The sequence below is a fragment of the Pseudomonas sp. genome, assembly GCF_028293835.1.
GTDB lineage: Bacteria > Pseudomonadota > Gammaproteobacteria > Pseudomonadales > Pseudomonadaceae > Aquipseudomonas.
This window is the reverse complement of sequence record NZ_JAQGNX010000074.1, coordinates 1-43,172: the sequence shown is the minus strand read 5'-3', so window position 1 is coordinate 43,172 and position 43,172 is coordinate 1. Positions and strand designations below refer to the sequence as shown.

The following is a 43,172-nucleotide window of genomic DNA, read 5'->3' as shown; positions in this document are numbered from 1 at the left end:
TGCCTCCGTTAGCATCTCGCAACCGAGCACGCCACTCAGGCGTATCAGCAAAGGATGGAAATCTTTTCTCTAACTTATTGATCCATCCGCCGCGACGCCATTGGTCCTGAAGATCCAGCACGACCTTCAACGCATCATCGAGCAACAAGGGTTCCATCTGCGGAGACACTTGGATGGTTTGGATAACGTTGCCCTTGAATACAACAAAAACGTCACCGCTCTTTGGCGTGATAAAGCCATATTGCGGGTCGGTGAACCGTAATTGCACGTTGGACTTTGGCTCGCCTGGCCATAGGCCCCCACCGGGATAAGGTGAAGAAAAGCGGGCTGACGAATGCTTGATCATCTCCTCGTAGGTTCCACCTACCACCAAGGCGATCTCCCGCTCGTACCACGACCGCGCGGCGAATGCTGCCCATACCGTCAGAAGCGCCAGGCAGAACCAGTATCGCCGTTTCATCGGACACCCGCCCCTTCGGCAATATCTTTTATTGACTGCTCCAGCAAGCGTCGATTTCCGTCGCCCAGCATCTCGTCGAAACGCGCCGCTGCTCGCAAGACGAAAGCCATGCGCTGCTTGTAATCCGACAAGTCTGCAAACGGGTTGCTGCTGAATTCGAGGGTCCGTCCGTCCTCAACCGGCTGGCATTGGCTCGCCAGGGTCAGTTCAATGGCCTGGGCCATCCCCGAAGGAAAGCCAGTGACATAGGACGCATGATTGCCGCGAAATAGCAGTTTGAGTTGTGGGTCTTTGTAGATGGTCGGTTGCAGGATACCGGGGGCGACAATTTCTTCGGCTTCGCGCTGGAAAACCCGCCAGATTCCCGAGCAGGTCAGCACCGGTACGTCGGTGCATTCGAACGTGCTGTCGTACGCGCTCACCGTATGCGTTTCACATTCGGAGAATGGTTTGGTGTTGTGGTTCAACAACTGCTTGTCGCATTCGTGTTCTTTGAAGCACTGGGTCATGGGGCTCGCTCCCTGCTGGAATCGACGCACCCTACCAGCCAAGCACTTCCAAAAAACCGGCGAAAAGTACAATCAGAAAAGCCCTACAAAGTTGTTGGAAGGATCCTTCAAATCGCAGAAGCACGGAACCGACGATTCCTTAACCCTGTTGGCGAATCCGAGCACACCGGAATTGGCTAATGATTCTGGAAGGGTAGAGTAAAGTGCCTGACGGGCTTCTTCCCGAATTCGATTCCACGGGGTGTTCGCTTGCCGGGTTTCGTTCTCAACGACCGCATGACATATAGACGTAAGATTGGGTTGAGCATCTAATGCCTAAGCTTTTTAAAGGCGGCCGCATGCTCAATCACGTTGAAAGGAATCACGTCATGTCTGGTGTCAAACGCATCGCCCTGTTTCTCGACGGTACCTGGAATAATGTCGATGACAATACCAATGTCTTTCGCTTGAAATCCCTGTGTGCAAAATCCCCCGAACAACTTTGCTATTACAGCGCAGGAGTCGGCACTCAAATGGGCCAACGGCTTACGGGTGGCTTGTTCGGTATTGGCCTTAACGACGAGGTGGAGCGTGCCTATCAGTGGTTGGTTGAACACTTTGAGCCCGGCGCGCAGATATTTATTTTTGGATTTAGTCGCGGGGCGTTCACCGCGCGCAGTCTTGCTGGTTTTATTTCGAAATGCGGGCTTCTAAAACAAGGCTCGCCTATATCAATGACGCAACTTTACGCACGTTATCGCCGAGGCGACGCACCCTCCATTCTCACGTTAGCCCATGTAATCGATAGCGAGTTATTGCCGGAGGATCGTTGGATCAAGAAATACTCACGCTCGATTCCGTTGTGGTTCCAAGGCGTATGGGACACAGTCGGGGCGCTGGGCGTGCCTTTGCCTTGGTTGCCTAATGCGAGCACCAAGGATTTCGCCTTTCTCGAAACCGATTTACGAATCAACGACACGCATGCCTACCACGCACTAGCAATTGATGAGCATCGCAAAGCCTTCGCTCCAACGCTGTGGACTAAGGTCAGCTCTAAAGACGGCATAGGCCCCGAGCCGCGTTCAGTGGAGAGGGTCGAGCAACGTTGGTTTGTCGGCGCGCATGCCAATGTCGGGGGAGGGTACGAAAACGATCTGCTGGCGCAAATTCCCTTGAGTTGGCTGATGGACAAGGCCAGGCTTCACGGGCTTGTTTTTACCGATGACGTTGTCATAGATGGTGACGCAAATACTTGCTCCATTCGCGATTCTTACGCTGAAATGGCAAGGGGCGCTTACAAGGTATTAACCTTGAATAAACCCTTTTTTCGAACGATCGGTGCTGAACCCATTGATACGCCTACTTCAGTCACCACTACTATTAACGAGACCATCGACGCTTCCGTATTCCAGCGCTGGCAGAAAGATGCAAACTATCGCCCGAAGAATCTAATGGAGTGGGCACAGCGACGCAATGTTGATCCGAGTGCTCTTGACTCGTCGGTTGGCGTCCTGTCAGCGCTGACGGTTGATCCTGCTCCGTTACTTGTCAGCATGTTGCCATTGGTCAGTGGGCAGGCCTGACTGTTCATGGCCCCATAAAAAAACCCACCAGGCGGTGGGTTTTTTTATGCAACGCCGAAACTAGAACAGTCTGGTTTCAGGAACGTCGCCCGTGACAGGTTTGTTTTGTTCAGCGGTTTGTTCGTACCAACCGCCACCCAGGGCCTTGTACAGATTCACTTCGCTGGTCAGCTGCGAAAGACGGTCACTGATCAACGATTGCTGCGCGGCGAACAACTGGCGCTGTGCATCAAGGAACGTCAGGTTGCTGTCGATACCGATGCGATAACGACGTTCAGCCAGGCGGTAGTAGTCCTGGTTGGCACTCACCAAATCACGTTGCGCCTGGAGTTGTTCGTTGTAGGTCTGGCGCGAAGCCAAGCCATCGGACACTTCCTGAAACGCGGTCTGAATGGTTCTCTCGTAGTTGGCGACGCCGATGTCTTTCTGGATTTTCGAGTAATCCAGGCTCGCGCGCAGGCTGCCGGCGTTGAAGATTGGCAAGTTGATTTGCGGCTCGAACAACCACGTCCCCGAGCCACCTTTGAACAGGCCGGACAAGTCTGAACTGCCGGTACCAGCACTGGCAGTCAGACTGATGCTAGGGAAGAATGCGGCACGGGCCGCACCGATGTTGGCGTTGGCAGCCTTGAGCTGATATTCCGCTTCAAGGATGTCAGGGCGCCGTTGCAGCAAGTCCGAAGGTGCACCCTCCGGCACGTCGGCCAGGATGTCGTTGCTCAGTGGCTGGCTTGCAGGCAGATTAGCGGGAAGACCCGTACCCAATAGCAGCGTCAGGCTGTTTAAGTCTTGAGCAACCAAGCGTTGATACTGCGCCAGCTTGACACGAGCATTTTCGACCGAGGTGCGCGACTGCGCCAGATCGAGAGCCGAAGACACACCGACTTCACTGGTGCGCTGAGTAAGCTTGTAGCTCTCCTCAAACGCTTTAAGTGTGTCTTGGGTCAGCTTGAGTTGCTCTTGGTCGGACACCCAGGTCAGGTAAGCATTGGCCACGTTGGCCACCAGACTGATCTGCGTGCTGCGGCGTGCTTCTTCGCTGGAGAAATAAGTCTCCAGCGCTTGTTGGCTTAGGCTGCGAACGCGACCGAACAGATCCAGCTCATAGGCGCTGAGGCCCAGTGTTGCCGAATATTGACCGCCGACGGTCGCTGTCCCAGTCTGTGACAAATCGGCTGGGGTTCGCCCGCGGGAACCGGTGCCGTTGGCTGAAATGGCCGGGTACAGATCTGCACGCTGGATGCGGTATTGCGCACGGTAGGCGTCGATGTTCAGGGCTGCGACACGCAGGTCGCGGTTGTTGACCAGCGAGGTCTGGATCAGCTGCTGCAAAGCCTGATCCTTAAAGAACTGACGCCAGCCCTGTTCGGCCGCTGCGACATTGGCCGATTCAGTCGGCGAATAGGCAGGACCCTGGGGATATTGCGCCGGAACCGGCGCGGCGGGCTGCATGTAATCGGGGATCAACGAGCAGCCGCTAAGAATAAACGCGGTGACTGCCAGTGAGATCAGGGACTTGCTCATTGGCCAGCCTCATCGTGTGGAATTTTTTTCTGTTTGGTCTTGAACAGCGAGGACACCGAAACGAAGAACAACGGCACCCAGAAGATTGCCAGAACCGTCGCGGTGATCATACCGCCGATTACGCCTGTACCGATCGAGTGCTGACTGCCGGAGCCCGCGCCTGTAGAGATTGCCAATGGAACCACGCCGAGGATAAACGCCGCCGATGTCATCACAATCGGTCGCAGACGCATACGACACGCTTCGATTGCGGCCTCGGTATAGCTCTTGCCCTGTTCGTGCAGCTCTTTGGCAAACTCGACGATCAAAATGGCGTTTTTCGCCGACAGACCGACCGTTACCAACAAGCCCACCTGGAAGAATACGTCGTTGGACAACCCTCGTAAGCTGGTGGCCATCAACGCACCGATTACCCCTAGTGGCACCACGAGCATGACCGCGATCGGAATCGACCAGCTTTCATACAGGGCCGCGAGACAGAGGAACACGATCAGTAGGGAAATGGCGTACAGCGTTGGCGCTTGCGAACCAGACAGACGCTCTTCGTACGACAAGCCCGTCCAGGAATAGCCGATACCCGCCGGAAGTTGCTTGGCGATCCTTTCGACTTCATCCATGGCTTGGCCGGTGCTGTAACCCGGTGCCGGCGTACCCAGGACTTCTTCCGCCGCTACGCCGTTGTAACGGGAGAGTTTTGGTGAGCCATAAACCCATGTGCCAGAGGCAAAAGAGGCGAAGGGAACCATCGTGCCGGTCGCGCTGCGCACGTACCACTTCTTCAAGTCTTCAGGCGTCATCCGTGCGCCGGCTATACCTTGAATGAACACCTTCTTGACTCGACCGCGGTCGATGAAGTCGTTGACGTAGCTACCGCCCAATGCAACTGACAACGTGGTGTTGATGTTGGTCATCGTCACACCCAAGGCGTTGGCGCGCTCGTCATCAATCACCAGCTGGTACTGCGGTTCATCGTTCAGGCCGTTAGGCCGCACGCCCGCCAGAATCTTGCTTTGAGCCGCCAGACCGAGGAACTGTCCGCGCGCTTCCATCAACTTGGTGTGGCCGACACCGCCCTGATCTTGCAGGTAAAAGTCGAAGCCGGTGGCGTTACCCAGTTCAAGTACAGAGGGTGGAACCACGGCGAAGGTTAGCGAGTCACGGAAGCTGAAGAAGTGCGCTTGAGCACGCTTGGCCAGTTCGAACACGCTGTTTGAAGAGCCTGAACGGTCACCCCACGGTTTCAACAGGATAAATGCCAAACCAGAGCTTTGACCGCGGCCGGCAAAGTTGAAGCCGTTTACGGTGAACACCGACTGCACCGACGAGGATTCTGAGTCGAGCAGGTAGGCGCGCATTTTATCCAGAACGACCTGAGTCCGTTCTGCTGTCGAGCCTGCCGGGGTCTGGACCTGGGCGAAAATAACCCCTTGGTCTTCTTCCGGAAGGAATGCACTAGGGATACGAGTGAACATCCAGATCATGCCAGCGAAGATCAGCGCATAAAGCAGAAACGCCGGGATCTTGTGTTTGATCATGTTGCCAACACCGCGCTCGTAACTGATCACGCTACGGTCGAAGGTGCGGTTGAACCAACCGAAGAAACCGCGCTTGGGCTGACCATGTTTTTCCTGGTCGATCGGCTTCAACATGGTTGCGCAAAGTGCCGGGGTGAAGATCAATGCGACCAGTACCGAGAGCGCCATGGCCGACACAATAGTGATCGAGAACTGCCGATAGATCACACCGGTGGATCCACCGAAGAACGCCATTGGCAGTAGAACCGCCGACAGAACCATCGCAATACCGACCAACGCACCCTGGATCTGACCCATGGATTTTACCGTGGCGTCTCTGGGCGAGAGATGTTCCTCGGCCATTACCCGTTCAACGTTCTCCACCACCACAATCGCATCGTCCACCAGCAAGCCGATGGCCAACACCACGCCGAACATGGTCAGGGTGTTGATGGTGAATCCCGCAGCCGCAAGAATACCGAAGGTACCCAGCAGCACGACCGGAATGGTCATGGTGGTAATCAGAGTGGCGCGCAAGTTCTGCAGGAACAGGAACATCACCAGGAACACCAGCACGATCGCTTCGATCAGCGTGTGAACAACCCCGCTGATCGATTCGGTGATCACCGGCGTCGTGTCATACGGGTAAACCGCTTTCATGCCTGGCGGAAAGAACGGTTCGAGCTGTGCGACAGTGGCGCGAATCGCTTTAGACGTGTCCAGTGCGTTGGCGCCGGTAGCCAGTTTGATGGCCAGACCAGAAGCAGGTTTACCGTTGAACTGTGCGCTGACGCTGTAGTTCTCACCGCCCAGCGCGACATCGGCGACATCGCCCAAGCGGACCTGCGAACCATCCAGGTTCACTTTAAGCAGAATGTTTTTGAACTGCTCAGCGGTTTGCAGACGGGTTTTGCCGATAATCGTAGCATTCAGTTGTTGGCCAGGCAGTGATGGAAGGCCGCCAATCTGACCGGAAGAAACCTGCACGTTCTGCGCAGCAACGGCTGCTGACACGTCTACCGGCGTCAACTGGAAGTTGTTCAGTTTGGCCGGGTCGAGCCAGATACGCATGGCGTACTGGGCACCGAACACCTGAAAGTCACCTACCCCAGAGGTCCGCGAGATCGGGTCTTGCATGTTCGAAACGATGTAGTTGGCCAAGTCATCCTTGGACATGCTGCCGTCTTCGGACACCAAGCCAATAACCAGCAGGAAGTTTTTCACTGCCTTTGTTACGCGAATACCCTGTTGCTGTACTTCTTGCGGCAACAGAGGCGTCGCCAGGTTCAGTTTGTTCTGCACCTGAACCTGCGCGATGTCCGGGCTGGTGCCCTGGTTGAACGTCGCGGTGATGGTCATGCTGCCGTCGGAGTCACTTTCCGAGCTGACGTAACGCAGGTTATCGATACCGTTGAGTTGCTGTTCAATGACCTGAACCACGGTGTCCTGCACGGTCTGTGCAGAGGCGCCTGGGTAGGTAACGGAAATAGCAATCGCCGGTGGCGCAATGGCAGGGTATTGGTTGATCGGCAGTTGCTTGATTGCCAATGCCCCGACCAACATGATCATCAGGGCGATTACCCACGCGAAGATCGGGCGGTCGATAAAAAATTTCGACATGAATTACTCCCCTTTACTGCTCGCGGCCGTATCAGTAGCAGCCGGTGCAGGCGCCGGGTTAGCCGGGTTGACGTTAGTCGCCTCGGTCGCTTTCACTTCCGCGCCCGGTTTGACGTACTGCAGACCTTCCGTAATCACCCGATCACCTGGTTTCAGGCCGCTGTCCACCAGCCATTGGCTGCCAGCAGTGGTCGAGGCAGTGAGCTGACGTAGCTCAACCTTGTTGTCCGCGTTCACGATCAGCGCAGTGGGAGCGCCTTTCAGATCGCGGGTGATGCCTTGTTGCGGCACCAGGATGGCGGCCGAGTTTATCCCCGCTTGCAACTGCGCGTGGACGAACATGCCCGGTAGCAACGTGTGGTTGGGGTTAGGGAACTTGGCGCGAAGGGTCACGGAACCGGTGGTTTGGTCTACCGAGACTTCCGCGAATTCCAGCTTGCCTTCAAGCGGGTACGCGCTGTTGTCTTCCAGGGTCAATTTGACCTTGGCGGCGTTGTCACCGGCTTTTTGCAATTGGCCGCTTTCCAGCTGATGACGCAACCTCAAAAGCTCTGCGGAGGACTGGGTGACGTCGACGTAAATCGGGTCAAGTTGCTGGATCACTGCCATGGCATCGGTCTGGGCATTGTTGACCAACGCACCTTCAGTCACCGCCGAGCGACCAATACGACCAGAAATCGGGGCCAGTACCTTGGTGTAGCGCAGATTAATCTGAGCGGTTTGTAGCGCGGCCTGTGCTTCCAGGCTGCTGGCCATAGCGGTGTCGTATTCCTGACGGCTGACGGCTTGTTCGTTGACCAGCTGCTTATAGCGATCAGCCAGTGACTTGGCCGACTGCAGGGTCGCCTTGGCGCTGTTGGCCGTAGCTTCATAGATAGCTGGATCTATCTGATAAAGCTGATCGCCTGCCTTGACGTCGGCGCCTTCGGTGAATAATCGCTTGAGAATAATACCGTTGACCTGAGGACGAACCTCGGCAATGCGGAACGACGTAGTGCGCCCTGGCAAGTCGGTTGTCTGGGCATAGGCTTGGGTTTTGACGGTGACTACACCGACCTGAGGAGGGGGTGGGGCAGGCGCCGCCTCTTGCTTTTGATTACATCCGCTCAGCAATGAAGCCAAGGCAACGGCGGTAACCAGAACGGAAACAGCTGGCTTGAAATGCATGAAAATCCTCGGGTCAGGAGCGTGAGATGCTCGAGAAAGTGAAAAGGCCAAAAAGGTTTCAGCTAGATAAGTAGGATGCTAATGAATATACTTACGTTCACGGTTGTTTGTAAATACCCCAGCCTGCGACAGTCCAGCACGGCGGGGTAGAAAGTGTAGGTCCGGGACAAGGCAATACAAAGGCTGCCCGGTACGGTCTCTGGCTGAATGTAGCGAAAGCTGAAGACATTTTTATTGAGGTGTTAGTGCCATGGTTCGTCGCACCAAAGAAGAAGCTCAGGAAACCCGAAGCCAGATTCTCGAGGCTGCCGAGAAAGCTTTTTATGAACGTGGCGTGGCGCGCACCACTCTTGCCGAGGTTGCGGCTCTCGCTGGAGTCACCCGAGGTGCCATTTATTGGCATTTCAGCAATAAGGCGGACCTGGTTCAGGCCATGCTCGACAGCTTGCATGAGCCCCTTGAGGAGCTGGCGAAGGCGAGCGAAAGCGAAGACGAACTCGACCCGCTGGGCTGCATGCGAGAGTTGCTTATCAATTTGTTTCATCAAGTGGTACTTGACCCGAAAATCCGTCGCATAAATGAAATTCTGTTTCATAAGTGCGAATTTACCGATGAAATGTGCGATTTACGACTTCAGCGGCAAGCGGCCGCACGTGAGTGTAACGATCGGATTGGCATTTCGTTGGCTAACGCCGTGCGAAAGGGCCAACTGCCAGCTACTTTGAACACGGTTCGCGCGTCTATCTGTCTGCATGCTTATATTGATGGCATTCTAGGTCAGTGGTTACTGATCCCCGATAGCTACCCCCTCAGCGCAGATGCCGAGCAACTGGTCGACATTGGTTTGGATATGTTACGCCTGAGTCTAGCGCTACGCGGGTGAGCCGTCCTGACTTATACTCCAGCCGAATATAAACGGATGGCGCTTCGCCTGCATTTATATCTTCATCCGGACCGCTTGAATAGGTAGTTTACTAAGCATTTACTCTGGAGTTTGAAGGTATACATGAGTGTTCACAACTCGCTTGTCAAGGGAACTGATCAACCGGTCAAGGCTATAGCACTCATCTGTTTGGCGGTACTGTTGTTTTCCACCCACGACACACTGTCCAAATACCTCTCTGCTTTTTATCCCATCGTCATGGTGGTGTGGGTGCGCTACGTCGTTCACACCTTGCTGATGCTGGTGATCTTTATTCCACGAAGCGGTATCGCCGTCATCCGCACCAAGCGGCCGGGGCTGCAATTGCTGCGCGCGATTTGCCTGATCGGCACCAGCCTCTTTTTCACTACTGGCCTGCGCTACATTCCTTTGGCCGAAGCGACTGCGGTGAACTTCCTCGCACCGCTACTGGTGACTGCGCTTTCGGTTCCGCTGCTCAAGGAACATGTGAGCCGTAGCCAATGGGCGGCAGTGCTGGCTGGATTTGTCGGCGTGATGATTGTGGTCCGGCCGGGCGGCGCTCTGTTCACGCCTGCGATCCTGTTGCCTTTGGGATCGGCATTGTGCTTCGGCTTCTATCAATTGCTGACCCGCAAACTCAGCGGTATCGACAGCCCCACCACCAGTAATTTTCTCACTGGGATCTTTAACAGCCTGATCATGAGCGCACTGGTGCCGTTCTTCTGGAGCACGCCCACATTCGGCCATGGGTTGCTCATGTTGGGCCTGGGCACCTGCGGCATGCTCGGGCATTTGTTGTTGACGCAAGCGTTCCGTCATGCGCCCCCGGCGATGCTGGCGCCATTCAGTTATGGCCAAATTCTGTTCGCAGGGATGTATGGCTATTTGGTCTTTGATCACATGCCGGACACTTACGGCGTAGACGGTATTTCAGTGGTTTGTTTAAGTGGCCTTGCGGTGGCCTGGGGCCAACGCAAGCGCTGAACTACGTATAATTTGTAGGACGCTTGTAGGGCACTTCTCGATCTATGTGGCTGATTTCCCAAACTAACTACCGCGTATTGCCCCTCCTTGGAAGACCGTTCAGTCTCCGCAGTCAGAAACTACAGATTGAGGGAGACGGGGCATGTCAGAAAACGCCTCTGATGATGTGGATCCTACGAATAGGCTTACGGATCAAGCCACGAACCTGACAATAGACTCCGTTAAAGGCGAACCCATCGTGCGCCTTGGGTTGACGGTCACATTGTTTTTTAAACACGGGGAGACTGCGCAGATCAAGCAGCGGGTGGCTGAATGCTTTACCGAGTTTCATAAGGCGTTCAAAACTCAGCTTAAATGGCAGTTTTACAACACGCTGCGAAAAATGACAGCCAGCAGTTTTGCCAGCTGCCGTCGCAGGATGCTCGCCAGTGCAGCGGATGAACAGTTCATCTGGTCGATTGGCAGCGGCACGTTGCAACAGGTGTCTGAATACCGACTGTTTGTCATGAACACCCCCCAGAGTCAGGCGGCGTTTGATCGCTCCTGCTTGAAGATGGTGTTGCCGTGGACGATTTTGCTTGAGCCGGGCGGCGCGGAACGCTATGAGCAGTGGCTTAAATTTCTGTGTGACCAGGTAAGTGCTGAACATGGTTATGGTGGGCTGGCGTGTACGCTTCCTTATGACGGCCAGCAGCACTTTCCTTTGGAGTATCAACTGGCACGCCAGTACATCGGCTTGATGGTCGATCCCTTGCCTCATATAGAAAGCTTGAGGATGACAGATCACATCAAAGGCGTGAGTTGGTTCACGGTATTGGGATCTCGTTTCGTCAACCAGTTGGGCGGCAATGACGCACTGCGCCGAAAACTTAGCGTGCGCAGCGATATTGTTTTCCAGCGGTACGACCACGGGTTGATCATTCGCGCGGGGCGTTTACCGTACCTGGGCGGACCTGCCGAAGACCCGCCGGCTGCTTATATACAAGTCAATAACGCCATTAAGCCGGTGCGAGTGAAGGCCACGGGTAGCCTTCATGCTTATTCAATGCCGGGCAAAACGTTTGGAGACACCGCTTCTGCGGCGTGGTACGCCCGCTTCGACGAAAAACTCCCAGGTCCGTTGAATGCCGGCGACTGCTGTACACACACGGGCTATTGGTCAAGCAACGGCATGGCTCGTTCGCGATGCCTGGTTCGCAAGGGCCAGATCATGCCTGCTTTTTCGCATTTGAAGGGACGGACTCAATGGTTTTGGCTGGAAGGGGTTGAATGAGTGTTCGCTGGGCGATTGGGGCGTTGGTGTTCGGCTTGCGAAAGTATTTAGTCATCCATGGGTCCAAGATTGTTTCACCGGTATTGGGGTATCTGTTGTCTTCGGCATCTTTTAAGAAGCTGAGTAACTGCTCTCTATCACCTTCGGGGATCATGGAGCGCTCGACCGGTGATGTGGCGTCATAAAACGCGATTAACGCTCGATATGAAGTGCCGGAGTTGCCGGTATTTCTGGTCATGAATTCAAAGTCTTTACCTTGCCGCGTGAAGCCGGCCAAGTAGCGCTCGGCGGGAGTGTGATTGCCTGTCTCGTCATAGTAAATGTCGCTCAATTCATCCCTCGATAACGCATCGTAAGGGTTGCCAGTTTTATTTAGCGTGGTGTGTTGAATGAATACAAATGAGGCTATTTTTTCCGCTTGGGCCAACCTCTCAGGAGAGGTGTCCAAAGGCTGTTGCATAAGTAGTGGTGACGCCTTTCCCTGACCGTTCATTTGCATGGAGAGCTTGACTGAGAAGCTCGTTGGGCTGTTAACACGTTGAAAAATAGCGAGCAGTTCGATTTTTGATAATGGGTTTTTTCTGCCGTTTGTTCTTGGCGACACAATCCTTGTGCTTCTGTGGAAATCGTTACTGACGACGTACTTTCGCTTTTGGTGTCTGGCGCCGGTACCGTTAGTTTAAGAGATGCGTTCCCCGCTTGGTCCAAAGGGTTAAACGCTGGCGGAGAACAGTAGGTCGCAACATTCATATTCATGCTGGCGGAAATGGCCATGAGTAAGCTCCCTGCTCGCTAGCAGGGCACCTGCATGCAAGTGCCCTGGGTGCGGGTTATTGAATAGTGAAGTTCATGGTGTAGTTAAAAGGGATTCCCGGTGTCGGGCTGGTAATTGAGGCTGTGCAGGTGGCGCGGGATGTTCCGATGGAATTCCCTGCTTTTTTCCACGTGGGTAGATGCACACGCATTGTTGGCATTGCAAAGTGCGACGCCGTAAACCGACATTTTCTAGCACCTGCGGTGTAAGTGAAGCGCATGCCCGACGCTTGATAGCCGAAGCTGGACAAAGTAAAGCTTGTGCTGCTGTTTCCAAATACTTGGGTAGGAGCTGGGCGTACGCTTCCAGAAAAATACTCACTTGCGAAAACCGCCGGTACGGCCGTCCGATTATTTACAACAATCGTCGTCACCGTATTAGCACTTGCCACCACACTGCCAGCGCTCGCCACCCACCCCGAGAATCCAGCAAGTGCCATTTTTTTTACGCATCTCATAACGGTCCAATCCCTATCTCTGGTTCATCCATTGCGACCAAAATCGGTTGTTCCATCACTGTGTAAATCCCTACCTCTCATCAATCGGCAGCGATGAAAAACCCTTAATACGGAGGTTTCCGCATTGGGTGTGGGACGTTTCTTGTGGTGCCGGCGAGCGTAAATACGGTCGACCGTCTAAGCTCTGGCGACTTCAAAATAAGAAATGGGGATGCGGTATGAGGGGACTACGAAAGCATGCGTTGTTCGGTTGGTTGTTATGTTTGTGCTTGAGCAGTCAGGTATGGGCAGCAGCTGAAGCAGTCGACGACGGACAGGCGGCCAAGGATTTATTACTTAAGGCGCTGGCGGAGTATCAAAAGAAAGGCGACAGCGCGTTCGCCGAGTTCAGCCGGCAAGGTGAGTTTGTCAGTGGTGAATTGTATGTTTTCGTTGTGGATATAAATGGCGTGATGCTGGCCAGCGGTGGACCTTCGGCCGTACTGATTGGGCGGGACGTGTTGCCCACACTGAGCCCGGACCTGCAGAAAGCGTTCAAGGACGTTCTCACCACTCCAGTCAATGGTATTCAAGAAGCAGAATACCGCTGGCAGAACCAAAACGACGGCAAAGTGGAGCGCAAGCGCGTCTACTACAAGCGAGTAGGTGATCGAGTCTTGGCGGTGGGTTATTACCTGCCTCGGGCGTCCGCTGAACAAGCTAAAGCCCTGCTGGACAAAGCTTCCGCAGCCCTCATCAACGATGAGAACGGCACCATCAACGCGATCAACAGCTTGAAAGGTGGTTTCCTTCAGGATGACCTGTATGTGTTTGTGGTCGATCTGAACGACGAACATTACGTCGCTCATGGCACCAATTTGCGGATGGTCAACACAGACTTCAGCAAGGTCAAGGACCCGGAAGGCAAGCCTGTCGGCGAGCCAATACTAGCGTTGATTAATAAGCAGAACGACGCTGAATACGATTATCGCTGGCGTAACCCGGTGACCAGCAAAATAGAAAACAAACACGCCTATGTGCGCAAGGTCGGACACTTCCTGGTTGCGGTGGGTTATTACAGCCGCTGATTCAACTGACGATAATCATCAGATCGCCATCGCCAGGCGCTCTGATGAAGTAGGCTCAAGCGGCGCTCTTGTCGCCGTGAGCGCGCCCCCGCAGCAGGTTGTTCGGCATCGCGATGGCAGCGGCCAAACCCAACAGCGAGATGCCGGCACTGATGATTAACAGATGACGGAACGTCAGCGATAACTGGCCTCGTAAAATTTCCAGCGCTGGGCCACTGGCTGCATTCAGGCTGTCCATCAGGAGGTTACCCGAACTCGCTTCCGCCCCTGGTCCGCCACTCAATTGACCAATCCCTGAGCTTTGCAGCATCGCCAGCAGCAGCGCCGACATTAACGCAATGCCCACCGCGCCGCCCAGTGAACGGAAAAGGTTGGTGGTGCTGGTAGCCACTCCCATATCAGCCTGGGCCACCGAGTTTTGCGTACCGACCAGTGATGTAGGAAATTGCATCCCACAGGCGAACCCCGTCAGCACCATTAATAGGCTGGTGATCAACACCGACTGCGGCGGGGTGAACGCCATACCCAGGACGACAAATGGCATCATCAACGCGCCGGTAAGAATCAATGGTTTGTAACGGCCTGTCAGCGAGGTTCTGCGTCCGCCAAAAAAAGCGCCCATGGGCATACCGATCGCCAGTGGCAGCAGATGCAACGCCGCCGCATCGGCGCCGCCACCTGTCACGGTCTGAAACCGCAGCGGCATCAATACAATCAACGAGATTGACTGAAAGCTGGTGAAGAAAATCGTGCACCAGCACAGCACCGCGTTGCGGTTGGCAAACAAGTGCATTGGCAGCAATGGCTCACGTGCGCTGCGCTCGTACCAAACGAACGCTGCCAAGGCTAGCAGCGCGACGCCGAGCAGCACCAGTACATCGGGATCGTGCCATCCGTGGCCTTGACCAATTTCGGTGACGCCGAGCAAAAGGGCGCTTAACCCAATGATCATTAGGAGGGTGCCTAGATAGTCGATGATCGGCTTGCGTTGCGGGACAGGCAGACCCGCCAGCGTACGGTGTGCTATCCACCATGCGCTCAGGCCCAACGGCAAGTTGATCAAGAACACCCAGCGCCATGACATGTATTCCGTCATTACACCGCCCAATACTGGTCCGGCAACACTGGCCACGGCATACATGCCACTGAAATAGCCCTGGTAACGCCCGCGCTCGCGCGGCGGCACGATGTCGCCGATGATCGCCTGGCTGACTGACACCATCCCCCCGGCGCCGATGCCTTGAATGATTCGCGCCAAGACCAGCTGTTCCATGCTCTGTGCCATGCCGCAAAACAGCGAGGCCAAGGTAAACAGGCCCAGTCCGAACAGCATCAACTTACGCCGACCGTACAGGTCGCCCAGTTTGCCGTAGATCGGCACGGCAACCGTCATCGCCACCATGTAGGCGGAAATCACCCAGGCGAGGAGATCGAAATCGTGGAATTGGGCGGAGATTGCCGGCATCGAGACCGCAACAATGGTCTGATCGAGAGCACTGAGAAAGACTGCCATCATCAGCGCAAATAACACGCTGCGGATCGCGGGTTTGGGTTGGTTCAGACTGGTCAAGATAGAGCCCAACTAGCAATGAAAGCCTGCCGCAAAGGTCGGCAGGAAGAAGCTGCTTAGTCTAATCCGATAGCACGCTATTCGATAGGCTCGTATTCATAAGGGTCTTGGCGAGTGAATGGATTTTTTTGTTGGCGCGGGCTTGCTCGCGATGGAGCGCGAAGCGATCCAAAATGCCATACCAGGTTTTAACCGGAAGAACTCTACTAAATGAATCACGACTGCTGCGCAGCCGATCGCGAACACGTTTTTTGTGTTTGCCGGGCGACAGCGCGGCGTCGGAGACGTGGCGGAACCTCCTACAAAATCAGCTTCGCCCTGAGACAGCGCCGCTTATTTCAGACTCAACCCGGCGAAGGTCGCGTCTTGAGGTGCGCAATGGGTCGCGGTGCAAATCAGTGCGGAGCGCGGCGTTTGCCTTACCATCTCGATTCGGTACGCACCTGCTGCATAAATGCCTACGACAACGGCGACGGCGAGTGCTGCCATGCATCTTCTTGTTGTAATAATCATGTTGCCCACCTCTATCCGACTTTAAAAACGTGTTTTAAAAGGATTGAACTGAGTGTAGGACAGTTATTAGATGTGCGAGCGCTATAAGAATATGTGTTGGCGTCGGTAGTCCAGATCGCAGCCCCAGAGGAAATTGACCCCGAATGAATTCAGCGCTACAGGACATCGACTTTAAATTTTAATCAGCCCGCTCCGCCGCTTGTGTGATCAGCCAGTCAATGAGCTCGCGCAGCTGCGGCGAAGGGTCTGACCGCTCCGGATAGACCAGGTAATACGCAGCGCCGGTTCGTACCCTGAGGTCGAAAGGTGCCACCAGCCGACCGGCGCTAAGGTCTTCGCCGATCAAGGCCCAATCGCCGATCGCGACGCCGGTGCCTTGGGACGCGACCGACATGGCCAGGTCTAGCGTGTCGAAGTGTTGTCCTTTGCCGATGTTACTCACGCTAGTGCCAGCGACTTTGAGCCACGCCTCCCAGTCGCGTTGGTCACGGGTCGGGTGCAGCAACATGTGTTGTTCCAGATCCGCCAAGGTCTTGAGCGGAATCGGTCCACTCAGTAATTGCTGGGAGCAGACTGGCGTCAGTTGTTCGTCGAACAAATGGTGCGCGGCTACTGAATTGGCGGGTGGCGCGCCGTACACCACGGCGGCGTCGAACTCTTCTCGTCGAAAATCCACTGCGTGCTGGATGGTGGTAGTCAACTCCACCGGCACGTCCGGGCGCTCTTTTTGCCATTCCAACAACCTCGGCAACAGCCAGCGCATCATGCACGTCGGAGCCTTGAGTTTCAGGGTTTCGCGTTTTGCGCCGACGTGTTCCACAGCTTCGTCGATCAGCGAAAACACTTTCTGAATTCTCGGAAACAGCTCACTGCCTTGGGTCGTCAAGCTCAAGCCGCGCGCCTGACGTTGAAATAGCGGGTAACCGAGATGACTTTCCAGCCCGGAAATCTGCCGACTCACCGCGCCTTGGGTGATGTGCAGCAGTTCAGCGGCCCGTGTGAAATTGCAGCATTGAGCTGTAATCAGGAAGGTATGCAGGGCTGGCAAGGGCGGAAGACGTTTCATCGGTGCTCAGGCATGAAGTGAGGACATGCCTAGCATGACATTTTTTGCCTTGTCACAGATATGGCCGCACGGTCCAATTGTCCTTCATCTGTAGCGTGTCCCGCAGCCGTGAGTGTCGGGATGTTTATGCAGTTTCAACAGAAGGAAGCGGACAAACATGGCAACGTGCGGCGAAGTATTGGTCAAATTGCTCGAAGGCTACGGCGTAGATCAGGTCTTTGGCATTCCCGGCGTGCATACCGTCGAGCTGTATCGCGGGCTCGCGGGCTCGTCGATCAACCATGTCACGCCGCGTCATGAACAGGGCGCTGGTTTTATGGCCGACGGATATGCACGCACCAGCGGCAAGCCGGGCGTGTGTTTTATCATTACCGGTCCAGGCATGACCAACATCACCACGGCCATGGGCCAGGCGTATGCGGACTCGATTCCGATGCTGGTCATCTCCAGCGTGCAATCGCGCAGCCAGCTGGGTGGCGGGCGTGGAAAGCTGCATGAGCTGCCCTCCCAAAGCAATCTGGTGGCTGGCGTCGCGGCGTTTTCCCACACCTTGATGTCTGCGGCGGAGCTGCCAGCGGTTTTGGCTCGGGCATTTGCGTTGTTTCAGGCGGGTCGTCCACGTCCGGTTCATATCGAGATTCCACTCGATGTGCTGGTGGAAAATGCCGACGCCTTGCTCGCCAGCCAACCGGTTACCGTTGATCGTGCCGGCGCGTCACCCCGAGCGATTGCCCGGATGGTCAGCCTGTTGGCTGCGGCTAAACGCCCGCTGATCCTCGCCGGCGGCGGTGCCATTGATGCCGCGCCAGCACTGACGCAGCTTGCCGAATTGCTGGATGCCCCCGTCGCACTGACTATCAATGCCAAGGGCATGCTGCCGTCACGCCATCCATTGTTGATCGGCTCGACTCAGTCCCTGGTGGCGACGCGAGCGCTGGTGGCGGAAGCCGATGTGGTGCTGGCCATCGGTACTGAGCTGGCGGAAACCGATTACGACATCACCTTTGCCGGTGGTTTTGAAATTCCGGGTACGTTACTGCGGGTCGACATCGACCCCGACCAGACCGTGCGCAACTACTTGCCGCACGTGGCGTTGGTGTCCGACGCCAATAGTGCCGCCCAGGCATTGCTAAACGGGTTGTCGGTTGAAAAGCTGATCCCCCGCAGCACAAGTTGGGGACACAATCGCGCCGCTGCCCTGCGCGAAACCCTCGAGACGACGTGGGACGAGTCCATGCGCGGGCAGACTGTATTCCTGCAAGCGGTGCTCGATGTGCTGCCGGACGCGGTACTGGTGGGCGATTCGACCCAGCCGGTTTACACCGGCAACCTGACCCTGAACCTGGAGCAGCCGCGTCGTTGGTTCAATTCGTCCACCGGCTACGGCACCCTGGGCTATGGGCTACCTGCGGCCATCGGTGCGTGGCTGGGGCGTGCAGCCGAAGCGAGTAGCCGTGGCGCCGTGGTGTGTCTGATCGGCGATGGCGGTTTGCAGTTCACCCTTGCAGAGCTGGCCAGCGCCGTCGAAGCCCGCACGCCGATCATCGTGCTGCTGTGGAATAACCAAGGCTACGAAGAAATCAAAAAATACATGGTCAACCGCGCCATCGAACCGGTGGGTGTAGACATTTATACGCCCGACTTCATTGCGGTTGCCAAAGCCTTGGGGTGCGCGGCGCAAGCGGCTTCGGACGTCGATGGACTGAAAAAAGCCTTGCGCGAGGCCGTCGACTATCAAGGCCCGACCTTGATCGAAATCGATCAAGCGCTGTGGATGAATGGCTTGAAATCATGCTGAATCCTCAACCAGGTTTATATATAGACGGTCACTGGTTGTCTGGCAGTGAGCTGCTGTCAGTCATCAATCCGGCCACTGAGGCGCCTTTGGCTACCGTGGCAGGCGGCGATGAAAGCTCGGTTGAACACGCCGTACAGTCAGCAAAATCAGCGTTCCCGGCCTGGTCCCAAACGTCTGGCGCGGAACGTGGCGCGTTGCTGCGCAAGATTGTCAGCGCAGTGCAAGGGCATCGCGAACGCTTGATCGAATTGCAATCACGCAACAACGGCAAACCGCTGTTCGAAGCGGCCATTGATGTGGATGACGTAATTGCCACCTTCGATTATTACGCCGGACTGGCCGAGGCGCTCGACGCTAAACAAGACAGCGCTGTGCCGTTGCCCAGCGATGACTTCGTCGCGCGTTTGCGCCGTGAACCGTGCGGTGTCGTCGCCCTCATCGTGCCGTGGAATTTCCCCATGGTCACCACCGCCTGGAAGCTCGCGCCCGCGTTGGCAGCCGGGTGTTGCGTGGTGTTGAAGCCGTCGGAAGTGACACCGCTTCCTGAGCTGGAACTGGCCGAGGTCATCGCCCAATGCGGCTTACCCGATGGCGTGTTTAATTTGGTTTGCGGCACCGGGTTGGCGGTGGGCGCACCGTTGGCCGCGCACCCAGACGTAGCAAAAATATCCTTCACCGGCAGCAATGCCGTCGGCGTACAGGTCATGCAGCGTGCGGCCGAAACGGTGAAGGGCGTCAGCCTGGAATTGGGCGGTAAATCGTCGTTGCTGGTGCTTGCCGACGCTGATCTGGACCTGGCTGTTGAACTTGCCATGGGCGGCGGCTTCTTCAACGCCGGGCAGATGTGTTCCGCCACGAGTCGAGTACTGGTCGCCGACGAACTGGCCGACGCATTTCTGCAAAAGCTCAAGGCGCGAGCCGAAGCCATTCGTGTTGCCGATCCTTTCGATCCCGATGTGGAAATGGGCGCGCTGGTTAATCAGGCGCAATACCAACGGGTAGTCGGTCATATCGCTCGCGGCATACAGGTGGGTGCGAGGTTGGTCTGTGGCGGTGAGCGGCCGGCAGACTTACCGCGCGGATATTTTTTGCGGCCTACGGTGTTCACCGCCGTGCCCCTGGACAGTGCGCTATGGCGCGAAGAGATTTTTGGCCCCGTGCTGTGCGTGCGCAGCTTCGCCACTGAAGCCGAGGCAATTGCGCTGGCCAATGACAGCGAATTCGGTCTGGTAGCCAGCGTTGTCAGCGCCGATGCCGACACCGCCGACCGGGTCGCAAACGCCCTGCATGCGGGCCTGGTGTGGGTCAACGCGCCGCAAGTGATCTTCCCGCAGACGGCGTGGGGTGGCTACAAACAAAGCAGTATCGGTCGTGAGTTAGGGCCGTGGGGATTGCAGGCTTTCCAGGAAATAAAGCACGTTATCCGCAGCGTCTGAAAGCCGTTCCAAGGCCCGAGAATGGCTCATGCATGCCTCCTTTCGAGGCATGCGTTTGACACATGGCTTCAATGACAAACTTTCGATTGTTGCACCATTCCGGTCGCCTCAGGATTGACCCCGTCAACTTAATCTAGCCCTCGGTTTACGGGGGCTGTAGCGGATTGACGCGCGCAGTCAGCCTGTGGCCAAAACGCGACCACCTCAACTATAAAAGCAAACGGAGTCCGTCATGGGCGAGCATGATCTGAACAGAAGGCAATTCATCAAGACGGTTGGTGTTGCATCGGTTGCCGCTGCAGCGATGTCCATGCCGTTTATCCGGGCGAGTGCCAGCGAAAACCAGTTTCAGGGCAAAACCCTACGCTTGTTGACCTGGTCAGATGACACTGGGCTGGCCGCACTGCGCAACATCGCCGCGACGTTCGAAGCGAAAACCGGGGCCAAGGTCATTGCCGACCGTACCGGCAGCACCTCGGAAATGGTGGCCAAGCTCAAGGCCGGTGGCGATCGTCCTCAATACGACATCATCACCCTCGCCGGTGTCGGTGCCGAGGGCTTGGCCGCAGCCGGTCTGCTGGAAAAACCAGACCTTAACCGTATTCCCAACATCGTGGACGTGCCGGAAAAATACCGCACGGGCGCCAACGGTCATGGCGTCGGTTATCTGTTGTGGTGTAACAGCCTGGTCTACAGCACCCGCACCGTTAAAGAAGCACCCACCAGCTACGCCGCACTGTGGGACAAGGACCTGGCGCCGAGCATTTTTCTGCCGCCGCCTAACTGGACCGAGGCCATGGACCTGATCATTATCGCCGCCAAACTGGCCGGTGGCGACGAACACAACATCGAGCCCGGCTTTAAAAAGCTGGCTGAACTCAAAGACCGCGTAGTGACCCTGGGCGAGAACCCGAACCAGATCGCCGAGCTGTTCCGCACCGGCTCGCTGGACATGGGTGGCTTGTACGCCCCGGCGTTCTTTCCGAAACAGCTGCGCGACCCGGCCTACGGCCTGGGCGCTACATTCGGGATGAAAGAGGGTTTCTACACGGACTTGATGCAGACAGTTATGCCGAAAAATCGCCCGGGCGATACAGATTTGGCCTACGCCTTCATCAACCATTCTCTGGACCCATTGGTGCAGGGCAAGATGGCAGAAGACATTTACAACGGCCCGGTCAACGCCAAGGCAATCATTTCCGCCGAAGCGCGCAAAAGCCCGTACATCCTTACGCCTGAGCAGATTGCCGACAAGGCGATCATGCATGACAACGTCTTCCTGGCAACGGTGCATGACCAGTGGATTCGTCGTTATACGGAAATTTTCTCTTCCTGATTGCGTGAACCGGAAGGTCCTTCGGACCTTATCGCAGCCTTCGGCAGCACCTACTAGAAGGGTGCCGATGGCTGTGATCGGGTTTACAACACCCGCCATTCAGAATCAATCTCCCACGAGATCATTGCCATGGAACACCAACCCCTGATCCGCTCGGTCGCCGCCGCTTCGGCACGCCGGGCCAAACCGATTTCTCCCACCGCACGTGCGTGGCTTTTTCTTACGCCGTCGATGCTGTTTCTTGCTGTATTGATTGCTGCCAGCCTACTGGTATTGCGCATGAGTTTCGGCACCAAAGGCGCCGAATGGACTGGCTTCAGCCTTGCCAGCTATGTACAGCTTGCTGAACCCTATTATTTGAAATCACTGCTGCTGACCCTGCGACTGGCCTTGTTCAGTGCAGTGATTGCAGTGGCGTTGGCGATCCCGGTGGCATACACCATGTCTCGCCTGCAATCGCCCTTCTTGCGTCGGGTGTTTTTGGCTGCGGTGCTGCTGCCATTACTGGTCAACTTGTTATTGCAAAGTTACGGTTGGCTGGTGATTCTCGGGCCGGGTGGGATGCTCAATAAAGCGTTGATCGGGCTCGGCGTCATCACCCGTCCGGTCATGCTGCTGTACAACCAGAACGGCGTGCTGATGGGCTTGGTGCAAACCGCTTTCCCATTGGCCGTGTTGCCGATTGCCAGCGCCATGCGTGGTGTGTCCCGCAGTTACGAAGAAGCGGCCGCGACCTTGGGCGCCAGCCGCTTTCAAGTGTTTCGCCAGGTGGTTCTGCCAATGAGCCTGCCCGGGATTATTACCGGCGCCACGCTGGTGTTTGCCTACAACGCCAGCAGCTTTGTCGTACCGCTGCTACTGGGTGGTCGACGGGTGCCGATGCTCGCGGTGATGGTCCATGACCAAATCGCACCCCTGATGAACTGGCCCGCGGCCTCGGCTGCCGGTGTGGTGTTGATCGTCACCACCTTGGCGATCATGACCCTGTCTGAATACTTTGCCGGTCGCCGCCGTCGTCTGCTGGAGGCTTCGCAATGAACCGTTCTTCGACATCCCGTTTTCGTTTCCAGCCGCTGCTGCCCGGCGATACCGGCCGCTTTGCCGGCTTCCTCTCCGGGTTCATTTTATTGCTGGCGGTGCTGCCGATTCTGACCATGATCGTCATGTCGTTCAGCGGCGCAGCGAACCTCGACTTTCCGCCCAGCAGCTACAGCTTGCAGTGGTACAGAGCGGCGTGGCAGACGTTCGTTTCGCCAGATGCCAGTGATGTCCTGAGTCTTGGTAAGGCCATGGCCACCAGTTTATGGGTGGCATGCTTGACCATGATCCTGGCGACCCTGGTGGCGGTGCCGGCTTCCTACGCATTGACCCGTTGCGAATTTCGCGGCAAAGGCGTGGCGCTGCAATTGATGTCGCTGCCGCTGGTGTTCCCGATGGTGGTTCTCGGCCTGGCATTGTTGCTGATCTTCGACAGCTTGCCGTTCCAGATGAGCACCTCGCGGCTGGTCATCGCCCACGTGATTCTGGCCCTGCCATTTGTGGTTAAGAATTGCACGGCAGCCATGATGTCCATTGGCAGCGAAGTCGAGGAGGCGGCACAGATGCTTGGCGCGTCACCGCTGCGGGCAATCATTGACGTGGTTGTTCCGTTAATGAAGTCCGGAATCCTCGCCGGCATGTTGCTGGCGTTTATCGTCTCGTTCAACGAATTCACCGTCACCTACTTTTTGTACAACATCGACGTCATGACCGTGCCGATCTGGATGTACAGCCGTACGGTGTCATCGCTGGACCCCACCGTGTTCTCGTTTGCCGTGCTGATCGTGCTGATCGACTTCGTCCTGATTTGGGCGTTGGAGAAGCTGGTCGGTGAAGGTGGCGTTTCGTTTTGATATTTTTGAGGTTTGAGTAAATGACCGGATTAATTCTGGAAAACGTCGAGAAATATTACGGCTCGGCCTGCGCGGTGACCGACGTCAATCTGCACTTGCCTGAAGGTAAATTGGTGTGTTTTCTCGGCCCGTCGGGCTGTGGCAAAACGACGTTGTTACGCATGATCGCCGGGTTGGAAACCCTCACCAGCGGCGAGATTCGCCTCGACGGTGAAGACGTTAGCCATACCCCGGCGCACCAACGTAATTTCGGCATGGTCTTTCAGTCCTTAGCGCTGTTTCCGCACATGACCGTAGGTGAAAACATCGCTTACCCGCTGAAGCTGCGAGGCGTAAGCAAGGCGGACCAGCAAGCGCGGGTCAAGGAACTGCTGGAGCTGATTCAATTGCAGGCGATGATCGATCGGCCTGTAGCCAAGCTTTCCGGTGGTCAACGCCAGCGGGTTGCCATCGCTCGGGCCATCGCATCGCGTCCTAAATTACTGTTGCTGGACGAACCACTTTCAGCACTTGATGCCAAGCTGCGCGAATCGATGCAGGTGGAAATTCGTCAGTTGCAACAACGGCTGAACATCACCACGATCCTGGTGACTCACGATCAGCGTGAAGCCATGACCATGGCCGATATCGTGGTGGTGCTGGGGCACAATCGAGTGCAGCAAGTGGGTACGCCGATTGAAATCTATCGCAATCCGGCTAATGAATTTGTCGCTGACTTTATCGGCTCCGGAAATATCTTTCCGGCCACCGCGCTGGGAAATGGCCAGGTTGGCTTGCCCGGCGGCGAAGCACTGGATGTGCCGATCAGCAGCGGTATCGAGGTGGGTGCCACGGTCAAGATGTTGGTGCGACCCGAGGACTTGCAGTTGTCATCACCGTTGCCGACGTCAGGAAATCGCTTGCTCGGCACGGTGACCTTTGTCCGTGATATCGGCGCCACCATCGAAACCACAGTGGACTGTGCGGGGGTATCGTTGACCGCGCTGAGTACCCCAAGCCAAAGCTTCGGTCTGGCCATAGGCCACCCGGTTTCCGTCACCATTCCGGCTGAAGCGTGCCGGGTATTGGCGGCCTGACGGCGGGTTGAATCAAACGCTCTGGCGCAGACGCGCCAGATCGCGAGAGGGCGGCGCGCCAAATTGGCGGCTGTATTCCCGACTGAACTGTGAAGGGCTTTCGTAGCCAACTCGATAGCCTGCCGCCGACGCATCCAGACCGTCGGCCAGCATCAACCGTCGGGCTTCCTGCAAGCGCAATTGTTTCTGGTATTGCAGTGGACTCATGGCTGTCACCGATTTGAACCGATGGTGCAGGGTCGAGACACTGAGATTCACTTCCCGCGCCAGGTCTTCGATCCGCATGGGCTGTTCGTAATGACTGTTGAGCCACTTGATCGCTTGCGTCACGCGATGGGTCTGACTGTCGGCAATAGCAATTTCGTACAGCCGATGCCCTTGCTGACTGCGCAATAACCGATAAATGATTTCACGCTGGATCAGCGGTGCAAGCATGGCGATATCTTTGGGCGTGGACAGTAAGCGTGTCAGGCGCAACACCGCGTCCAGCAGCTGCGTGTCTATTTTTTCAATGTACAGACCTCGACCGGAGGGGCGGGTGGGCACACTCATCGGGCCGGCTTCGGCGATCAGCGCATTGATCTGCGCCGGATCGATGTCGATGCGCAGGGCAAGGTTCGGTTTTTCCGGTGTCGCGTGTTGAATGCAGCCACTGACCGGCATCGCCACCGAGATTACCAAATAATTCAGCGGGTCATAGGTGTAGCTTTCTTCGCCCAACTGCACGTCCTTGCTTCCTTGAGCCAGGATGCACAAAGCCGGTTGCGCCAGGGTCGGTATGGACTGAATAGGGCGGTCGTGGCAGACCATGTGCAACTGCGGGATGGTTGTCGCAAACACACCGTCTCCGGGTGCGAAGCGTCTGATGATAGAGACCAGCTCAGTGCGTTGCTTCTCCATATCATCCTGAGCGTAAACGCTCTCACTTTGCGACATGCCGCGACTCCTCTGTGATCTAGCGATGAAGCACAGTTTATTTTTGTGCAACGAAGTGCGTTATCTGAATCCTGCCTGATGCTTGCCTGATTCTGTTGGCAACTGATTGAATGGCGAAGAAATGAGCATTAAAGCGCAGCGAACTTGCTTGATGCTATGCCACTAGGTGTGTGTCCGATAATGCACCATAGCGCGGCAGCAAACACCCAGGCGCAGTAATAGGCAATAAGCTGGCAGTAATTGGCTAACGGCAGATAACCCTGCACTTTAATCTCTGCTCTTGTAGAACGCCGCCCCACATTCCGTATAAAAGCGTTCGCACCTCAGGAGTGCAGACTCATGCAGAAGCCAAATCCCGTCAGCCACCTTGCCTTTGCCCGTGCTTCCAGCGGTTGCAGCGCGCAGTTGGGCGTGCGCTTGAGCAGCTTGATCGACCCCGCACTGAAGGCACCAGGCTGCCTGCAGTTTTCTTTACAGCAGTCACTGCACGAACCGGATATGTGGGTTATATCTGGCGTGTGGGCCAGTGAAGACACGATGAGTGCGTGGTTCGCGACTCCCGAGTTGAATGTGTTTGCCGAGCTGGTTCAGCAGCTGATAATCAGCAGCCTGGATTTTCAGACCTTCAAACAAGTGACCTCTCATCAAGCGAAGGCCAACTATCAGCCACCCCTGCAACAGTTGGCCGGTTGATCACCGATAGAAGCATCACCCTCAAAACTGGTTAGAATTGCCGCACTTGATCAATAGGCAGGATGAGTTGCATGGCACGTAAAGAATTCAAAGACGTCGAGGCCGTTTCCGCAGTTATGCCGGGCGAGGGCGGTTACAGCGCAGCGATCGCTGTGAAAGCCAACGCTGGAGGCCCGCCGCGTTTTCACCGTATGCTCGACGCCCAGAAATTCAAGACCGCGCATGAAGCTGACCAGGCCGCAGTTGAAGAACTGGCGCGACTGGTCGATGTCGATGCTGATGGCGAATTGGTGTTTTAAATTGGTCAGCTTTTTGGGCGGTACATCTTGAACAGAGAATTTGGGTCGATCTTGAAGTAATCAGCCGGGCCGCCCCCGCGCAAAATATGCTCGGCCGACGCGGTGTCGTAGATACCGTCTTTGAGCATTGACTTGGCAATGTGAACCGCCACGACTTCCCCTAGCACCAACCACGTCGGTATCAACTCTTTATCGACGCGCTGCAATTGCACAATCTGCGTGACCTTGCATTCAAACGAAACCGGTGTCTCCAACACACGCGGTGCCTTGACGATGCGCGACGCGGCCGGAGTCAGGTTCGCCAATTGGAACTCATCGACTTCCGGGCTAACAGGGGCGCAGCTTTGATTCATCGCTTCGGCCAACGAACGCGTCGCCAGGTTCCAGACAAACTCGCCAGTCTCTTCAATGTTTCTCAAGCTGTCCTTACGGCCGATACTGCTGAAACCAATGATCGGTGGCACGTAGTTAAAACCGTTGAAAAAACTGTACGGGGCAAGATTCAAACGGCCCTGGGCATCTTGCGAAGAAATCCAACCGATAGGCCGTGGGCCAATGATGGCGTTGAACGGATCATGGGGCAGGCCATGGCCCTTGGTCGGTTCGTAGAAATGAATATCGTCTGACATGAGGGCTTCCTGATGACCACGGCTGCTAAAGATTAAGGTTGTCATAGTGCAAGTCAACGGCCGTATTTTCCACATTTTCATGCGCCCGTACTTTTTCATCGCGCAAAATTAAGCCCGGCAAAAGCCGGGCTGGGAGGAATAGTTGGAATGATCAGCTAGTGCGGTTCGCACCGACGTGATCAGCGCCGTCTGAAGCCTGACGGTTAGCACCTACGTGGTCGGCACCGTCCGAAGCCAGGCGGTTTGCACCGACATGATCAGCGCCATCTGCAGCCTGACGGTTAGCACCTACGTGGTCAGCACCATCTGAAGCCAATCGGTTTGCACCGACATGGTCAGCGCCGTCAGACGTTACACGTGCCGCTGCAGCATTGGTGTGTGCCGAACCGCCTTCTGCGAAAGCTGGAAGGGCGAAGGTGGTGCTAGCCATTACCGAGAAAGCGATGCCGAAAATCAGTTTTGAGGTTTTCATTTTGGTTACTCCGATGTCGGGGGTATTCTGTGTTGCGATGGAGTGAATGTTACGCCGCTGGATTTTCATAAGAAGTTAATAAGCGTGCTAACGATTATCGTTGCAATTGATAGTTCGATAATTGCTTTACACATCAACAGTTTAAGGCTGTTCTTTATAAGGGAGAGAACCGATTCAGCAACCAGAGGCGTTTTGGCGCTGAACTTTTCAACTGGCGGTATTATTCCGACAAAACGCTGGGCTCGATGGCTATGTGCTGTCGCTCGCGTAGCCTGCGGCTAGACGGGCATAGAATCTAGGCCTTGAAGGCCCAGGTAATCAGCACGGTCAACAACAGCCCGGTTAGCAGAAATGTGGTCAAGACCATCAGCAACAATGTGGTTTGCACCGATGTGATTAAAGCTATTAGCAGCAACATGATATGCACCTATCTAGTCAGAGCCATCAGCAGCAATTCGGTCAGCACCTTCTGGTGGGGGTTCCGGGTTGTTGTGAACGGGTGTGAGTGGGTATGGGATGGATGCTACGCCGCTCGATTTTTTTGAGAACTCATTCAGCGTGTTACCGCATATTGCTGAAATTAATAGTTCTAAACCCCTTGGCCGCTTGAACCTCCGTGGCCGCAACGTAAAAAAGGCGACACACTGAGCAGTGGTCGCCTCTTTTCTTTACGCAAGATTTTGATTAAAAAATGATCGAAACCCTCAGTCGCTTTCGATCCGCGAATGCTTGCGGGTGTCTTTCATAAACACATAAACCAGCAGCGATACGGCGATGCAGGCAGTGACGTACCAGTAGTAGCCCGTTTCCATGCCGATGCTTTTGAACCACAAAGCGATGTACTCAGCGGTGCCGCCGAAGATCGATACGGTCAACGCATAAGGCAGGCCTACACCCAAGGCACGAATTTCGGTCGGGAACAGCTCGGCTTTCACCACGGCATTGATCGAGGTGTAGCCGCTGACAATAATCAGTGCTGCCATGATCAGGAAAAACGCGCCCCACCAGCTTTGTACCGTATGCAAAGTCGTCAGAATCGGCACGGTGAACAGAGTACCGAGTACACCAAATGCGATCAGGATTGGACGTCGCCCAATCTTGTCCGACAGTCCACCCACCAACGGCTGCAAGCACATAAACAGAAATAGTGTCGCCGCTGAAATGGTAGTGGAGTCGGTGATGCTCATGCCGACCGTATTTACCAGGTACTTCTGCATATAAGTGGTGTAGGTATAGAAAGCCAGGGTGCCGCCCATGGTCAGGCCGACCACGGTCATCAACTCTTTTGGATGGCGCATCAAGGTGCGCATCGCACTTTCTTTCTGCACTTTCTTCTTCGTGAACGACTCGGTTTCTTCCATGCCACGACGCAGATACAGTGCGACCACGGCACACAAGGCGCCGATGACGAACGGAATTCGCCAGCCCCAGGCATACAGCTGCTCAGTGGTCAGGGTTTGCTGCAATATGATCAATACTGCCAACGCTATGAGCTGGCCAGATATCAAGGTGACATATTGGAAGCTGGAGAAGAAACCGCGACGTTCCTTGGTCGCCATTTCGCTCAAGTACGTGGCGGATGTACCGTATTCGCCGCCCACGGAGAGCCCTTGCAGCAAGCGGGCAAACACCAGGAGCACCGGTGCGCCGACGCCGATGATTTCATAGCTTGGGGTCAAGGCGATGATCAACGAACCGAAACACATCAACAGCACCGATGCCATTAGCGCGGCTTTTCGGCCCTTGCGGTCGGCGTACAGGCCCATCAGCCAGCCACCGATTGGACGCATCAGAAAGCCGACGGCGAAGATCGCAGCGGTGTTGAGTAGTTGAGCGGTGGTGTCGCCTTTTGGGAAAAATGATTTAGCGAAGTACAACGAGAACGCCGCATAAACGTACCAGTCATACCACTCGACCATGTTGCCGACGGAGCCGCTGAATATCGATTTCAGACGGCTGCTGGTGGTCTTTTCTTTGGCGGGCGCAACGGTCGCCCCGGCAGGCACAGCGTTTGGGGTATCCATCAAGGATCCTTAAGTCATTGTTTTTAGTAGAGCGCACAGAAGTGCAGCTTGGCCTGAGCTATAGCAGGAGCTGTGCCAGACCGTAGAAGGCCGACTTAGAGAGGTTTGCCGGATTTGTTCGGCGAATATCCGCTTACTGCCATGACTTCAGTAAGCGGAAAATTGCCTGTCGGATCGCTTATTCCGAAGGCTGGAGAAACGTTTCCCGTTGCAGGCCGTGGCGCTGCATCTTTTCGTTGAGGGTTCTGCGCGGTAATTGCAGCTCGTTCAGTACCGCTTTGATATCGCCCTTGTGCCGGATCAATGCCGCGCGCAGACAATGCGCTTCGAAAGCTTCTTGTTGCGCCGCCAATGATTGTCCCGACTCAACGGCCAGCGGTTGCGCCTGGCTCAATCCCAACACGTGACGCTCGGCTGCATTGGCCAGTTCACGCACGTTGCCCAGCCAGTCGTGGCTCAACAGATGGTTCAGCTCGGCGCCGCTCACTGTCGGGGCTTTGCGCCCCAGACGTTCAGCCGCAGCGCGGGCGAAATGGTTAAACAGCAGCAGGATGTCTTCACGGCGTTCACGCAGCGCAGGTAAACGCAATTCGGCGACGTTCAGGCGATACGCCAAATCCTCACGAAAGCGCCCGGCCCGCGCTTCGTCCAGCAGGTCTGGCTTGGTCGCGGCAATGATCCGAATATCAATCGCTATGCTGTGGTTCGAGCCTAACCGTTCGAGGCGCTGTTCCTGCAAAACCCTTAACAGCTTGACCTGCTGCCCCAGTGGCATGCTTTCAATTTCATCGAGAAACAATGTGCCGCCGTCGGCGTACTCGAGTTTGCCAATACGTTTACCCTGAGCGCCGGTGAAGGCTCCGCTTTCGTGGCCGAACAGCTCGGCTTCGAACAAGTGCTCGGGGATCGCGGCGCAGTTGAGTGCAACGAACGGCTTGCCTGCGCGAGGACCGAAATCATGCAGGCAGCGCGCAACTAACTCTTTGCCGCTGCCTGTCTCGCCGCGAATCACCACATTGACCGGCAGTTGCGATAACTCCAGCACTTGCTTGCGTAACATTTGCACACTCATGGCACCGCCGAGCAAGGTGGCGTCCAGCCTGGCTTTCGCATCCGCCTGCTCATGCAATCGGCGGTTTTCCAACACCAAGTGGCGCTTCTCTAACGCCCTTTGCAAGATTCTCAGCAGTATTTCCGGGCTGAAGGGTTTTTCCAGAAAATCGTAAGCTCCATCACGCATGGCATCCACCGCCATCGGTACGTCGCCATGGCCAGTCAGCAAAATAACCGGCAAGTCTGGATCGAGACGTTGCAAACGGTCGAGGAATGCCAAACCGCCCATGCCTGCCATACGTACGTCACTGAGGATTACTCCCGGAAAATGCTCGGGCAACACGGCCATGCAATCTTCGGCACAGCAATACACCTGCACACAAAATCCGGACAGCGTCAGCCATTGCTGAACGGCTTCACGGATGCTGGCCTCATCATCGACCACAATGACTGCATTTAACATGTGGGATCAGGCCTCTGGCTCTGTGGGCAAAATAAGCGTGAAGTGTGCGCCTTCGCCTTGGTTTTCGGCACTGAGCGTACCGCCCGCTTCATGGACGATGGCGTAAGAAACCGCCAAACCCAACCCCAAACCATCGCCTACCGGTTTGGTGGTGAAAAAAGGATCAAAGAGACTGGCCAAGTGTTCTTCCGCGATACCGCCGCCGGTGTCGCCAACCGTAAGACGCCATCGGTCCGGGTTAGCGTCGGGTTCAATCCATACTTCCAGGCGCTTGATGGGCCTGTCGCGCATGGCGTCCAGGGCATTACGCAACAGGTTGATCAGCACTTGCTCCAGTCGGATTGCATCACCGCGTACGTGGGCGGGGCGGGTCAGGTGCAGCACGCAATTGACGGCCTCGTCGCGTAAACGGGGCTCCATTAACAGAAGTGCCTGATCGACTACTGCGGCCAAATCCAGCCGCTCCCTCAAGCCACTGGGGCTTTTACGGGCGAAGGTTTTTAAATGCCCGGTCAGCGCGGCCATACGCGTTAATTGCTGATCCAACGGAACCAGCGCTTTGTACGCATCGTCAATTCGCCCGTGATCAAGCAGCAGACGCAAGCTGGCCAGCTGCATGCGCTGGGTGGTCAGTGGTTGATTGATCTCATGGGCCAGGGCTGCGGACATCTGCCCCAGCGCTGCCAGTTTTGCCGACTGAACCAAACCGTCCTGGGCGGTGCGCAGGTCGCGGGTGCGTTCTTCGACCAGTTGTTCCAGCTCTTCACGACCGCGTTGGCGCACTCGCGCCAAACGCCAACGTTGATGCAGGAATAAGCTCAGGAATACCAGCGTCAACCAGATTCCGGCGGCCGCCAGTGCCGCGTTGCGTGAGTCTTCGGCCAGCGCTTGCGGTTTGCGCAGCAGGTGCAGCGTCCAGCCTTCATCGGCCAGCGGCAATGATTCCCACAAGTAGTCTTCCAAACCGCCAGGACCCTGGACGCGGGTTAAATGACTGGTGCCGCTGAACTCACGGATCACCTGGCTGTGCAGCGGGGAAAGAGGCTGTTTGTCGTACTGCCGAGTCGCGGCCAATTCAGCGCGGTCACTGGCGGATATCGGCAGTAACTCGCGGTAACGCCAACCGCTTTGATTGGCAATAAAAACGATGCCTTTAGCGTCGCTGAGCAACAGCAGATCGTCTCCCTGGCCCCATTCACGTTGCAGATCGGGAAATTCCAGTTTCACCACGACGGCGCCGAGAAATTCCCCGGTGTCGCTGATCACTGCGTTGGATAGAAAATAGCCGGGAATTCCACTGGTCACGCCGACCGCGTAGAAACGTCCGACGCCTTGCGCCTTGGTCTGTAGGAAGTACGGCCGAAAACCGTAGTTATGTCCCACATAGCTGCTCGGTAAGCGCCAATTGCTGGCGCCTACTGCAAGGCCGTTGCGGTCCAATAACTCCAGGGTCGATGATTGCGCTGCGCTGTTGATCTTTTCCAGCCGGTGATTCAACGCGTCTTGAGCGTCCGGGCTCAGGGGGCCAAGCAACGCCGAGCGTAATTCAGGGTCCAGCGCCAGCACTGCGGGCAATGCTCGATAACGGTCAATGAGCGTATGCAGTGTGTTGCCGTACAGCACCAACTGCCCACCTGCCCGGGAGGCGTCATCGGCCAAGGCATGTCGCTCAGCTTGACGAGCCGCCAGCCCAGCGGCAACTAATGCGCCCGCAATAATCAGCAGCACATAGATAAACAGGCGAATACGGCGAGGAATAAGGGGCATAGGGACGAAATGAAGGGAACCGATCGGCACCTTAGCATGGGCTTGCCGCAGCGCAGTTCCAGATAGGAACCGCGCGTTCGGCAGCAATTGTTACAGTAAGTTAAAACTCTGCTGTTTTACGTCCGAAGAATCGAGACCGATCATTACGTCAAACGCGCCCGGTTCAGCGGCGAATTTCAGCGCAGGATTGAAGAACTTAAGGTCCTCCTCGCTGAGGGTGAAAATAATGACTTTCTCTTCACCCGCTTTCAACGTGACTTTCTGGAAATTTTTCAGCTCTTTGACCGGACGGCTGATGGAGGCGGCGACGTCATGCAGGTAAAGCTGCACCACCGTTGCACCCTCGACTTTTCCAGTGTTTTTCAACGTAACGCTGGCATTCAGCGTGCCGCCGCGCTTCATGTCTTTGGCGGACAGCGTAATGTCGGACAGGCTGAATTGGGTGTAGCTCAGGCCATAACCGAACGGGAATAGCGGGCCGTTGTGTTCTTCAAAATACTGCGAGGTGTAGTTGCCAGGTTTGCCCGGCATCAACGGGCGACCGGTGTTCAAATGCGCGTAATACACCGGCAATTGACCGATTGAGCGCGGGAAAGTCATGGCCAGCTTACCGGAAGGGTTGTAGTCGCCGAACAGTACATCGGCCACCGCATTTCCGCCTTCGGTGCCGGGGAACCAGGTTTCCAGCATCGCATCAGCTTGTTCCTGCTCTTTAACCAAAGCCAGTGGCCGACCGTTCATCAGCACCAACACCAACGGTTTGCCCGTGGCTTTGAGCGCTGCGATCAGGTCCTGCTGACGGCCTGGGAGGTTGAGGCTGGTGCGGCTTGCCGATTCGTGGGACATGCCCCTGGACTCACCGACCACTGCCACCACGACGTCAGACTGCTGCGCGACCTTGACCGCCTCGGCGATCATTTCTTCGGCTGGACGTGGGTCGATTTCAACCTCGGTAACCATGAAATTCAAGTATTTGATAATCGCCGGATCATCAGCAACGTTGGCGCCTCGGGCGTAAACCAGCCTGGCTTTGTCGCCGACCGCGTTGGCCAGACCGTCAAACACGGTCACTGACTGGTGCGGAACACCGGCCGCTGACCAACTGCCGAGCATGTCGAGTTGGCTTTTCGCCAACGCACCGATGACCGCGATGGTGCCTTGCTTCTTCAGTGGCAACGTTTCGTTATCATTTTTCAGCAAAACCAGAGTTTTGCGTGCAACGTCACGCGCTTCTGCGCGGTGTAAGCGACTTTCACCGTTGGTGTCGATGGGGTCGGTAGCGGCATCGCCGATGCGGCGATACGGGTCGGCAAATAGCCCCATGTCGTACTTGGCGCCCAATACCTCGCGGACCGCGCTGTCGATATCGTTCTGGGTTATCTCGCCGTCCTTCAACAGCCCCGGCAATTGCTCGCCGTACACCGAGTCGTTCATGCTCATGTCGACCCCGGCCTTGATCGCCAGCTTGGCGGCCTCACGGTCGTCCCGGGCTACGCCGTGGCGGATCAACTCCTTGATGGCGCCGTGGTCGCTGATGGTGACGCCTTTGAAGCCCCAGTCTTTACGCAGCAAATCTTTCAACAGCCAAGTGTTGGACGTGGCCGGCACACCGTTGATCGAGTTAAGCGCGATCATCACCCCGCCAGCGCCGGCGTCGATGGCCGCGCGGTAAGGGGGCAAGTAATCCTGATACATACGCGTCGGACTCATGTCGACCGTGTTGTAGTCCTTGCCGCCTTCGACGGCGCCATACAGGGCGAAGTGTTTGACGCTGGCCATTAGGCTGTCCGCGCCGCCCGGGTGCTCGCCCCGATAAGCGTTGACCATTACTTTGGCGATGCGCGATACCAGATAGGTGTCTTCACCGAAGCCTTCGGAGCTGCGGCCCCAGCGCGGATCGCGGGAGATATCGACCATCGGCGCAAAGGTCATGTCCAAGCCATCGGCGGCTGCTTCGCGGGCCGATACCCGACCGCTCAGCGCGATGGCGTCCATGTCCCAACTGGCGGCCAGGCCGAGGCTGATAGGAAAGGCCGTACGGTGACCGTGGACCACGTCGTAAGCGAAAAACATCGGGATCTTCAGGCGACTATTGACCACAGCGGCCTGCTGCAACGGACGGTTTTCTGGACGTGTAATCGAATTGAACGTGCCGCCAATTCTACCCGCGGCAATTTCTTTGAGAATTTGTGGCTGCGGCATTTCAGGCCCGATGCTGATAAGGCGCAGTTGCCCAATCTTTTCAGCGAGGGTCATTTGCTTCATCAGGTTGGAGATGAACGCGTTTTTGTTAGCCAGCGGGCTAGTTGTAGTCTCGGCCATGACCGAATGACTGGCCAGACCGATAACGAGGCCCAGCAAACACAGCTTATTCATGAATATTTTCTCAGGGCTTTCTTCAGCAACTCACGTTAAGTACTGGTCAGCCAAATTTGGGAATTGAGTCTGTTGCGCATATTGTCGATCAGGGCGAAGGGCAGCCACTGAACTCTTTGTCACGCAGAGCATCTTTAGCGCAGCGAGTTTTAGCGTATTGCGCGTCAGCAATCCAGCGTTGGTGGCGGATTATGCCGGGGATCGTGCATTTTGGCTAAAGTCAGTCTGCGGGTTGGAACTAAAAAAGATTTTCGACAGGGAGAAATATCATGCAAACACCACGGGGCTACCGCTTCAGTTGGTCCATGACGGCGTTGATGCTAATGAGCACATTGCTGGCGGGTTGTGGCATCAACAACATTCCCACCTACGACGAGCAAGTAAAGGCCGCGTGGGCACAGGTGCAGAACCAATATCAGCGGCGCGCCGACTTGATTCCTAACCTGGTGGAAACCGTAAGGGGTTATGCCAAGCAGGAACAGGCTACGTTGACCGCCGTGATTGAGGCGCGGGCCAAGGCCACGTCGATTCAGGTTGACGCCAGCACCTTGAACGATCCGGAAAAGCTCAAGCAGTTCCAGCAAGCCCAAGGCCAGCTGACCGGTGCCTTGAGCCGTTTGATGGTGGTGTCCGAACGCTATCCGGACCTTAAATCCAACCAGAACTTCCTGGCGTTGCAATCACAGCTGGAAGGCACTGAGAACAGAATCAGTGTGGCCCGCAAAGATTTCATTGCCTCGGTCGAGCGCTACAACACTGAAATTCGTACGTTTCCCGGTCGCCTGTGGCACACCATGATGTACAGCGATTTGCCAATCCGACCGAACTTCGAAGCCACCACCGAAGGCGCCGACAAAGCTCCTGAAGTGAAATTCTGATGCGTGCCCTGCGGCTTGGCGCGCTTGGGCTGTTATTGGCCTGTGCCTCGGTCGCGTTGGCGGCCCTGGTGTTTCCGCCGTTGACCGGACGCGTGGTGGACACCGCGCAATTAATCGACGGCCAGACCAAGGCGCAACTCACGCAAATGCTCGAAGCCCATGAACAGGCCACCGGCGAACAAGTGGTGGTGGTCACGTTGCCTAATCTGCAGGGAACCAGCATCGAAGACTACGGTTATCAGTTGGGAAGAGCGTGGGGCATAGGGCAAAAGGAAAAGGATAACGGCGCGTTGCTGATTGTCGCGCGGGATGACCATAAGGTTCGGATCGAGGTCGGTTACGGGCTCGAGGACCGGCTGACCGATGCCCAGTCTTCGGTGATTATCAATCAGGTCATCACCCCAGCGTTCAAGGCCGGGAATTTCTCGGGCGGGATCAGCCAAGGCACCCAGGCGATGATTCAGGTGCTGGGCGGCAATCCGCTGGCCGAGCCTGCCGCAGAACCGCAAGATGACACTGACTCCAGCGATTTGCCCCAGGACTTTTTGTACGTGGGGCTGTTTTTGGTGTTTATCTTCATCAATATGCGCTGGGGCGGAGGTGGTCGGTTTGGTGGGGGTGGCGGTTTTATTGGGGGCATTGGCGGTGCAGGATTGGGTTCTGGCGGCTCGCGGTCCAGTGGCGGCGGGGGAGGTTTCAGTGGCGGCGGTGGCGGCTTTGGCGGAGGCGGGGCGTCCGGCAGTTGGTAGCCCTTAGAACAACAGGCGTCATCCATGCACCGGCGAGTGATAAATGATCATGGCTTTATTAAATAATGATGAACAACGGCAGGTGTCTGAAGCGGTTAGCCGGGTTGAACTGAAGACTGACGCTGAGTTGGTCACGGTGTTGGCCGCACGGTCTGACGACTATGCGTACGTGCCGTTGATATGGGCCGGTTTACTGGCGTTATTGGTGCCTGGCGTGATCAGCTATGTCACCGGTTGGTTCAGTGCCAATCAGCTGTTACTGGCCCAATTCGCGACGTTTATCATCGCGGCACTAATCATGCGCTTGCCGTCGATAACCACTCAATTGATCCCTGAATCAGTACGCCATTGGCGCGCAAGCAATCTGGCGCGGCGCCAGTTCCTTGAGCAAAATCTGCACCGCACAGCTGGCGAAACCGGCGTGCTGATCTTCGTTTCCGAAGCCGAGCGTTATGTGGAAATTCTGGTAGACCGAGGCATCAGCAGCCGACTGGACGATGTCGCGTGGAAAGCCATTGTCGATGTGTTTACCCAGCAGGTCAGGGACGGCGAAACGCTGAAAGGCTTTCTAGGGTGCATTGAGTCGTGCGGTGAGTTGCTGGCTGCCCACGTGCCCCTGACCCAAAAGCGTAATGAATTGCCGAATCGGTTGGTGATGCTGTAGGGGCTCTGATGTACACCGCCAATCGCCCACCCCTAATTAAATCAACCAATCCCACACAACCCGCCTAAAATACCCGCCTCGTTATTTTCAGCCCGCCCGAGGCGCTTCCGATGTCAGTGACTGCAACTTCCACCCAGCCCGCGCCGGATCACCATGGGCAGTTTTTGAGCCTGCTCGACACCAGCCTGTCGCAGAACTCTTTTATCAAGCTGGTGCTGGCCAAGTACGTTGGTGCCGAGGCGGAGTTGCAGCGGATCATCATTAAGCTCACGACCATCAAAGAGCAACCGCACCTGTCATTTGTTTACCGCTACAAAACCCGTGACATTACCAAGAATTTCTTGCTGACCGAAGGCATCGAGGTGATCGCAGGTTTACTGCCTGATGCCTTCAAAAACGCTCACTTGCTGTCGCTTACCGACGAAGTGCAGTTGGAATACAGCAAAAAAGGCAAAAGCACGCTGTTCAAAAGCAAGGCCCAGCAAGAGCGTGAAGCGCCTTCAGTCGAGCATGACCGGGAAAAGAAACGTTATTTGGAGTTGAGCCGTCCGTTTTTGACGGACTTGGGCGTGACCAACAAACAGCATGAGCTGATCCCGGCCATGTCGCGCAAATGGAAGCAGATCAACAAATTTATCGAGGTATTTTCCCACGCCTTGAGTTCATCCCCGCTGGCGCTTGATCAGCCGATCAAGGTGGCGGACTTTGGTTCGGGCAAGGGCTATTTGACCTTCGCCATTCACGATTACCTGCGCAACACGTTGCAAGCCGAAGGCAATGTGACTGGCGTTGAATTGCGCGAAGACATGGTGATGTTGTGCAACGCCGCTGCCCAGCGTCTGGAGCATCCGGGCCTGGTGTTTGAGCATGGTGACGTGCGCAGCGTGGCGCCCAGTGCGCTGGATGTAATGATCGCCTTGCACGCCTGCGACATCGCCACCGACTACGCCATCCACATGGGCATTCGTTCTGGCGCTTCGATCATTATGTGTTCACCGTGCTGCCACAAGCAGATTCGCTTGCAAATCCAGAGCCCGACGTTGCTGCGGCCGATGCTGCAATACGGTTTGCACATGGGGCAGCAGGCGGAAATGGTCACCGACAGCCTGCGCGCCTTGCTCCTTGAAGCCTGCGGTTATGAGACCAAAGTGTTCGAATTCATTTCGCTTGAGCACACTAACAAAAACAAGATGATCCTCGCTGTCAAACGCGCGGAGCCGCTCAAGCAGCCAGAGTTGCTGGCGAGGATTCAGGAGCTGAAGACGTTTTACGGTATTCAGGAACACTGCCTGGAAACCCTGCTCCAGGCAGACGGCTACATCAACTGATCAGACGCGTATCGCTTTGGGCGCAACCACCGTGGTCTTGCGCCCGAGTACGACGGTGGCGATTACGCCAACCGCGAACAGCCAGGTAATGGGCTCGATATGCTCGCCAAAGAACAGCGCGGAAAAAGCGATGGTGAAGAATATCTGCAACAGCTGAACCTGGCTGACCCGGGAAATGCCGCCCATGGCGAGGCCGGAGTACCACGCGAAAAAGCCAATGAATTGCGAGAAAATAGTCACGTAGCCAAATGCCCACCAAGCGCCAGTCGATATCGGGCCCTGGTGTTGCAGCGCCAGATAAATCACCGGTCCTGCCAGTAACGGCGCCGATAAAACCAGCGCCCAACAAATCACCTGCCAACCGCCCATTTCCTTGGCCAGGCGGCCGCCTTCGGCATAACCCAACCCGCCCACGGCGATGGCTGCCAGCATCCATAAGTCGCCGATTTGAATGCTTCCGGCGCCGCTGATCAACGCATAACCCAGCACCAACGCACTGCCCAACGCGGCGCAGGCCCAAAACGATCTGGAAGGGCGTTCGTGGGACAGCCATGCTGCATAGATGGCTACGCACAACGGTTGTAGGCCGTTGACCAAGGCGCCGTGTGAAGCCGGCAGGGTTTTCATGGCCCACGCGGAGAGCACCGGGAAACCGATGATTACCCCCAGAATCACCAGGCACAGGCCTTTGACTTGCGTCCAGGTCGGCCATTTTTCCCGGCGGATCAGTAGCAACAACGCAGCCGGAATGGCCGCCAACAGGGCGCGGCCCAAGCCATTGAGTAGAGGATGAACTTCCTGGACCACGATGCGGGTCATGGGCAGTGTCAGGCTAAAAATAATCACCCCGATCAGGCCCAGGGCCATACCGGTGTTTTCGCGAGAGGACATGATGGATACGGACCTTGTTATTAGATGTACACAAAGAAGCATTCATCTAGCCACAAACCCCACGCAAACGCTCTCACAGCTACCGACAGATTTATCAGTACAGTTGGCAAAATTATTCTTTCCGTGAAAATTGAAATCAGGGCTTGGAGCCTGACTGTTTCGGCGAGGGCAGCGGGGTATTTAAGCCTTTGATCGACACTGACAGTGCAGGGTCGCCCAATGGGTGGGTCTTTGCGTCATAGAACTTCAGGGTCACATCTTGCCCGGCGAACAGACTGCTGAAATAGCGCTTTTGTTGCTGGATAAAGCCGTCACTGCGCCGAGCGATGGAGAACGCGATGGTTTTGATATTGGCCCGCTTAATAGCCTCGACAATGTGCGCGTCTTGCTTGCCGAGGGCATGGCCGAACACGCACAACGCATCTTTGGGGCTGGCCAGTTGTGCGTTGCAGTAACCCAGGTAATCGGTGTGGCGAATCATCTTCACTTTGTTCGCGCTGGTGTCTTCGCTGATGAAAATCGGTACGTCGTCCAGCGCATTGATGGCGAAACTGCCGAGCAGGGTGCTTTCCGACGACAGCAACTTTCGCACACTGCCATCCAGATTCTTCACCAGGTGCAGGCCGCCGTGCAGATAAAGCATGCGCGTGGTGTTAGCGAATGACTGGTTGGGGTCGAAAGTCGCGTCATCGCCGAACAGGTCGTTAAATTTCTCCGGCGCCTGCATTACCGCCCAATAACAGAGCAAATCGTAGTTGGTCGAAAACACGTTACGGTATTGGCTGAGTTCCTGGCTAATCTGCAGCAGCGATTTCTGCTCCACCAAACGCCATGGAATGTGTACCGAGCGCACCGCATGAATCAACGCTTCCTTGATGGCGAAGTAGCGGTTGCGCGGCGATGACGAACTGATAGTAAGCGCCGCATTGACCCGCATGGCGGTTTTCAAAGCGCTGAGAATCGGCTCAAAGTTGGTCGTTCCCAGGCTTTTGAACACCGCAAGTTCGGTTTGGCTCAGGGGTTTATTGCGGGTGGTCTCGGACTCTTCAAACAGCGAGAAGTACGAGAAATTCTTCCAGACAGCCAGGCTCGCGCCGTTGCCGACCAGCAGATCGGAAAACGGGGTGGTGGCTCGCAGTTGATTCCAGTCTGCAAGCTCAGCGTCAAAATCCGTGTTTTCCATAGTTTCTGTTCGTCGCCATTAAGTCGGGAAAGTTCAGCGGCGGGACTTTATCACGCCGACGGCTCTAGACCGATGGCCACTGTTGCGCCAGATCAATATCGGCCATGCACAATGGGCAGATGCTGCCCGCATCGCCGAGCCGGATGCACCGGTTGGGTCAGTGGGCAGAGGACCGTTCATGAGCATTACTTCCAGCACCATTTGCGACGCCGCCGACTTGCTTAAAGGCTTTGTTGGCTATCACCACAAAGCCGACCGTTACATCGTTCGTTTCAGCGAAGACGCTTTTGGCATGGACGTCGCGGACGACAGCATCACCCCCGCTAACGAATTCGTCTGGAACGCCGGTCATGGCCGGCTGATGACACTCAAGCGCGAGTCGGTCCAACTGTTATTGGAACAGAACATCGATGACCGTCTGAATGTAACCGAGCCATTGCGGGTCTATGTGCGACGGTTGGATTTACCGGAAATAACCGCAGTGCGCCAGTTAAGGGCCGATTAGCACCCTTGATATGGATGGGGCTTATTTGCAGGTTCCGCCTTTGTGGTGCGATCCCGTTCCCCCAACAGGGTGGGTTCCTTTCGGACACGCCAGGACGAATGTCGAACTGATCATGAGTACGACGAGCAGGCTAAGCATTGCGATCTTTTTCATGAATCCTCCTTGGACACCCACGGGGGGTGCGATGTCATAACGATATCATTGAAAGCATCGCCTCCCTACCATCAGTTCAAACCTGTTGTATAGCAGCGGCCATTGCCAACCTGACTCGCTGGCCAGGCGTCTTCATGGCGCACAGCGCTCCGTTTTAAGGCATTTGATGGCTGCATGCTCTCAGCCATGGAGAAAACCTGCGAAAAAAACAAACATCAGTTTCAATTTGGTGTTTATTTTTTCTTGACCGAGTGGTTAGGTATCGTCTGGCCTCCAGGGTTATTTTCGATGTTTTCTGCCTGTTTTCTGGATGGCCTTTACCATGCACCTAAAAAGTTGGCGCAATTCGTGCTTTATCCGGAAAAGCTGACTATTTGGTCGGCTTTTTTTCTGGACTTGAAGCCTTATTGGGAAGTAGTTGATGACACGTATTTGCTCTGGTTTATTGCTTGCGGGCGGGCTTATTGCTGGGGGTCAAGCTGTAGCCGGGGACCTTCTTCAGTGGCAAAACAACAGCCTGACGTACCTGTATGGTGGGAATTTTGCGGTCAATCCGGAGCTGCAACAGACCTTCACTTTCGAACACGCGGACAGCTGGAAGTACGGCGATAACTTTTTCTTCGTAGACACTATTTTCTACAACGGCAAAAAAGACAGCAGCGCTGGCAACAGCTCTTATTACGGTGAATTCAGCCCGCGCCTGTCGTTCGGTAAAATCCTCGACAAGAAACTGGAATTCGGTCCGATCAAAGACGTCTTGCTTGCCCTGACCTATGAGTTTGGCGAAGGCGATAACGAGTCGTACCTGATCGGCCCAGGCTTTGATTTGGCGGTTCCCGGCTTCGACTACTTCCAGTTGAACTTCTACCAGCGCCAAACCGAAGGCGGCCGTCCAGGCGATAACATTTGGCAGATCACACCTGTGTGGGGCTATACCTTGCCGGTGGGCCACTCAGACATCCTGATCGACGGGTATATCGATTGGGTTGTTGATAACGACAAGAACTCACGCGGTGTTTATCACGCTAACCTTCACGTCAACCCGCAAATCAAGTATGACCTGGGCAAAGCGCTGCATTGGGGTGAGAAGCAGCTCTACGTCGGTATTGAGTACGACTACTGGAAGAACAAGTACGGCATCGAAAATACCTCCAACTTTGACACTGATCAAAACACCGCAAGTCTGTTGGTCAAAGTGCACTTCTAATACCTGATAACGAGCCACCTTGAACCTAACTTCGGTGCTGAACGCGCCACGGGGGAGCATCATGCTGGAAAAGCTATTTCAACTAAACGCACACAATACGAATGTGCGCACCGAGATTCTCGCGGGCGTTACCACCTTCCTGGCCATGGCCTACATCCTGTTCGTCAACCCGAGCATCCTCGGCGATACCGGCATGGACAAAGGCGCCGTGTTCGTCGCGACCTGCCTGGCGGCGGCCATCGGCTCAGCCGTTATGGGGCTGATCGCCAACTACCCGATTGCCCTGGCACCCGGCATGGGCCTCAACGCCTTCTTCACCTACACCGTTGTGTTGCACATGGGCCACACCTGGCAAGTGGC

Annotated in this window: 38 protein-coding genes and 1 pseudogene; 20 read left to right on the top strand and 19 right to left on the bottom strand. The window is 55.8% G+C overall.

The annotated features are described in order from the left end of the window. Both JWR17_RS08890 and JWR17_RS08885 read right to left on the bottom strand, forming a co-directional pair. Positions 1 to 460, bottom strand: a pseudogene (locus JWR17_RS08890) (hypothetical protein); the annotation flags it as partial. Further along, positions 457 to 969 carry a hypothetical protein gene (locus JWR17_RS08885; RefSeq protein WP_299830378.1) on the bottom strand — a complete coding sequence of 171 codons (513 nt, stop codon included), beginning with the start codon at positions 967 to 969 and terminating at the stop codon, positions 457 to 459. The gene JWR17_RS08885 and the pseudogene JWR17_RS08890, both read right to left, overlap by 4 nt. A 368-nt stretch (positions 970 to 1,337) precedes the next feature. Here JWR17_RS08885 and JWR17_RS08880 point away from each other — a divergent pair, with 368 nt between their 5' ends. Then, on the top strand, positions 1,338 to 2,531 hold the full coding sequence (locus JWR17_RS08880) for a DUF2235 domain-containing protein (protein WP_299830376.1): 1,194 nt from the start codon (positions 1,338 to 1,340) through the stop codon (positions 2,529 to 2,531). A 60-nt stretch (positions 2,532 to 2,591) separates the two neighbouring features. On the opposite strand, the gene adeC is transcribed toward JWR17_RS08880, so the two are convergent. From adeC to JWR17_RS08865, 3 genes are read right to left on the bottom strand one after another with little or no spacing between them, the layout of a single operon-like run. After that, complete coding sequence (gene adeC / locus JWR17_RS08875) at positions 2,592 to 4,055, bottom strand: AdeC/AdeK/OprM family multidrug efflux complex outer membrane factor (protein WP_299830374.1); 1,464 nt, start codon at positions 4,053 to 4,055, stop codon at positions 2,592 to 2,594. Beyond that, positions 4,052 to 7,189 carry an efflux RND transporter permease subunit gene (locus tag JWR17_RS08870; RefSeq protein WP_299830373.1) on the bottom strand — a complete coding sequence of 1,046 codons (3,138 nt, stop codon included), beginning with the start codon at positions 7,187 to 7,189 and terminating at the stop codon, positions 4,052 to 4,054. The genes adeC and JWR17_RS08870 overlap by 4 nt, the downstream gene beginning before the upstream one ends. A 3-nt stretch (positions 7,190 to 7,192) precedes the next feature. Then, the gene (locus JWR17_RS08865; protein WP_299830371.1) at positions 7,193 to 8,356 is read right to left on the bottom strand and encodes an efflux RND transporter periplasmic adaptor subunit; all 1,164 of its coding nucleotides are present in this window, start codon (positions 8,354 to 8,356) and stop codon (positions 7,193 to 7,195) included. 250 nt (positions 8,357 to 8,606) lie between these two features. Here JWR17_RS08865 and JWR17_RS08860 point away from each other — a divergent pair, with 250 nt between their 5' ends. The 3 genes from JWR17_RS08860 to JWR17_RS08850 all read left to right on the top strand — a co-directional run bounded on the left by JWR17_RS08860 (position 8,607) and on the right by JWR17_RS08850 (position 11,517). Beyond that, positions 8,607 to 9,239 (top strand): TetR family transcriptional regulator, encoded by a 633-nt coding sequence (locus JWR17_RS08860; protein WP_299830369.1) that lies wholly within the window; start codon positions 8,607 to 8,609, stop codon positions 9,237 to 9,239. 123 nt (positions 9,240 to 9,362) lie between these two features. Continuing rightward, a complete protein-coding gene (locus tag JWR17_RS08855; protein ID WP_299830367.1) occupies positions 9,363 to 10,244 on the top strand; it encodes a DMT family transporter in 882 nt (293 codons plus the stop codon). 142 nt (positions 10,245 to 10,386) lie between these two features. Next, positions 10,387 to 11,517, top strand: coding sequence for a DUF3396 domain-containing protein (locus tag JWR17_RS08850; protein WP_299830365.1), 1,131 nt, complete (start codon positions 10,387 to 10,389; stop codon positions 11,515 to 11,517). Here JWR17_RS08850 and JWR17_RS08845 read toward each other — a convergent pair. After that, positions 11,453 to 12,121 carry a hypothetical protein gene (locus JWR17_RS08845; RefSeq protein WP_299830363.1) on the bottom strand — a complete coding sequence of 223 codons (669 nt, stop codon included), beginning with the start codon at positions 12,119 to 12,121 and terminating at the stop codon, positions 11,453 to 11,455. The genes JWR17_RS08850 and JWR17_RS08845 overlap by 65 nt on opposite strands. Before the next feature lie 885 nt (positions 12,122 to 13,006). On the opposite strand from JWR17_RS08845, the gene JWR17_RS08840 reads away from it, so the two are divergent. Continuing rightward, positions 13,007 to 13,855, top strand: a complete 849-nt coding sequence (locus tag JWR17_RS08840; protein WP_299830361.1) for a cache domain-containing protein — start codon at positions 13,007 to 13,009, stop codon at positions 13,853 to 13,855. A 55-nt stretch (positions 13,856 to 13,910) separates the two neighbouring features. On the opposite strand, the gene JWR17_RS08835 is transcribed toward JWR17_RS08840, so the two are convergent. The 3 genes from JWR17_RS08835 to JWR17_RS08825 all read right to left on the bottom strand — a co-directional run bounded on the left by JWR17_RS08835 (position 13,911) and on the right by JWR17_RS08825 (position 17,004). Continuing rightward, positions 13,911 to 15,425: an MDR family MFS transporter gene (locus JWR17_RS08835; RefSeq protein WP_299830359.1), complete on the bottom strand. Its 1,515-nt coding sequence runs from the start codon at positions 15,423 to 15,425 to the stop codon at positions 13,911 to 13,913. A 333-nt stretch (positions 15,426 to 15,758) separates the two neighbouring features. After that, positions 15,759 to 15,914 (bottom strand): hypothetical protein, encoded by a 156-nt coding sequence (locus JWR17_RS08830; RefSeq protein ID WP_299830357.1) that lies wholly within the window; start codon positions 15,912 to 15,914, stop codon positions 15,759 to 15,761. Positions 15,915 to 16,116: 202 nt separating this feature from the next. Then, positions 16,117 to 17,004: a LysR substrate-binding domain-containing protein gene (locus JWR17_RS08825; RefSeq protein WP_299830355.1), complete on the bottom strand. Its 888-nt coding sequence runs from the start codon at positions 17,002 to 17,004 to the stop codon at positions 16,117 to 16,119. 157 nt (positions 17,005 to 17,161) lie between these two features. Here JWR17_RS08825 and JWR17_RS08820 point away from each other — a divergent pair, with 157 nt between their 5' ends. From JWR17_RS08820 to JWR17_RS08795, 6 genes are all read left to right on the top strand, one after another. Then, entirely contained in the window at positions 17,162 to 18,802 is a 1,641-nt protein-coding gene (locus tag JWR17_RS08820) for a 5-guanidino-2-oxopentanoate decarboxylase (protein ID WP_299830353.1), read from the top strand. Beyond that, the gene (locus JWR17_RS08815; RefSeq protein WP_299830352.1) at positions 18,796 to 20,238 is read left to right on the top strand and encodes an aldehyde dehydrogenase family protein; all 1,443 of its coding nucleotides are present in this window, start codon (positions 18,796 to 18,798) and stop codon (positions 20,236 to 20,238) included. The genes JWR17_RS08820 and JWR17_RS08815 overlap by 7 nt, the downstream gene beginning before the upstream one ends. A gap of 232 nt (positions 20,239 to 20,470) precedes the next feature. Beyond that, positions 20,471 to 21,574, top strand: coding sequence for an ABC transporter substrate-binding protein (locus JWR17_RS08810; RefSeq protein ID WP_299830350.1), 1,104 nt, complete (start codon positions 20,471 to 20,473; stop codon positions 21,572 to 21,574). 129 nt (positions 21,575 to 21,703) lie between these two features. Continuing rightward, positions 21,704 to 22,612: an ABC transporter permease gene (locus JWR17_RS08805; RefSeq protein WP_299830348.1), complete on the top strand. Its 909-nt coding sequence runs from the start codon at positions 21,704 to 21,706 to the stop codon at positions 22,610 to 22,612. Beyond that, positions 22,609 to 23,466 (top strand): ABC transporter permease, encoded by an 858-nt coding sequence (locus tag JWR17_RS08800; protein WP_299830346.1) that lies wholly within the window; start codon positions 22,609 to 22,611, stop codon positions 23,464 to 23,466. The genes JWR17_RS08805 and JWR17_RS08800 overlap by 4 nt, the downstream gene beginning before the upstream one ends. A gap of 20 nt (positions 23,467 to 23,486) precedes the next feature. Beyond that, positions 23,487 to 24,542 carry an ABC transporter ATP-binding protein gene (locus JWR17_RS08795; protein ID WP_299830345.1) on the top strand — a complete coding sequence of 352 codons (1,056 nt, stop codon included), beginning with the start codon at positions 23,487 to 23,489 and terminating at the stop codon, positions 24,540 to 24,542. Positions 24,543 to 24,554: 12 nt separating this feature from the next. Here JWR17_RS08795 and JWR17_RS08790 read toward each other — a convergent pair whose 3' ends face one another. Further along, positions 24,555 to 25,478, bottom strand: coding sequence for an AraC family transcriptional regulator (locus JWR17_RS08790; RefSeq protein WP_299830343.1), 924 nt, complete (start codon positions 25,476 to 25,478; stop codon positions 24,555 to 24,557). A gap of 339 nt (positions 25,479 to 25,817) precedes the next feature. Here JWR17_RS08790 and JWR17_RS08785 point away from each other — a divergent pair, with 339 nt between their 5' ends. Both JWR17_RS08785 and JWR17_RS08780 read left to right on the top strand, forming a co-directional pair. Then, the gene (locus JWR17_RS08785; RefSeq protein WP_299830341.1) at positions 25,818 to 26,171 is read left to right on the top strand and encodes an antibiotic biosynthesis monooxygenase family protein; all 354 of its coding nucleotides are present in this window, start codon (positions 25,818 to 25,820) and stop codon (positions 26,169 to 26,171) included. Between the two features lie 71 nt (positions 26,172 to 26,242). Continuing rightward, the gene (locus JWR17_RS08780; protein WP_299830339.1) at positions 26,243 to 26,470 is read left to right on the top strand and encodes a hypothetical protein; all 228 of its coding nucleotides are present in this window, start codon (positions 26,243 to 26,245) and stop codon (positions 26,468 to 26,470) included. A gap of 5 nt (positions 26,471 to 26,475) precedes the next feature. Here JWR17_RS08780 and JWR17_RS08775 read toward each other — a convergent pair whose 3' ends face one another. From JWR17_RS08775 to bglX, 7 genes are all read right to left on the bottom strand, one after another. Further along, entirely contained in the window at positions 26,476 to 27,099 is a 624-nt protein-coding gene (locus JWR17_RS08775; RefSeq protein ID WP_299830337.1) for a flavin reductase family protein, read from the bottom strand. A gap of 151 nt (positions 27,100 to 27,250) precedes the next feature. Then, a complete protein-coding gene (locus JWR17_RS08770; protein WP_299830336.1) occupies positions 27,251 to 27,571 on the bottom strand; it encodes a hypothetical protein in 321 nt (106 codons plus the stop codon). 295 nt (positions 27,572 to 27,866) lie between these two features. Next, complete coding sequence (locus JWR17_RS08765) at positions 27,867 to 27,989, bottom strand: hypothetical protein (RefSeq protein ID WP_299830334.1); 123 nt, start codon at positions 27,987 to 27,989, stop codon at positions 27,867 to 27,869. Positions 27,990 to 28,275: 286 nt separating this feature from the next. Then, positions 28,276 to 29,595 carry an MFS transporter gene (locus JWR17_RS08760; RefSeq protein ID WP_299830332.1) on the bottom strand — a complete coding sequence of 440 codons (1,320 nt, stop codon included), beginning with the start codon at positions 29,593 to 29,595 and terminating at the stop codon, positions 28,276 to 28,278. 178 nt (positions 29,596 to 29,773) lie between these two features. Continuing rightward, the gene (locus JWR17_RS08755) at positions 29,774 to 31,111 is read right to left on the bottom strand and encodes a sigma-54 dependent transcriptional regulator (protein WP_299830330.1); all 1,338 of its coding nucleotides are present in this window, start codon (positions 31,109 to 31,111) and stop codon (positions 29,774 to 29,776) included. A 6-nt stretch (positions 31,112 to 31,117) separates the two neighbouring features. Beyond that, positions 31,118 to 32,878, bottom strand: a complete 1,761-nt coding sequence (locus JWR17_RS08750) for an ATP-binding protein (RefSeq protein ID WP_299830328.1) — start codon at positions 32,876 to 32,878, stop codon at positions 31,118 to 31,120. Positions 32,879 to 32,968: 90 nt separating this feature from the next. Further along, positions 32,969 to 35,254 (bottom strand): beta-glucosidase BglX, encoded by a 2,286-nt coding sequence (bglX, locus tag JWR17_RS08745; RefSeq protein WP_299830326.1) that lies wholly within the window; start codon positions 35,252 to 35,254, stop codon positions 32,969 to 32,971. A 269-nt stretch (positions 35,255 to 35,523) separates the two neighbouring features. Between bglX and JWR17_RS08740 the strand changes: the two genes are divergently transcribed. From JWR17_RS08740 to JWR17_RS08725, 4 genes are all read left to right on the top strand, one after another. Then, positions 35,524 to 36,132 (top strand): LemA family protein, encoded by a 609-nt coding sequence (locus tag JWR17_RS08740; RefSeq protein WP_299830323.1) that lies wholly within the window; start codon positions 35,524 to 35,526, stop codon positions 36,130 to 36,132. Then, a complete protein-coding gene (locus tag JWR17_RS08735) occupies positions 36,132 to 36,881 on the top strand; it encodes a YgcG family protein (protein ID WP_299830321.1) in 750 nt (249 codons plus the stop codon). Before JWR17_RS08740 ends, JWR17_RS08735 begins: the two co-directional genes overlap by 1 nt. Before the next feature lie 49 nt (positions 36,882 to 36,930). Continuing rightward, positions 36,931 to 37,545 carry a TPM domain-containing protein gene (locus JWR17_RS08730; RefSeq protein WP_299830319.1) on the top strand — a complete coding sequence of 205 codons (615 nt, stop codon included), beginning with the start codon at positions 36,931 to 36,933 and terminating at the stop codon, positions 37,543 to 37,545. 110 nt (positions 37,546 to 37,655) lie between these two features. Beyond that, complete coding sequence (locus tag JWR17_RS08725; protein ID WP_299830317.1) at positions 37,656 to 38,873, top strand: SAM-dependent methyltransferase; 1,218 nt, start codon at positions 37,656 to 37,658, stop codon at positions 38,871 to 38,873. Here the strand turns inward: JWR17_RS08725 and JWR17_RS08720 are convergent, their stop codons facing one another. Next, positions 38,874 to 39,764, bottom strand: a complete 891-nt coding sequence (locus tag JWR17_RS08720; RefSeq protein WP_299830316.1) for a DMT family transporter — start codon at positions 39,762 to 39,764, stop codon at positions 38,874 to 38,876. 136 nt (positions 39,765 to 39,900) lie between these two features. Beyond that, positions 39,901 to 40,947 carry a DUF4917 family protein gene (locus tag JWR17_RS08715; protein WP_299830314.1) on the bottom strand — a complete coding sequence of 349 codons (1,047 nt, stop codon included), beginning with the start codon at positions 40,945 to 40,947 and terminating at the stop codon, positions 39,901 to 39,903. Between the two features lie 178 nt (positions 40,948 to 41,125). On the opposite strand from JWR17_RS08715, the gene JWR17_RS08710 reads away from it, so the two are divergent. From JWR17_RS08710 to JWR17_RS08700, 3 genes are all read left to right on the top strand, one after another. After that, positions 41,126 to 41,452: a DUF2025 family protein gene (locus tag JWR17_RS08710; RefSeq protein WP_299830312.1), complete on the top strand. Its 327-nt coding sequence runs from the start codon at positions 41,126 to 41,128 to the stop codon at positions 41,450 to 41,452. Between the two features lie 574 nt (positions 41,453 to 42,026). Then, a complete protein-coding gene (locus JWR17_RS08705) occupies positions 42,027 to 42,812 on the top strand; it encodes an outer membrane protein OmpK (RefSeq protein WP_299830310.1) in 786 nt (261 codons plus the stop codon). A gap of 61 nt (positions 42,813 to 42,873) precedes the next feature. Next, a partial coding sequence (locus JWR17_RS08700; RefSeq protein WP_299830380.1) for an NCS2 family permease occupies positions 42,874 to 43,172 on the top strand: 299 nt, incomplete at its 3' end.

What these genes read in the sequence shown, in the direction of transcription:
- JWR17_RS08850 (WP_299830365.1), top strand. Translation starts at nt 10,387, where the DNA reads ATGTCAGAAAACGCCTCTGATGATGTGGATCCTACGAATAGGCTTACG.
- adeC (WP_299830374.1), bottom strand. Translation starts at nt 4,055, where the DNA reads ATGAGCAAGTCCCTGATCTCACTGGCAGTCACCGCGTTTATTCTTAGC.
- JWR17_RS08825 (WP_299830355.1), bottom strand. Translation starts at nt 17,004, where the DNA reads ATGAAACGTCTTCCGCCCTTGCCAGCCCTGCATACCTTCCTGATTACA.
- JWR17_RS08750 (WP_299830328.1), bottom strand. Translation starts at nt 32,878, where the DNA reads ATGCCCCTTATTCCTCGCCGTATTCGCCTGTTTATCTATGTGCTGCTG.
- JWR17_RS08720 (WP_299830316.1), bottom strand. Translation starts at nt 39,764, where the DNA reads ATGTCCTCTCGCGAAAACACCGGTATGGCCCTGGGCCTGATCGGGGTG.
- JWR17_RS08785 (WP_299830341.1), top strand. Translation starts at nt 25,818, where the DNA reads ATGCAGAAGCCAAATCCCGTCAGCCACCTTGCCTTTGCCCGTGCTTCC.
- JWR17_RS08760 (WP_299830332.1), bottom strand. Translation starts at nt 29,595, where the DNA reads ATGGATACCCCAAACGCTGTGCCTGCCGGGGCGACCGTTGCGCCCGCC.
- JWR17_RS08805 (WP_299830348.1), top strand. Translation starts at nt 21,704, where the DNA reads ATGGAACACCAACCCCTGATCCGCTCGGTCGCCGCCGCTTCGGCACGC.
- JWR17_RS08705 (WP_299830310.1), top strand. Translation starts at nt 42,027, where the DNA reads ATGACACGTATTTGCTCTGGTTTATTGCTTGCGGGCGGGCTTATTGCT.
- JWR17_RS08880 (WP_299830376.1), top strand. Translation starts at nt 1,338, where the DNA reads ATGTCTGGTGTCAAACGCATCGCCCTGTTTCTCGACGGTACCTGGAAT.
- JWR17_RS08840 (WP_299830361.1), top strand. Translation starts at nt 13,007, where the DNA reads ATGAGGGGACTACGAAAGCATGCGTTGTTCGGTTGGTTGTTATGTTTG.
- JWR17_RS08710 (WP_299830312.1), top strand. Translation starts at nt 41,126, where the DNA reads ATGAGCATTACTTCCAGCACCATTTGCGACGCCGCCGACTTGCTTAAA.
- bglX (WP_299830326.1), bottom strand. Translation starts at nt 35,254, where the DNA reads ATGAATAAGCTGTGTTTGCTGGGCCTCGTTATCGGTCTGGCCAGTCAT.
- JWR17_RS08725 (WP_299830317.1), top strand. Translation starts at nt 37,656, where the DNA reads ATGTCAGTGACTGCAACTTCCACCCAGCCCGCGCCGGATCACCATGGG.
- JWR17_RS08885 (WP_299830378.1), bottom strand. Translation starts at nt 969, where the DNA reads ATGACCCAGTGCTTCAAAGAACACGAATGCGACAAGCAGTTGTTGAAC.
- JWR17_RS08775 (WP_299830337.1), bottom strand. Translation starts at nt 27,099, where the DNA reads ATGTCAGACGATATTCATTTCTACGAACCGACCAAGGGCCATGGCCTG.
- JWR17_RS08800 (WP_299830346.1), top strand. Translation starts at nt 22,609, where the DNA reads ATGAACCGTTCTTCGACATCCCGTTTTCGTTTCCAGCCGCTGCTGCCC.
- JWR17_RS08830 (WP_299830357.1), bottom strand. Translation starts at nt 15,914, where the DNA reads ATGGCAGCACTCGCCGTCGCCGTTGTCGTAGGCATTTATGCAGCAGGT.
- JWR17_RS08715 (WP_299830314.1), bottom strand. Translation starts at nt 40,947, where the DNA reads ATGGAAAACACGGATTTTGACGCTGAGCTTGCAGACTGGAATCAACTG.
- JWR17_RS08755 (WP_299830330.1), bottom strand. Translation starts at nt 31,111, where the DNA reads ATGTTAAATGCAGTCATTGTGGTCGATGATGAGGCCAGCATCCGTGAA.
- JWR17_RS08860 (WP_299830369.1), top strand. Translation starts at nt 8,607, where the DNA reads ATGGTTCGTCGCACCAAAGAAGAAGCTCAGGAAACCCGAAGCCAGATT.
- JWR17_RS08730 (WP_299830319.1), top strand. Translation starts at nt 36,931, where the DNA reads ATGGCTTTATTAAATAATGATGAACAACGGCAGGTGTCTGAAGCGGTT.
- JWR17_RS08820 (WP_299830353.1), top strand. Translation starts at nt 17,162, where the DNA reads ATGGCAACGTGCGGCGAAGTATTGGTCAAATTGCTCGAAGGCTACGGC.
- JWR17_RS08790 (WP_299830343.1), bottom strand. Translation starts at nt 25,478, where the DNA reads ATGTCGCAAAGTGAGAGCGTTTACGCTCAGGATGATATGGAGAAGCAA.
- JWR17_RS08770 (WP_299830336.1), bottom strand. Translation starts at nt 27,571, where the DNA reads ATGAAAACCTCAAAACTGATTTTCGGCATCGCTTTCTCGGTAATGGCT.
- JWR17_RS08735 (WP_299830321.1), top strand. Translation starts at nt 36,132, where the DNA reads ATGCGTGCCCTGCGGCTTGGCGCGCTTGGGCTGTTATTGGCCTGTGCC.
- JWR17_RS08815 (WP_299830352.1), top strand. Translation starts at nt 18,796, where the DNA reads ATGCTGAATCCTCAACCAGGTTTATATATAGACGGTCACTGGTTGTCT.
- JWR17_RS08865 (WP_299830371.1), bottom strand. Translation starts at nt 8,356, where the DNA reads ATGCATTTCAAGCCAGCTGTTTCCGTTCTGGTTACCGCCGTTGCCTTG.
- JWR17_RS08740 (WP_299830323.1), top strand. Translation starts at nt 35,524, where the DNA reads ATGCAAACACCACGGGGCTACCGCTTCAGTTGGTCCATGACGGCGTTG.
- JWR17_RS08795 (WP_299830345.1), top strand. Translation starts at nt 23,487, where the DNA reads ATGACCGGATTAATTCTGGAAAACGTCGAGAAATATTACGGCTCGGCC.
- JWR17_RS08810 (WP_299830350.1), top strand. Translation starts at nt 20,471, where the DNA reads ATGGGCGAGCATGATCTGAACAGAAGGCAATTCATCAAGACGGTTGGT.
- JWR17_RS08870 (WP_299830373.1), bottom strand. Translation starts at nt 7,189, where the DNA reads ATGTCGAAATTTTTTATCGACCGCCCGATCTTCGCGTGGGTAATCGCC.
- JWR17_RS08765 (WP_299830334.1), bottom strand. Translation starts at nt 27,989, where the DNA reads ATGTTGCTGCTAATAGCTTTAATCACATCGGTGCAAACCACATTGTTG.
- JWR17_RS08780 (WP_299830339.1), top strand. Translation starts at nt 26,243, where the DNA reads ATGGCACGTAAAGAATTCAAAGACGTCGAGGCCGTTTCCGCAGTTATG.
- JWR17_RS08855 (WP_299830367.1), top strand. Translation starts at nt 9,363, where the DNA reads ATGAGTGTTCACAACTCGCTTGTCAAGGGAACTGATCAACCGGTCAAG.